The sequence below is a fragment of the Paraburkholderia xenovorans genome (assembly GCF_046030735.1).
Lineage (GTDB): Bacteria > Pseudomonadota > Gammaproteobacteria > Burkholderiales > Burkholderiaceae > Paraburkholderia > Paraburkholderia xenovorans_A.
Genome location: NZ_JAQQBV010000024.1, coordinates 57,672 through 115,342, shown reverse-complemented (window position 1 = coordinate 115,342; position 57,671 = coordinate 57,672). Strand labels below are relative to the sequence as shown.

The 57,671-nt window shown below is 63.7% G+C and carries 52 protein-coding genes (2 of these 52 cut by a window edge); 35 read left to right on the top strand and 17 right to left on the bottom strand.

Going from position 1 to position 57,671, the window contains the following annotated elements; genetic code table 11:
* Positions 1-103 carry the 5' portion of a septal ring lytic transglycosylase RlpA family protein gene (locus PQQ51_RS22970; protein ID WP_408499141.1) on the bottom strand. Its footprint begins 503 nt before the window's first position, so the window shows 103 of its 606 coding nt (coding positions 1-103); its start codon is at positions 101-103; its stop codon lies off the left edge, out of view.
* A gap of 638 nt (positions 104-741) precedes the next feature.
* Between PQQ51_RS22970 and PQQ51_RS22965 the strand changes: the two genes are divergently transcribed.
* From PQQ51_RS22965 to PQQ51_RS22955, 3 genes are all read left to right on the top strand, one after another.
* Positions 742-1,386 (top strand): MBL fold metallo-hydrolase, encoded by a 645-nt coding sequence (locus PQQ51_RS22965; protein ID WP_408499140.1) that lies wholly within the window; start codon positions 742-744, stop codon positions 1,384-1,386.
* Positions 1,383-2,012 (top strand): 3'-5' exonuclease family protein, encoded by a 630-nt coding sequence (locus tag PQQ51_RS22960; protein ID WP_408499139.1) that lies wholly within the window; start codon positions 1,383-1,385, stop codon positions 2,010-2,012. Before PQQ51_RS22965 ends, PQQ51_RS22960 begins: the two co-directional genes overlap by 4 nt.
* A gap of 90 nt (positions 2,013-2,102) precedes the next feature.
* Positions 2,103-2,561 carry an Lrp/AsnC family transcriptional regulator gene (locus PQQ51_RS22955; protein WP_012431468.1) on the top strand — a complete coding sequence of 153 codons (459 nt, stop codon included), beginning with the start codon at positions 2,103-2,105 and terminating at the stop codon, positions 2,559-2,561.
* 36 nt (positions 2,562-2,597) lie between these two features.
* On the opposite strand, the gene PQQ51_RS22950 is transcribed toward PQQ51_RS22955, so the two are convergent.
* The 3 genes from PQQ51_RS22950 to PQQ51_RS22940 form a co-directional block, all read right to left on the bottom strand.
* Positions 2,598-3,839 (bottom strand): cation diffusion facilitator family transporter, encoded by a 1,242-nt coding sequence (locus PQQ51_RS22950; RefSeq protein ID WP_408499137.1) that lies wholly within the window; start codon positions 3,837-3,839, stop codon positions 2,598-2,600.
* A gap of 253 nt (positions 3,840-4,092) precedes the next feature.
* Complete coding sequence (locus PQQ51_RS22945) at positions 4,093-4,398, bottom strand: H-NS histone family protein (RefSeq protein ID WP_408499136.1); 306 nt, start codon at positions 4,396-4,398, stop codon at positions 4,093-4,095.
* A gap of 391 nt (positions 4,399-4,789) precedes the next feature.
* Complete coding sequence (locus PQQ51_RS22940; RefSeq protein ID WP_408499135.1) at positions 4,790-5,458, bottom strand: HugZ family pyridoxamine 5'-phosphate oxidase; 669 nt, start codon at positions 5,456-5,458, stop codon at positions 4,790-4,792.
* A gap of 167 nt (positions 5,459-5,625) precedes the next feature.
* Between PQQ51_RS22940 and PQQ51_RS22935 the strand changes: the two genes are divergently transcribed.
* Together PQQ51_RS22935 and PQQ51_RS22930 are read left to right on the top strand one after the other, a co-directional pair.
* Positions 5,626-6,837, top strand: a complete 1,212-nt coding sequence (locus tag PQQ51_RS22935) for an MFS transporter (protein WP_408499134.1) — start codon at positions 5,626-5,628, stop codon at positions 6,835-6,837.
* Between the two features lie 260 nt (positions 6,838-7,097).
* A complete protein-coding gene (locus PQQ51_RS22930; RefSeq protein WP_408499133.1) occupies positions 7,098-8,552 on the top strand; it encodes a collagen-like triple helix repeat-containing protein in 1,455 nt (484 codons plus the stop codon).
* Positions 8,553-8,664: 112 nt separating this feature from the next.
* Here the strand turns inward: PQQ51_RS22930 and PQQ51_RS22925 are convergent, their stop codons facing one another.
* The 3 genes from PQQ51_RS22925 to PQQ51_RS22915 form a co-directional block, all read right to left on the bottom strand.
* Positions 8,665-9,681, bottom strand: a complete 1,017-nt coding sequence (locus PQQ51_RS22925) for a cupin-like domain-containing protein (protein ID WP_408499132.1) — start codon at positions 9,679-9,681, stop codon at positions 8,665-8,667.
* Positions 9,682-9,822: 141 nt separating this feature from the next.
* The gene (locus PQQ51_RS22920; RefSeq protein ID WP_408499131.1) at positions 9,823-10,968 is read right to left on the bottom strand and encodes a branched-chain amino acid ABC transporter substrate-binding protein; all 1,146 of its coding nucleotides are present in this window, start codon (positions 10,966-10,968) and stop codon (positions 9,823-9,825) included.
* Between the two features lie 432 nt (positions 10,969-11,400).
* Positions 11,401-12,504, bottom strand: coding sequence for an NAD(P)H-dependent flavin oxidoreductase (locus tag PQQ51_RS22915; RefSeq protein WP_408499130.1), 1,104 nt, complete (start codon positions 12,502-12,504; stop codon positions 11,401-11,403).
* 296 nt (positions 12,505-12,800) lie between these two features.
* On the opposite strand from PQQ51_RS22915, the gene PQQ51_RS22910 reads away from it, so the two are divergent.
* Together PQQ51_RS22910 and PQQ51_RS22905 are read left to right on the top strand one after the other, a co-directional pair.
* Positions 12,801-13,499, top strand: a complete 699-nt coding sequence (locus PQQ51_RS22910) for a dienelactone hydrolase family protein (protein WP_408499129.1) — start codon at positions 12,801-12,803, stop codon at positions 13,497-13,499.
* 124 nt (positions 13,500-13,623) lie between these two features.
* Positions 13,624-15,135, top strand: coding sequence for an amidase (locus tag PQQ51_RS22905; protein WP_408499128.1), 1,512 nt, complete (start codon positions 13,624-13,626; stop codon positions 15,133-15,135).
* A 102-nt stretch (positions 15,136-15,237) separates the two neighbouring features.
* Here the strand turns inward: PQQ51_RS22905 and PQQ51_RS22900 are convergent, their stop codons facing one another.
* From PQQ51_RS22900 to PQQ51_RS22890, 3 genes are all read right to left on the bottom strand, one after another.
* Positions 15,238-15,549, bottom strand: a complete 312-nt coding sequence (locus tag PQQ51_RS22900) for a high-potential iron-sulfur protein (RefSeq protein ID WP_408499127.1) — start codon at positions 15,547-15,549, stop codon at positions 15,238-15,240.
* 170 nt (positions 15,550-15,719) lie between these two features.
* Positions 15,720-16,826 (bottom strand): NAD(P)/FAD-dependent oxidoreductase, encoded by a 1,107-nt coding sequence (locus PQQ51_RS22895; protein ID WP_408499126.1) that lies wholly within the window; start codon positions 16,824-16,826, stop codon positions 15,720-15,722.
* A 460-nt stretch (positions 16,827-17,286) separates the two neighbouring features.
* Complete coding sequence (locus PQQ51_RS22890; protein WP_408499124.1) at positions 17,287-18,264, bottom strand: AAA family ATPase; 978 nt, start codon at positions 18,262-18,264, stop codon at positions 17,287-17,289.
* Between the two features lie 271 nt (positions 18,265-18,535).
* Between PQQ51_RS22890 and PQQ51_RS22885 the strand changes: the two genes are divergently transcribed.
* Positions 18,536-19,033 carry a hypothetical protein gene (locus tag PQQ51_RS22885; protein WP_408499123.1) on the top strand — a complete coding sequence of 166 codons (498 nt, stop codon included), beginning with the start codon at positions 18,536-18,538 and terminating at the stop codon, positions 19,031-19,033.
* Between the two features lie 87 nt (positions 19,034-19,120).
* Positions 19,121-19,918, top strand: a complete 798-nt coding sequence (locus PQQ51_RS22880) for an endonuclease/exonuclease/phosphatase family protein (protein WP_408499121.1) — start codon at positions 19,121-19,123, stop codon at positions 19,916-19,918.
* A gap of 7 nt (positions 19,919-19,925) precedes the next feature.
* Here PQQ51_RS22880 and PQQ51_RS22875 read toward each other — a convergent pair whose 3' ends face one another.
* Positions 19,926-20,924, bottom strand: coding sequence for an aldose 1-epimerase (locus PQQ51_RS22875; RefSeq protein ID WP_408499119.1), 999 nt, complete (start codon positions 20,922-20,924; stop codon positions 19,926-19,928).
* Between the two features lie 339 nt (positions 20,925-21,263).
* On the opposite strand from PQQ51_RS22875, the gene PQQ51_RS22870 reads away from it, so the two are divergent.
* The 17 genes from PQQ51_RS22870 to PQQ51_RS22790 all read left to right on the top strand — a co-directional run bounded on the left by PQQ51_RS22870 (position 21,264) and on the right by PQQ51_RS22790 (position 40,182).
* Positions 21,264-22,316, top strand: coding sequence for a LacI family DNA-binding transcriptional regulator (locus tag PQQ51_RS22870; protein ID WP_408499117.1), 1,053 nt, complete (start codon positions 21,264-21,266; stop codon positions 22,314-22,316).
* Between the two features lie 111 nt (positions 22,317-22,427).
* Complete coding sequence (locus PQQ51_RS22865; protein WP_408499116.1) at positions 22,428-23,447, top strand: ABC transporter substrate-binding protein; 1,020 nt, start codon at positions 22,428-22,430, stop codon at positions 23,445-23,447.
* A 401-nt stretch (positions 23,448-23,848) separates the two neighbouring features.
* Entirely contained in the window at positions 23,849-25,423 is a 1,575-nt protein-coding gene (locus PQQ51_RS22860; protein ID WP_408499152.1) for a sugar ABC transporter ATP-binding protein, read from the top strand.
* The gene (locus PQQ51_RS22855) at positions 25,413-26,423 is read left to right on the top strand and encodes an ABC transporter permease (protein ID WP_408499114.1); all 1,011 of its coding nucleotides are present in this window, start codon (positions 25,413-25,415) and stop codon (positions 26,421-26,423) included. Before PQQ51_RS22860 ends, PQQ51_RS22855 begins: the two co-directional genes overlap by 11 nt.
* Positions 26,424-26,451: 28 nt before the next feature.
* A complete protein-coding gene (locus tag PQQ51_RS22850; RefSeq protein ID WP_408499112.1) occupies positions 26,452-27,411 on the top strand; it encodes an ABC transporter permease in 960 nt (319 codons plus the stop codon).
* Positions 27,412-27,484: 73 nt separating this feature from the next.
* Positions 27,485-27,832 (top strand): hypothetical protein, encoded by a 348-nt coding sequence (locus PQQ51_RS22845; protein ID WP_408499110.1) that lies wholly within the window; start codon positions 27,485-27,487, stop codon positions 27,830-27,832.
* Between the two features lie 167 nt (positions 27,833-27,999).
* On the top strand, positions 28,000-28,770 hold the full coding sequence (locus PQQ51_RS22840; RefSeq protein ID WP_408499108.1) for a ferredoxin--NADP reductase: 771 nt from the start codon (positions 28,000-28,002) through the stop codon (positions 28,768-28,770).
* 485 nt (positions 28,771-29,255) lie between these two features.
* Positions 29,256-30,053, top strand: coding sequence for a sensor histidine kinase (locus tag PQQ51_RS22835; protein ID WP_408499107.1), 798 nt, complete (start codon positions 29,256-29,258; stop codon positions 30,051-30,053).
* 10 nt (positions 30,054-30,063) lie between these two features.
* Complete coding sequence (gene rqpR, locus PQQ51_RS22830; protein WP_408499105.1) at positions 30,064-30,720, top strand: response regulator transcription factor RqpR; 657 nt, start codon at positions 30,064-30,066, stop codon at positions 30,718-30,720.
* 192 nt (positions 30,721-30,912) lie between these two features.
* Complete coding sequence (bcaP, locus tag PQQ51_RS22825) at positions 30,913-32,310, top strand: branched-chain amino acid transporter BcaP (RefSeq protein WP_408499103.1); 1,398 nt, start codon at positions 30,913-30,915, stop codon at positions 32,308-32,310.
* 330 nt (positions 32,311-32,640) lie between these two features.
* On the top strand, positions 32,641-33,180 hold the full coding sequence (locus tag PQQ51_RS22820; protein ID WP_408499101.1) for a (2Fe-2S)-binding protein: 540 nt from the start codon (positions 32,641-32,643) through the stop codon (positions 33,178-33,180).
* Between the two features lie 10 nt (positions 33,181-33,190).
* Positions 33,191-35,572 (top strand): xanthine dehydrogenase family protein molybdopterin-binding subunit, encoded by a 2,382-nt coding sequence (locus tag PQQ51_RS22815; RefSeq protein ID WP_408499099.1) that lies wholly within the window; start codon positions 33,191-33,193, stop codon positions 35,570-35,572.
* Positions 35,573-35,594: 22 nt separating this feature from the next.
* Positions 35,595-36,392 (top strand): FAD binding domain-containing protein, encoded by a 798-nt coding sequence (locus tag PQQ51_RS22810; RefSeq protein ID WP_408499097.1) that lies wholly within the window; start codon positions 35,595-35,597, stop codon positions 36,390-36,392.
* 1 nt (position 36,393) lies between these two features.
* A complete protein-coding gene (locus tag PQQ51_RS22805; protein WP_408499095.1) occupies positions 36,394-37,305 on the top strand; it encodes an AAA family ATPase in 912 nt (303 codons plus the stop codon).
* Positions 37,306-37,310: 5 nt separating this feature from the next.
* A complete protein-coding gene (locus PQQ51_RS22800) occupies positions 37,311-38,582 on the top strand; it encodes a vWA domain-containing protein (RefSeq protein ID WP_408499094.1) in 1,272 nt (423 codons plus the stop codon).
* On the top strand, positions 38,573-39,187 hold the full coding sequence (locus tag PQQ51_RS22795) for an SRPBCC family protein (protein ID WP_408499092.1): 615 nt from the start codon (positions 38,573-38,575) through the stop codon (positions 39,185-39,187). The genes PQQ51_RS22800 and PQQ51_RS22795 overlap by 10 nt, the downstream gene beginning before the upstream one ends.
* A complete protein-coding gene (locus PQQ51_RS22790) occupies positions 39,160-40,182 on the top strand; it encodes an XdhC family protein (protein WP_408499090.1) in 1,023 nt (340 codons plus the stop codon). The genes PQQ51_RS22795 and PQQ51_RS22790 overlap by 28 nt, the downstream gene beginning before the upstream one ends.
* Positions 40,183-40,198: 16 nt before the next feature.
* Here the strand turns inward: PQQ51_RS22790 and PQQ51_RS22785 are convergent, their stop codons facing one another.
* Positions 40,199-40,939: a PepSY-associated TM helix domain-containing protein gene (locus PQQ51_RS22785; protein WP_408499089.1), complete on the bottom strand. Its 741-nt coding sequence runs from the start codon at positions 40,937-40,939 to the stop codon at positions 40,199-40,201.
* 328 nt (positions 40,940-41,267) lie between these two features.
* Here PQQ51_RS22785 and PQQ51_RS22780 point away from each other — a divergent pair, with 328 nt between their 5' ends.
* Positions 41,268-43,172: a DUF3857 domain-containing transglutaminase family protein gene (locus tag PQQ51_RS22780; protein ID WP_408499087.1), complete on the top strand. Its 1,905-nt coding sequence runs from the start codon at positions 41,268-41,270 to the stop codon at positions 43,170-43,172.
* Between the two features lie 59 nt (positions 43,173-43,231).
* Here the strand turns inward: PQQ51_RS22780 and PQQ51_RS22775 are convergent, their stop codons facing one another.
* Together PQQ51_RS22775 and PQQ51_RS22770 are read right to left on the bottom strand one after the other, a co-directional pair.
* On the bottom strand, positions 43,232-44,260 hold the full coding sequence (locus PQQ51_RS22775) for a serine/threonine protein kinase (protein WP_408499085.1): 1,029 nt from the start codon (positions 44,258-44,260) through the stop codon (positions 43,232-43,234).
* A gap of 113 nt (positions 44,261-44,373) precedes the next feature.
* A complete protein-coding gene (locus tag PQQ51_RS22770) occupies positions 44,374-44,586 on the bottom strand; it encodes a hypothetical protein (protein WP_408499083.1) in 213 nt (70 codons plus the stop codon).
* 317 nt (positions 44,587-44,903) lie between these two features.
* On the opposite strand from PQQ51_RS22770, the gene PQQ51_RS22765 reads away from it, so the two are divergent.
* The 5 genes from PQQ51_RS22765 (at position 44,904) to PQQ51_RS22745 (ending at position 52,696) form a co-directional block, all read left to right on the top strand.
* Positions 44,904-48,086 (top strand): efflux RND transporter permease subunit, encoded by a 3,183-nt coding sequence (locus tag PQQ51_RS22765; RefSeq protein WP_408499081.1) that lies wholly within the window; start codon positions 44,904-44,906, stop codon positions 48,084-48,086.
* Positions 48,087-48,103: 17 nt separating this feature from the next.
* Complete coding sequence (locus PQQ51_RS22760) at positions 48,104-49,300, top strand: efflux RND transporter periplasmic adaptor subunit (RefSeq protein ID WP_408499079.1); 1,197 nt, start codon at positions 48,104-48,106, stop codon at positions 49,298-49,300.
* 83 nt (positions 49,301-49,383) lie between these two features.
* Complete coding sequence (locus PQQ51_RS22755) at positions 49,384-50,802, top strand: efflux transporter outer membrane subunit (RefSeq protein WP_408499151.1); 1,419 nt, start codon at positions 49,384-49,386, stop codon at positions 50,800-50,802.
* 120 nt (positions 50,803-50,922) lie between these two features.
* Entirely contained in the window at positions 50,923-52,215 is a 1,293-nt protein-coding gene (locus tag PQQ51_RS22750) for an MFS transporter (protein WP_408499077.1), read from the top strand.
* 295 nt (positions 52,216-52,510) lie between these two features.
* On the top strand, positions 52,511-52,696 hold the full coding sequence (locus tag PQQ51_RS22745; RefSeq protein ID WP_120297341.1) for a hypothetical protein: 186 nt from the start codon (positions 52,511-52,513) through the stop codon (positions 52,694-52,696).
* 96 nt (positions 52,697-52,792) lie between these two features.
* On the opposite strand, the gene mgrA is transcribed toward PQQ51_RS22745, so the two are convergent.
* Positions 52,793-53,836 carry an L-glyceraldehyde 3-phosphate reductase gene (gene mgrA / locus PQQ51_RS22740; protein ID WP_408499075.1) on the bottom strand — a complete coding sequence of 348 codons (1,044 nt, stop codon included), beginning with the start codon at positions 53,834-53,836 and terminating at the stop codon, positions 52,793-52,795.
* Positions 53,837-54,054: 218 nt separating this feature from the next.
* Between mgrA and PQQ51_RS22735 the strand changes: the two genes are divergently transcribed.
* Positions 54,055-54,261 (top strand): DUF3185 family protein, encoded by a 207-nt coding sequence (locus tag PQQ51_RS22735; RefSeq protein ID WP_408499074.1) that lies wholly within the window; start codon positions 54,055-54,057, stop codon positions 54,259-54,261.
* Between the two features lie 82 nt (positions 54,262-54,343).
* Here the strand turns inward: PQQ51_RS22735 and PQQ51_RS22730 are convergent, their stop codons facing one another.
* Complete coding sequence (locus tag PQQ51_RS22730) at positions 54,344-55,105, bottom strand: phytanoyl-CoA dioxygenase family protein (RefSeq protein WP_408499072.1); 762 nt, start codon at positions 55,103-55,105, stop codon at positions 54,344-54,346.
* A gap of 471 nt (positions 55,106-55,576) precedes the next feature.
* On the opposite strand from PQQ51_RS22730, the gene PQQ51_RS22725 reads away from it, so the two are divergent.
* On the top strand, positions 55,577-55,945 hold the full coding sequence (locus tag PQQ51_RS22725) for a hypothetical protein (RefSeq protein WP_408499071.1): 369 nt from the start codon (positions 55,577-55,579) through the stop codon (positions 55,943-55,945).
* Between the two features lie 104 nt (positions 55,946-56,049).
* Here PQQ51_RS22725 and metK read toward each other — a convergent pair whose 3' ends face one another.
* Positions 56,050-57,240 (bottom strand): methionine adenosyltransferase, encoded by a 1,191-nt coding sequence (metK, locus tag PQQ51_RS22720; RefSeq protein ID WP_408499070.1) that lies wholly within the window; start codon positions 57,238-57,240, stop codon positions 56,050-56,052.
* 289 nt (positions 57,241-57,529) lie between these two features.
* Here metK and PQQ51_RS22715 point away from each other — a divergent pair, with 289 nt between their 5' ends.
* Positions 57,530-57,671, top strand: the 5' portion of a protein-coding gene (locus tag PQQ51_RS22715; protein WP_408499069.1) for a lipid A biosynthesis lauroyl acyltransferase. It continues 743 nt past the right edge of the window; the window shows 142 of its 885 coding nt (coding positions 1-142); the start codon lies at positions 57,530-57,532; the stop codon falls past the right edge of the window.

Sequence of the window (57,671 nt, the reverse complement as noted above, 5' to 3'; positions counted from 1 at the left end):
CACCGCTGTCGGACGTGCTGCTTGCGCCCGGAGGCGTGGCGCAGCCGGCCAGCACAAAAAAGGCAAAAAGAGTCCCCAGACCACGGAATAACCGAGTTTTCATAAGACGTGCAATCACATTGTCGAGCCGCATCACGCGAAAGTTGAGCGTGTTGCCTGCGACTCCGGCGGTAAGGGACGACAACGCGCCGCGCAGGTCAGCGCAGAACGTAGAAGCCCGGACGCGGCTCATTCAGCCGCTACCGCACGGTTAATTTTCACGTCTGGCGCAACCTGTCCCCGGCAGCCTGACCAGACCCCACATGCCGCCATCGAACGTGGCAAACACGTTCTTGCGCGCGCAACTCAGCGCACAGGAACGGCGGCGTAGGCCCCACCCAGCGTCACGGCAGTTAAGTCCGTTGCAGGCGCGCGGCGCCTGGCTGGGTAAGACGTGTGCATCGAACGTAATCGATACTTGATGGCTGCCGACAACCGCAGCAGCCCTTACTTGAGTGGCGATCCGCGCTCCCATTTGTGATGGGGACGCATCGCCTTGTGGCAACACAGTGACCTGTGTATGAGCGGCATTATACCCAAAACAAATTTTTGGGATGGCAAGCGACTGAAAACCTTGATGAATTTTCACAAGTGCTGCAAGAATAGGCAGGCGACAGCCCCTCGCAGCGGGCTTCCGGCGGCCTCGACGGGCGTCGGCGAGACGCCGGTACAATCAACGTTTTTCCAGCGGCGCCCTCCTCCATGAAAGTCACCCTGATCCCCGTCACGCCGTTTCAGCAGAACAGCTCGCTGCTCGTTTGCGAGGCGACCGGACGCGCGGCGGTCGTCGATCCCGGCGGCGACCTCGACGTCATTCAGGGCGAAGTCGCGCGCCAGAACGTGACGGTCGAAAAAGTTTTTCTGACGCACGGCCACATCGACCACTGCGCCGGCGCAAGGACGCTCGCCACGCATTACGGCGTGCCGATCGAAGGTCCGCATGCGGACGAACGCTTCTGGCTCGACAAGCTGCCGGATCAAAGCACCCGTTTCGGTTTCCCCGCGGCCGAAGCGTTCGAGCCGGACCGCTGGCTCGACACCGGCGACACCGTGCAATTCGGCGACGAAACCCTCGAGGTTTATCACTGCCCCGGGCACACGCCGGGGCACGTGGTGTTCTTCAGCCGTGCACACCGGCTCGCGCTGGTGGGCGACGTGCTGTTCGCCGGCTCGATCGGCCGCACCGATTTTCCGCGCGGCAATCACGCCGACCTGGTGCGCTCGATCCGCGAAAAACTCTGGCCGCTCGGCGACGACGTCACCTTCGTTCCGGGCCACGGTCCTACGTCGACGTTCGGCGCCGAGCGCCGTTCGAATCCGTACGTTGCCGACGGAGTCGCAGCATGAGCAGCGAAATCTACGTGAGCACGGATGTCGAAGCGGACGGCCCGATTCCCGGCCCGCATTCGATGCTCAGTTTCGCCTCCGCCGCCTATACGGAAGACAAACAGTTGATCGCCACTTTCTCGGCGAACCTCGAGCTGCTCGACGGCGCCACCGCGCACCCGGTGCAGGAGGCATGGTGGAAAACGCAGCCCGAAGCCTGGGAAGCGTGTCGCAAGGATCTGCAGCAGCCGCTGGCCGCGTTGACGGCCTACGTCGACTGGGTCGAGGCGCTGCCCGGCAAACCCGTGTTCGTCGCGATGCCGGCCGGCTTCGATTTCACTTACATGTTCTGGTACATGATGCGCTTCGTCGGCCGCTGTCCGTTTTCATGGTCGGCGCTCGACATCAAGACGCTCGCGTTCGCGATGACCGGCCTGCCGTACCGCAAGAACATCAAGCCGCGCTTCCCGAAACATTGGTTCGACGAGCATCCGCACACACACGTCGCGCTCGACGACGCGATCGAACAGGGCGCGCTCTTCTGCAACATGCTCAAAGACCTGCGCGCGGCTCAGGCCATCACGTTGGCCGCCGGTAAAGATGGGGACGGCTCAGGACAAAACGCCGCTGAGGAACCGGCAAATTAGGTAATCTCCCTCGACTAAGCCGTTATACATTGCGTTTCGTTTTCGCGCCCTCTACCATGCGTTGATACGGCGACGCCAACGGAGGCGCAGTTGACACTCGATACCTTCTCTCAAAAAATCCTGCGCCTACTGCAGCTCGACGCACGCCGCTCCGTGCAAGAAATCTCCGACCAGGTCGGGCTGTCGAGCACGCCATGCTGGCGGCGCATCAAGGACATGGAGCAGTCGGGGGTGATCCAGCGCTACACGGCGTTGCTCGACCGGGAAAAACTCGGGCTGCATGTCTGCGCGCTCGCCCATATCCATCTGACCCGCCACACCGAAGGCGGCGTCGAACAGTTCGAGCGCGAAATCGCCACGTGTCCGGAGGTCACCGAGTGCTACAGCACGACCGGCGAATCCGACTACATCCTCAAGATCGTCGCGCCGGACATCAAGGCGTACGACAGCTTTCTGCACGAACGCATCTTCAAGATCCCGGCTGTCGCGCAAGTGCGCACGAGTGTCGTGCTGCGCGAAATCAAATTCGATACGCAATTGCCGCTGTGATTCCACGCGCTGCGCGTGAGCGCGGGGTTCGTGAAATCAGTTGCTGTTGTATCGCGGTGCCGGGTCGACATGCGTGTTGTCGGCGTCCGTCTGCGACGCGCCGCCGGCCTCGCCCGGGCGTGCCTCCAACGCACGCAGCACCTCGAGTTTGCGGGCGCCGAGGCGGCGCCGCAGCGCATCCAGATCGACTCGCTCGAGCCTGCGCGCATCGGTTTCACGAATCGGCGCATCCGCAGTTGCCGGCAGGATCACCTCGACATCGAGTCCCGTGCTCAGGTAATGGATATTTACCGACGCGATCTTCATTCCGCCCGAACCAAACGCGGCTTTCACTTCCGCCAGCACGCGTTTGCGCGTCGGCAGGTTGACGAGCGGCCGGGCGAGCGCGTCGCTTTCCGGGTCGACATGGATCAGCGCGTCGAGCACCCGGTTGTCGGTGAGCGCGCGCATCCGTGCGGACTCGGCAATGTAGTGCCCTTCCGATACCGAGATCAGCGGGTCGACCAGAATGTGCGCGTCCACCAGCGCAAAATCGCCCATCTTGCGAGTGCGCAGTTGGTGCACTTCGCGCACGCCGGGGGTCGACAGCAGCAGCGCGCGCACGTCGGCGGCGGCGGTTTCGTCGAGTGCCCGGTCCGACAGGTCTTGAAGCGCGTCCCAGCCGAACATCCAGCCCATGCGCGCGACCATGAAGCCGACGATCGCCGCGGCAATCGGGTCGAGCAGACGCACGCCGGCAAGACTGCCGACGATGCCGATCGCCACCACCAGCGACGACGCCGCGTCCGAGCGCGCATGCCACGCATTGGCGATCAACATCGCCGAACGCACGCGCTGTGCTTCGCGCAGCATGTAGCGAAACAGGCTCTCCTTCGACACCAGCACCAGCGCGGCGACGGCCAGCGCGCTCATATGCACGGCGGGGATATCTTGCAGATCGGCGAGACGCGTGCCCGCGCGCCACAGCATTCCGATGCCGACGACGATCAGCAGCGCGCCAAGAAATAACGAAGCGACGTTTTCGTAACGGCTATGGCCGTAGTTGTGATCCGCATCGGGTTCGGCGCCGCTATGTCGATTGGCGATCAACACGACAAAATCGGAAATCAGGTCGGCCAGCGAATGGACGCCGTCCGCGACCAGTGCCTGAGAATGCGCAAACACGCCGATGACGATTTGCAGCGTCATCAACACCGTATTGAGCGCGATACTGACAAAGGTACTATTGCGCGCAACGCGGTGTTTCTCGGTTGACTGAAGGGCGGCGGCGGAGGGCATCGCAGAGACAGGATAAAAAGTTCAATGTGCGCATTCTACCCGGCGCAACTCGAAAAGCGCTGAGCGCCCTTTAAAATTTTCCTTTCAAATCAGTCGCTTATACAAACGAAAAGCATTCGCGTTCCACTCAGCCGGACCGCCAGCGACAAAATACCCTATAAATTTGTCAGGACAATAAAAAACCGCGCCCTTTGCGGTGCGCGGTTTTTTTCGTCAACAGCGGCGCCCCGATTAGGGCAGCCGATGCCGGGTATTACTTCTCGATCAGAAACTTTTCGCGATCCAGACCGGCGATCCAGCGCGGCGGCTTGCCACGACCGGACCACGTGCTACCGCTATCCGGGTCGCGATATTTCGGTGCGACACCCGCGCGCGGACGGCCAGCGGCCTTAGCGCCTTTTGCCGCACGGCCACCGCCGAGTTCGCTCAGCGTAATGCCGTAGTCGGCCATTTTCTGCTTGATCTCATTCAGGACTTCAGCGTATTCGCGCGACTTTGCTTCTTCGATCTGCTTTTCAAGCTTCTCGCGCTGGGCGAGTAGTTCCTTGTAGGAAGACATAGGTTCCCTTGGTGGTTTGGATAAATGACTGCCAGTCTTAAGCCAGCTTGCCCTTTGAAGGTGTTCATGCCTCGGAATTTGATGGCGAGATTAACACAGAATAGAAAGACTACAAAAGCGCATTCGCAAATTTAATTGCGATACGTTTCAAAAAATTTCACGCGAGACACTGAGTTATGCCCATCCTTTCAACTAGCTTATTTCGCATTTCGCTGAAAAACAGAGTTGTTCGAATCGAACATTTTGATATTGTCTGGCGAAAAATGATATTTACACTCAGTATTTCCCCCAATCATTTCACGGCATGAGAGCTTTGTTATGAAACATCAGAGCATATTGCCGATACGGCGTCATGCTGTTAATGAGATAAAGGGTTTGCCCGAACGGCAAATCAAACCCGATTTGCATGCGCCGTGATGCAATCTTCTAGCGCTGCATGCAAGGTTTCAGTATTGAGTTTGGCGCTGTCGAAGTGAAACCGGCTACGCGCGCCGTCGATTTTCAGATCGACGCCATATCGATCGACGCCCAGGAACTGGAGTTTGTCGCCAACGCCCGGCTGCTTTTCGAGCATGGCGATCAATTCATTTTCTTCATCAAAGCCGAGCGGCGGCAGCGGATCGAGTTCTGCGCCGTCGAGCCAGCCCATTGCGCCAAAGCCGCCGATATAACGCAGCCGCTCGAGTGTCATCGTCCAGAACGTGAAATCGCCGAGCACCAGATAACGCTCTGCATCCGGGTGATAGCGCAGATAGCGATGTACAACCTCGGGCGAGGAGTCGACCGGCTCGAAGCGGCCGAGCAACGTGACGCGCTGGCCGCTCAACACGTCGTCGTCTGGCGTGTCGACGGCGAGAAAACCCGCGCGGGGATCGGCATGCAGGTTGTGCGTGTGTTCGGCAAGGCGGCTGATCAGAATGGTCGGGCGATGCCGCGCGTCCGGCGCGAACGGCAGCATCGACGGATACGGGAAACCTTCCGGCTGGCGCGCGTGCGTAGCCAGCGTGCCGGTTGCGGTCATATGCAGCAGATGCAGCGGAGCGTGAGCGGGAATCTTCACGGGCGCGTTCCTCGATAGAGCGGATGGCTGGCGGCCGGAGCGCCGCGCGGCCGGACAATCGTAAGCGCTGCACGGGCGCGCGCCAAGCACGAGGCAGCACGCCTGGTTAGAATCGGCCATTCGCTTTCAACACGCTTTCTTCTGCGTACGCCCCTCTCGAGATTTCCGTGTCCGACCGCCCCTCCGAATTCGATCTGCTCCCCGCCGCTCACCGCGATCTCTCCGACACCGCGCGGCAACGCGCCCGCTTTGCCACGATGGCGGTGTTTTTCATCGCCGGCATGATGTACGCGTCGTGGGGGGTGCATGTGCCGACCGTGCGCGACCGCTTCCATCTGAACGCCGCGATGTTGTCGTTCGCGCTCTTCGCGGTGGCCGTCGGGTCGATCGGCGCAATGGCGGCGAATGCGTCGTGGATCGCTCGAGTCGGCACACGCCGCGCGTGTCTAACGGGCGGTCTCGTGATGTCTGTGTGCGCGGCGCTGATTCTGGTCGTGCCGGATTACTGGATGTTGCTGGTCGTGCTGGCCGCTTTCGGCGCGGGCATGGCCACGCTCGATGTCGCGATGAACGCGGAGGCCAACGCGATCGAAAAGGCGCTCGACAAGCCGATCATGTCGTCGCTGCATGGAATGTTCAGCGTCGGCGGGATGACCGGAGCGGCGGTCGGCGGCGCGCTGCTGTCGCGCGGTATGGCGCCGGCCGTGCATCTGACGCTGGCGGCCGTGCTCAGCGCGCTGGTGCTGGTCGCCGCCTGTCCGTCCGTGCTGCCGCACGTGCCGCACGCCGAGCATCCGGATGCCGCCACGCCGCGCGCCAATCGCTGGCGTTCGCCGGCCTTGTGGGCGCTCGGCGCAGTGGCGCTTGTCGCGCTGATTGCGGAAGGCGCGATGTACGACTGGGCCACCGTCTATATGCGCGACGTGGTGCTCGCGACGCCCGCTCTCGCGAGCGCGGCCTACGCGGCCTTTTCGGCTGGCATGGCCGCGGCGCGCTTTGCCGGCGATGCCGTGCGCGCCCGCTTCGGCGCGCCGCAACTGGTGATGGCCAGTGCGTCGCTCGCGTGTGCGGGGATGGTCGGCGCGCTATTGCTGCCGAACGCGGTCGCCGCGTTGATCGGCTTCGCGCTGATGGGCCTCGGACTCGCGAACATGATGCCGGTGCTGTTCGCGGCGGCGGAGAACGTCAAAGGAATCCATGCGGCCGAAGGGCTCGCGCATGTCGCCGGGCTCGCGTACTTCGGGTTGCTGCTCGGGCCGGTGATCATCGGCGTGGTCGCTCAGATGACCAGCTTGCCGATCGGTTTGTCCGTGGTGGCCGTGTGTTCGGCGTTGATCGCGCTCGCCGGCCCGAAGGTGCTGCGGCGTTTGAACATCTGACGGCGGAGCGCGCCGACGCTGCGTCGGCGTATGTCGCGCAATACGAAAACCCGCGAGCTTACGTTACGTTACGCACGCGCGGCACACTCGACGTGTTCCGCGCCACATTCCTCCAGGCGGTTCCTTCGCTGGTTGCCTTCTCTTATCGTAACCAATTGATTTCGTTAGACTTATCCATCCAGCACTGAGTGCCCACAAAAATGGCATAGGCCTTGCAGTTAGTCCCCCAGCAATTTCCAAAACTACGGGGGAGCAAGACCATGAACCGCAATTTCAAACTCTCGGCGAGCGCCATGTGCGTCGCCTCGATGATCGCACTGACAGGATGCGGCAGCACGTTGACCGTACCAAGTAAAGGCCTTGGCAGCGGCTCGGGCGCCGGCACACCGACACCCACGCCGACTCCGACGCCGACACCCACTCCGACGCCGACCCCAACGCCCACGCCCACGCCGACCCCGACGCCCACCCCGACGCCCACCAGCGCCAATCCGATCGGCGTCGTCGCGCAAAACGCCGGCAATGTCGTCACCGCGACCGGCAAGACCGTCTCGGCGATCGGCAACCAGATCGCGCTCACGCCGATCCCCGGCGCCAACGCGGCGACCACCACCGCGCTCGGCGGCGTCGTGTCGAATCTCGGCAGTGGCGTAACCGCGCTCGGCACCGGTGTCGCGAACGGCCTCGGCCAGCTCGGCAATTCCACCGATCCACTCGGCACGACGCTCGCGAGCAGCGGCAACCTGGTCTATAGCGCGGGGCAAGCCGTCAATAGCGCGGGCCAGCTCGTGACGAGCCTCGGCAGCGGCCCGACCGCGCCGCTCAGCCCGTTGACCACACCGCTCGGCAGCACCGTGTCGACGCTCGGCAATGCGGTCAGCGGCCTCGGCACGCAACTCGGCTCGACATTGACGAACGGCCCGATCCAGCAGGTTACGCAAACGGTCAGCACCGCGATCACGCCGATCACGACCACCCTCGCGCAGACGACCCAAACCGTCGGCGACACGACCGGCCTCGGCGCGCCGCTAAACGGCCTGCTTTCGACCATCGGCCACGGGCTCGGCACCGCGGGCAGCCAGGTGGGCAGCGCCACCGGCAATCCGATCGGCCAGGGCCTCGGCAACGTCGTCACGAAGCTCGGCGACACCGTCACCTCGGCCGGCGGGCTATTGACCGCAGGCGGGTCGGGTAGCGGCAATCCGCTGGGCGGCCTGACCGGCATCCTCAATCCGGGCGGCAGCGGCGGTACGTCGGGCAACCCGCTCGCCCCGCTGACGAACATTCTCACCGCGCTGCCCGGCACGCTGAGCGGCGGTCTGACGGGCGGCAGCGGCTCCGGCCCGCTGGCGCCGTTGACCAACGTCATCAGCACGCTGACGGGCACGCTCGGCGGCGCGGCCGGCGGCTCGGGCAACCCGCTCGCGCCGTTGACCGGCGTGGTGGGTACGGTCACCGGCGCGCTGAGCGGTGCGGCCGGCGGCGGCAGCAGTCCGCTGGCACCGGTAACGTCCGTCGTGTCGACGCTGACGGGCGCACTCGGCTCAGCCGCCGGTTCGGGTTCGGGAAGCAGCGGGACCGGCAATCCGCTCTCGCCGATCACCGGCCTGTTGAATACGGTGACCGGCACGTTGACGGGCGCGGCCGGCTCTGCCGGCGGTTCGACCGGCGGCGGCCTGCTCGGCGGCCTCGGCGCACTGACGACCAGGAAGTAACGAACACGAATAACGACAGCAAATAACGGCGCAATAAAAAAACGCGCTGAAAGGGGGGCGGCGAGCCGGGTCAACCGGCTCGCCGTTTTTTTATAGCCTCATCCGTTTCGCGTCACAACTCGTGATACGTGTCGTAATGGGAGGAGAAATCGTTACGCTGCAGAAAGTTGGTGAAGGTCATCGTCACTGAAGCATCGAGTCCTTCGACGTAATGCCACCAGCCGATCGGCAAAAACAGCAATTCACCAGGCGCGAGCGTGCATTCGATCAACTGCGCGTCGCGCATCGACGGGAAACGTTCGTAATCGATCGCGCTGCCGTCCACCTGCGAATAACAATGCAGATCGTTGGCCATATAACGCGTGTCCGACATCGGGACCAGTTTGATCCGTTTGCGGCCGATAACCTGTGCCATGAAGTTATTGGTCAGATCGTGGTGAAACGGCGTTTTCGTTCCGGCCGGTCCCATCCAGAAAAACCCGGTATCGGGCGAAGCGGCATCGAGATATTCGCCGATAGCCGGCACATCGTTCCATAACGCCGCGAGCGCCGCGCGATTGTGCGACGTGTTATTCGCCGTCATGTAGAAATCATTGGTCGGCCCGCTGCGTTCGACCAGATCGACATAATCGGCAAAGCGCATCGTTCGTTTGAGCTTCGGCTGGTTGATTTCATAGTTCGCGTCGGAGTCGCGGCCGAATTGCACTTCTACTTCGCGATCGCCGCAGCGCTCGCGCAAATAATCGAAGTTCCACTGTTCGCGCGCCGGCCAGAAATCGAACGCGCCGGTGACGATCACCGGCCGGTTCTGAAAGTAGTACTGCTCAAAGAACTCGTCGCGCAATAAACGTTCACGCCTTTCGATCAGACCGCTGCCGACGCGCAAGCGGTTCAGCGCGCCATACACCGACAGGATCCAGTCGCGCTTACGCAAACGATTGCGGATACGCGCAGCACCTTGCAGATAAGGACTCGCGAGCGCGGTATCGATTTCACGCGCGGCCTCGGCGGCGTCGAAACCATGTCCGACGAGTGCGCCGTGCAACGCGGGCGGCGGCGCATCGAGCAGCAGGTTTTCGGCGATCCAGCGGCGCCAGCCGTCATCGAACGAACGGATCTCAGCGGTCACGGCATTCTCCAGAACAGTCGGCGCTCATCCGCGAGCGCTCAGGTGCAGACGTCCAAAAGAAAAGGCACGCGAGCCTTGCAGCGCGCGTGCCTTTTTACGACTGGACCGAAGACAAGCCAGGCTGCCTTCGATCGAGCGGATTTACATCTTCACTACGTCGAGCAGCGTCTTCTTGCCGGCCTTGTAGTTGTACAGCGAGATCACGCCGTGTTGAAGGTCGCCCTTCGAGTCGAACGTGGTTTCGCCGATCACACCCTTGTAGTCGGTCGCCGGCATTGCTGCCAGGATCTTCGCCGGATCGGTGGAGTTAGCACGCTTCATCGCGTCGACGATGATGTACACAGCGTCATACGTGAACGGTGCGTAAATCTGGATCGGCTGACCGAAACGCTTCTGGTACTTCGCGAGGAACGCCGAACCGCCAGCCATCTTCTCGAGCGCCATACCGGCTTCCGAGCAGACGATGTTGTCGGTTGCGTCGCCAGCCAGATCCGACAGCTTGTCGGTACACACGCCGTCGCCTGCCAGAACCTTCGCGCGCAGGCCGAGCTGCTTGGCTTGCTTCGCGAACGGGCCGCCGGTTGCATCCATACCGCCGTACATGATCGCGTCCGGGTTTTCGCCCTTGATCTTCGTCAGAATCGCGCGGAAGTCGACAGCCTTGTCGTTCGTCGCGTCATGCGACATCACGTTCAGGCCCAGCGACTTGGCGGTCTTTTCGAATTCGTTGGCGAGACCCTGGCCGTAAGCGGTCGAGTCGTCGACGATCGCGACGCTCTTCACTTTCAGGCCCTTGGCTGCATAGTTAGCCAGTGCCGGACCTTGTTGCGCATCGGTCGCAACGACGCGGTACGTCGTCTTGAAACCTTGTTGCGTGTAGGCCGGGTTGGTTGCCGACGGCGAGATCTGCACGATGCCGGCATCGCTGTAGATCTTCGAAGCCGGGATCGACGTGCCCGAGTTCAAGTGGCCGACCACTGCAACGACCTTATCGTCGACCAGCTTCTGCGCGACTTGCGTTGCAGTACGCGGGTCGGCCGCGTCGTCTTGCGGATCCAGTTGCAGCGTGATCTTCTGGCCGCCGATCGTCAGGCCCTTGGCGTTGATTTCTTCAACTGCCAGGCGCGCGCCGTTTTCGTTGTCTTTACCCAGGTGAGCGATACCGCCAGTGAGCGGTGCAACGTGACCGATCTTGACGACCGTGTCGGCTGCAGCCGTTGTTGCCAACGTCGCGAACAGCATCGCCGCAGCGCTGATCGGCAACAGCTTTTGAATCTTGATGTTCATGTAAGTCTCCAGTTTCGGTCCCAAAAACAACGTAATCGCCCTGTGCCCCCGCTTCCCCAACACGTGTCGCTCAGTCCCGTGGACGACCACGCCGGTTGCATCGTTCATGCACTTGGCCAGTACGTCTGCTCGTCTGTTTGTGGCAGGCGGCAACCCGTACTTGCGCGCAAGTGTAGGTCATCAAATTAAATTGTGGGACTTTTTTGAGGAAGTGGGATGAACACTAATAGCGTTTATCCAACAAGCGTCGGTTCCGACTGGATCGACTCGCTGGAAAACCCCAGCCCATGCGGGTTTTCGCTACGTGAGGGTTTCGCCTGACGGCACGGTCTAAAGGTTTTAGCGCGATAAACCGATAATGATTCGAATAAGCTTTTTGCTTGAATCAGGCGCGCCGCGCTTATTCGCGCGGCGCGTCCGGCGGCGGCCGAATCAGCGTTGAAGCGCCGCTATCCGCGAGGCCGCGGCGCGCCATTCGGCGTCGAGCCGCGCGACCAGTTCGGCCGCACCCAGACCTTCCGCACGCTGACGCCCCAACGCTGCGCCTTGCCCCGACCATAAAGACAGATAGTCGCCATTGCCCGCTCGGCCCGCGGTTTGTCGCAGTTCCTGAGTCAATGCGTTTTGCACCGGATACGGCGCGACGTGATCCAACGTTTCGGTCAGACGCAGCATCAACGGATTGCGTATGCCGCGCGCATGACGGCCGGTGATCGCGCGCGTTACCGAAGTCGACGTATCGGACGACGCGCGCACGCGGCTTTTATATATCTGCGGGATGCCGCTCTCGTGACAGGTGAGGAACGCGGTGCCCAACGCGGCGGCTTGCGCACCGAGCGCGAGCGCGGCGGCGATACCGCGTCCGTCCATGATGCCGCCGGCGGCGAGCACCGGCAGACCGGTTGCGTCGACGAGTTGCGGCACCAGTGTCATCGTGCCGACCAGTGCGTCTTCGAATGCACCGATGAACGTGCCGCGATGGCCGCCCGCTTCCGCGCCCTGCGCGACGATCGCATCCGCACCGGCATCGCGCCAGGCTACGCCTTCGGCGACATGCGTCGCGGTGCCTATTACATAGATGCCGTTTGCGTGCAGACGCGCGACATCGTGTGCGGCAAGCAGACCGAACGTGAAGCTCGCCACCGGCACGCGCAACTCGATCAGCGTGTCCAGTTGCACGCGGAAGTCCGGTGCGTAGCGTTCGAGCGGCTGGCCCGGCGGCAAATCGAACTCCGCGCGTAGCGGTTCGATGGCAGCCAGCGCACGGCGCACAGTGGTGTTGTCCGGCGCGGCGGCTTCGAGCACGAACAGATTGACGCCGAACGGACGATCCGTCAGCGCGCGAATCGCCGCAACGTCGCTCGCGATCTTCTCCGGCGACAACGCCGCGGCCGCCAGAAAGCCGAAGCCGCCCGCATTCGACACCGCCGCGACCATCGCAGGCGACGTCGCGCCGCCGACCATCGGCGCCTGCACGACCGGCACGCGCAATTCGAAACGTGCCGCGAACGGCGTCGCAAAACCGGTTTCACTCATGATGGATTCCTTTACCGACAATGCACGCGTAGGCCGCGCGCCAATTCATTGACCCGACTGACCCGACTCATAGACTCTACCCAGCCGCACACTCGCAGTGAAATGAATTATCGAGAACGTTTCAATCATCTTACGAGATCGTGAATGCGCTCAATGCCATTGCGCGACGACCGGAGAGCCTGCGCTGCAAGCCGCTTCCATTGATGGCAAACTGACCGGCCGCCTGACTCTTCAAGACCTCTGGCAAGCATTCGGATTACATTCGCGCATCACCACACAGCTACATGGAGAGCTACATGAGCACGACTTCCCGCTGGATCGACATTCCCTCCGGCAACGACAGTTTCGGCGGCTATCTGGCGCTGCCCAAAGGCGGCAAAGGTCCGGCCGTCATCATCATTCAGGAAATCTTCGGCGTGAACAGCCACATCCGTTCGGTCGCGGATCAGTACGCGCAAGACGGCTACGTCGCGCTCGCACCGGACGTGTTCTGGCGCGTGCAACCGCGCGTCGAATTGACGTACGACGGCGCCGATCGCGACAAGGGCATCGAACTGATGCAGAAAGTGAAGGTCGACGAAGCGGTGGCCGACATCGGCGCCGCAGCAGCAGCGCTGCGCGCGTTGCCCGAAGTGACCGGCAAGGTGGCGGCGATCGGTTTCTGCTTCGGCGGCCGTCTCGCGTATCTGGCAGCGGCGCAAGGCTCGCTCGACGGCGCGGTTGCCTATTACGGCGGCGGCATCCAGAACCAGCTCGACGAAGCAGCGAAGATCAAGGTGCCGGTGCAGTTCCACTACGGCGAACTCGACGCGCATATTCCGCTGTCGGCGGTCGGCCAGATTCAGGAGCGCTTCGCGGGCCGCACAGATGCGGAGTTCCATATCTACGCGAATGCCGATCACGGTTTCAACTGCTCGGACCGCGCATCGTATAACCAGCATGCAGCCGCGTTGGCACACGGCCGCACGCTGACGTTCCTCGGCGAACGCCTGTAAGTCTCACCGGTCTCACCCATGGTTCAGGCGGCCCGATCCGGATCGCCTGAACCGGCAGCTCTCGCCAGAAGCACACGATGCACCCCAGCAGTTTCCATCATCGAAACACGAGGGCTCCCCCATCGTGCAATCAGACTATCTCGCCCATGACGCCATCGGCCTCGCCGAACTGGTTCGAACCCGGCAAGCGAGCGCGCGCGAGTTGCTGGATATCGCCATTGCCCGCACGGAGGCGGTCAATCCGGCGATCAATGCGATCGTCCTGAAGGACTACGACGCAGCCCGTCAACGCGCGTCGCAAAGCGATTCAAACCGTCCCAACGATACGACCGACACGAGCGCGCAAGACGCGCTCAACGGCGTGCCGTTTCTGATCAAGGATCTGGGCGCGCCGGTTGCGGGATTGCGCATGGCGATGGGCAGCCGGCACTACCGCCATTTCGTTCCCGAGGTGGACGCGCCCGTTGTCACGCTCGCGAAAGCGGCCGGCCTCAACATCTTCGCGAAGACCAGCACGTCCGAACTCGGGCAGATGCCTTATACGGAGCCCGAACTATTCGGCCCGTGCCGCAATCCGTGGAATCTCGACCACACGCCGGGCGGCTCGAGCGGCGGCGCGGCCGCGGCGGTCGCCGCGGGCATCGTGCCGCTCGCGCATGCGTCCGACGGCGGCGGCTCGATCCGCATCCCCGCTTCGTGCTGCGGACTGTTCGGCCTGAAGCCTTCGCGCGGACGCGTGCCGCGCGCGACACCCACGCCATCCGCGGGTGAGCTCGGCATCGATCACGCCATATCGCGCAGCGTGCGCGACAGCGCGTTGCTACTCGATCTGCTCGCCGGCAATGCCGGGCGCCCGCCCGGCGCGCCGGGCACTTTTCTCGGCGCGAGCCGCGAGCGTTGCAAGCCGTTGAACATCGCGTACGTGACCGAGGCGATGCTGGCGCCGTCGCTATCCGCCGACGCGCGTGCCGCGCTCGACGACGCGGCGCAACTCGCGAGTTCGCTCGGCCACAACATCGAGCCGATTTCGCTCGGCATCGATTTCGCGGCTGTGCGGCACGCGTTTCTGTCGCTGTGGTCGGTGACCGCCGAAGAGCTCGTGCTGAACGCGGAGCGAATTAGCGGCCGCAAACCGCTGCGTGGTGAATTCGAAATTTCGACATGGGCGATGGCGCACGTCGGTCGCAAACTCGGCGAGCGTGGCCTGCCTGCCGCGCTCGAAGAACAACGCCGCATCACCGCGCGGCTCACCGATCTGCTGAACCGCTTCGACGTGGTTCTGTGCGCGACGCTGGCCGGCGCGCCGATCAAGATCGGCGAGATGCAACCCACGTCGGCGGAGCGCATGCAAATGCGCGCCGTCACCGCGATGCCGCTCGAACCGCTGATCAAAAAGCTGCTGAACGAAGCGTCGAACAAGGCGTTTGCATGGGCGGGCTGCACGGAGCTGTTCAATCTGAGCGGGCAGCCGGCGATGTCGGTGCCGCTCTACTGGAACGCGCGCGGCTTGCCGATCGGCGTGCAGTTCGCCGCGCGCGACGGCGGCGAAGCGACGCTGTTGCGCCTCGCCGCGCAACTCGAAGCAGCGCGGCCGTGGTTCGACAGAAGACCGCCGTTGATGCAGGCGCGCAGCTAGGCCGAACGGCATTCGCGCGACGTTAGGAATCGACCGGAAACCGGCGCGGCATGTTGCTGCGCATTGGCAGCAACATGCGGGTCGCGCGCGGCTGAAAACCGCTCAGGCCTTCTTGTTATAGGCGCTGCACCAACCCTTGCTGGCGACCTGCTTGCCCGCGAACATCGGGCAACCGCCGTAGGCGTCGGTGGGTTTGGCTTGATAGAAGCTGCAGTTGCCGCAGTCCTGGTCTGCTGCGTACTTCGCGAACTTGGCTTTGTCGACTTTGCTTGCGTCGGCCTTGTAGCCGAGCGCTTGCGCGGTCGGATCGGTTTCGGCCACTTTCGGTGCGTCGGCGAATGCCTGGCGCGACAGTGCAAGCGAAGAAGCGACACCCAGGCTGGTGATTAAAAACGTACGACGGGAAGATTTCATGGGGACTCCATTTATATGAACTGATCGCCGTTCTGATGACAGCGGTCCCCAAGGATAGCAATGAAGCCGTCGTGCGTGACAGCCCAAATGATAGAGATAACCGAATCTGTACGACTCGCGCGGCGTTCGTCGCGACGGTGAACTTAAGGCGCGCGCAAAGCCGAAGATGACTACGCGCGCCCGCTCAGTTCGCACACTCGCGCGGCGATCGCGAGCGACGCCGTCAATCCCGGCGATTCGATCCCGAACAGATTCACGAGTCCACGCACACCATGCGCGGCCGGACCTTGAATCACGAAGTCCGCGGCGGGTTCGCCAGGACCGGAGAGCTTCGGACGAATGCCCGCATACGCAGGTTGCAGCGCATGGTCGGGCAACGCCGGCCAATACGCGCGAATGGCTGCGTAAAACGATTCCGCGCGCTGCGGGTCGACGTCGTAGTTGATTGCATCGACCCATTCGACGTCCGGGCCGAAACGCGCCTGACCACCAAGGTCGATCGTCAGATGCACGCCGAGGCCGGCTTCATTCGGCATCGGATAAATCAGACGGCTGAACGGCGCACGCCCCGAAATACTGAAGTAATTGCCGCGCGCGAGATAAAGCGGCGGCACGTGGCGCGCATCGAGTCCGCGAATCTTGCGGGCCAGCGCGTTCGCTTGCAGCCCGGCGCTGTTGATCACGCACGCGGCGCTGATCGTGGTCGGCGCGCTGCCGCCCACCTTGACGATAAAGCGCCCGTTGCTCGCCTCGACGGCTTCGACCGGCGCATGAAACGCACACACCGCGCCATCGCGCTCGGCATCGCCTTGAATCGCAAGCATCAACTGATGACTATCGACAATGCCGGTCTGCGGTGAAAACACCGCCTCCACGCATTGAAGCGCAGGTTCGAGTTCCTGCGCCTGCTCGCCGGTGATTCGCATCAGGTCGAGCACACCGTTGTCGCGGCCCTTCGCCATGATGCTTTCGAGTTGGGGAATCTGATTGCGCGACGTCGCGACGAGCAATTTGCCGCAGCGCGAATGCGGGACGTTGTGCTCGACGCAGTAGTCGTAGAGCATTTCGCGGCCTCGCACGCACAGCGCCGCCTTGGCCGACCCGCGTGGGTAGTAGATGCCCGCGTGAATCACTTCGCTGTTACGCGAGCTGGTGCCCACGCCGATCGCCTCGGCCGCCTCCAGCACGATCACTTCACGTCCGCGCGCCGCCAGCGCACGCGCCACTGCCAGACCGACCACACCCGCGCCGATCACTACACATTCGATTTGATCCATGTCTGTTGACGCGGCTGACTTCGCCGCGCGCTACCTCGTTCACCCGATAAAGATGAAGACAGGATGCGGCTATCGAGTGCTGCACACCGCTCGCTGTCGAACGCATCTGTTCATACGCAACCCATGCGTGACACTGTCGGACGCCGCACAGACACAAATGCCCGCAGGGGATGACTGCGGGCATTCGGTCACGAGCAACGCTTCTACGTATGGGCCGGACCGATTCAGTGTACGCCGTCGGAGGTCATTGCGCTCTATCGTTCGACCCTGCGGCGAGGTCGCCGATCGGCCCGTGGCACGTGCCGGCTATCGGTAAGCCAGACCGATTGGATAATTTCTTATCTCGAAAACAGAAACAATTGCCGTGACATTCATAGTGTCTACTGCGTGGAATCGCCTTTTTCAGCTTGAAAAAAAGCCGCCAGAAGGCGACTTTTTGCCAAAAACGGGCTGAAAAGGCTCAAAAACCAATCGGTTTTCGACGATTTCCGTAATCCAGCCGAATATCGCCGGCTTCAACCCGATCGCGCCCGTCGATCCGTGCCGAACCGAAGCCGTTCAGGATCGCGCGCCGCATTTCACGCGGCGAAGCGGCCTTCAACGCGTCGAGCGTCGCGTCGCCGAGCGTTTCGGGAAAACGCAGACCCCAGTTATGCGCCGAGCGGATTTCGTCGTAGATCGCCTGCGCGATACGGCGCGCGCCGTCCCGATCCGGCGGCGGAATTTCGTACACGTTCATCCGGTTCAGGATCGGCTCGGGAATCGAGCGCTCGTCGTTCGCCGTCGCGATCCAGATCACGTGTCCAGCGTTGATCGGAATCTCGGCGAACTCGTCGATGAAAGTCCCGGCCGTATCGTGTTCGAGCAGCGCATACAGCGCACCGAGCGGATCGTATTGCGAATCGCCGGTCGCCTTGTCGATTTCGTCGACGGCAATCACCGGGTTCGCATAGCTGCCGTTCACGAGCGCATCGAACACCTTGCCGGGCTTCGCGTTCTTCCATTGCGACGACGCGCCCGACAGAATCCAGCCCGCCGTCAGCGAACTCATCGCGACATATTGATAGGCGGTGCCGAGCAGGCGCGCCAACTGCTTCGCAAAGTGAGTCTTGCCGATACCGGGGTCGCCGAGCAGCAGGATCGGCATCAGTTCGAGCCGGTCTTCCGTCTCGAGGCACAGCGCGACCTGCTTGCGGATGTCGTCGAGCGGTTCGGAGAAATTCGGCAGCGCGTCGATCAGATCGTCGATCGACGGCATCCGGTTCGGTTTGACACAGAAGCGCAAATTGCCGTTCTTCAGCATCTTCTCGTAGGTGGCGCGCAGTGCGTCGTTCGCGCCGTCACCGAGATCGTTCAGCGCGGTCTCGACCTGATCGAGGTCGTACACCTGACTGAAAGAAGCTACGGCGATTTCCTGTCTGACCATCGCTGTTGTCATTGCTCACCCCGTCTAGCTGGCCTGGCTAATACGGCATCCTGTCGGGCGCCGTTTCAAGTCCAGTGTAACGACGACATATTCGTGTGCAAGCCAGCAGTCGTGCGGCATTGCTGCTAACAACGGGTTGCTTTCGACGCCTGACGGCCGCATCTGAAATGCATTGTTGCTGAACCCGGCCCGCCTGGGCCTGTCAGAACGGCGTTGTATCCATCAGGCGTAAGATGGCCTTTCTGATTGGCAGGGTGGGCCCGTCGGCCCGGAGAATCGTTCTATGTGGAAAACCAGTATCGTCGCCGTGCTGCTCGGCACTTCGTTGCTTGCCAACGCACAACAACGGCCGGCTCAACAAGTCGTGCAATGGCAGTTGCAGGTATTGCGCGACGGCCAGCAGATCGACGCCTTCGACGGCACCACCACGGTGGGCCAGGCGCGCACGGATACGCATCACAAGATGGTGCAGCATAACGTCGGCTGCAAGGACCAACCCGGCGGCAGCATCGATCTCGCGCGCACGCTGACGGTGTCGCCGCTGCAAGCCGACACGAACGCGGTCACACTGTCGATCGACGCGCAGGAAACCTTCGAGGAAGACAACGCCCGGCAAACCGACACCGGTTGCAAGCTGCCGCCGCAACCGCGTCAGGTGAGCGCGAGCCATCCGGGTCTGACGGTGCCGGTCGGGCAATGGACCACGTGGACGATCGTCGACAAGAATCCGAATCTGGTCTATCGCGTGCGAGCGGGGCTTTCGGACAGCCCGGCGAACTGAGAACGAAGCGAAGAGAAACGAAGCGAAGTCGGTGGATCACCCAACGAACTACTGAACCCCAAAACAGAACACGTGGACACACGCGGCATGCGAAACCCCGAAGAATTGATCCGCGAAAGTGCAGCGCCAAAGGATTTCATTGCGGTGAGCTGGAACCTGCATAAAGGCCGCACACCACTCGGCTTTCAGGCCTGGCAGGCCATGCAGCGCTGGGTGCAATCCACTCACGCGGACGCGTATTTTTTGCAGGAAGCGATGGCGCGGCGCATGCCGTCGCCGGTGCTGGCGAGCAGTTTCGGCGAACCGCTCGCCGATCCGTTGAGCGACGTCTGGCATTGCCAGGCGACCGAAATCGCGCGCGCGCTGGAACTGGAAATCGCGCTTGGGCCGAACGTGTTCAAGCCGTCGTGGCGGCACGGCAACGCGATTCTGTCGCCGCATCCGCTCGACCTCGGCGGTCGCTGGGACATCTCTGCGCATCGCTTCGAAAAGCGTGGTCTGCTGGTTGCGCGAGCCACGTTCGGCGGTCATTCGGTCACGCTGCTGTGTGCGCATCTCGCGCTCACGCGCTCGGCGCGTTTGCGGCAAATGACCTGGATCGCGCACTGGATCGAGAAGGAAGCGCCCGAAGGTCCGCTGGTTCTGGCCGGCGATTTCAACGACTGGCGTAACGATTCCGTGCCGCTGTTCGGCGAACATGGTCTGCACGAAGTGGCCACGCTGCTCGGCGAATCGGGCCGCACGTTCCCGGCGTTCTCGCCGGCGCTCGCGCTCGACAAGATGTTCGTGCGCGGCATGACGCCGATCGAATGGATCCAGCCGACGCAGGAAACCGCGTGGCTGTCGGATCATCTGCCTTATATGGCGCGCCTGCGGGTGGGGTAAGCGTGCGTCAGATCAGGTCGGTCCGGCGCGGCGTCCACGTCAGCGCCGCGACCATCCCTTCGCCTGGCTGCAACACGCAGCCGCCCACGTGTTCCCGCATGCCGACTGCGTTGAAGCAATCGGTGGTGTTGGTCACCGGTTCTACGCATAGCTGCGCATCGTCGGCGGGCGCGAATATCACCATGTGGTCGAACGGGGCGTCGGCGGTCATCGTCAGTTGACGGTGTTCGTCGGGCCACGCAATCGTCGCCTCGCGCGACCAGTTCGCGAAGTTGTTGTCGAGTTCGAACGCATCGGGTGACATGCCTTCACTTGCACGCAACGCGTCCACCGCGGGATGCGGACCGAGGTGGGTCGGCAGCACATCGGCGTCGGCGTGCCACATCGCCTGCACTTTCGCATGGACGCGTGTGCCCGCGGTGCGCGGATAGTACGGGTGATGTCCCATGCCGAACGGCATCGGACGATCCGCAAGATTGCGTGCCGACATCGTGATCCGCAGCGCGTCGCCGACCAGTTCGATACGCTGCGTCGCGCGATAGCGGTAAGGCCAGCCGCCGGGAATCCGCGCGTCCGGCTCATGCTCGAAATGCAATTCCACCGAACTCGCCGTGCGCTCGCCCACTTGCCACGGATGCCGCCATGCATTGCCATGCAGAGCATGCGCGAAGCGGGGATCGTTGCCGCCCAGATCGATCGTGCCGCCGCCGAATTCGAAGCGCGCGTCGCGAATCCGGTTGCAGTACGGAAATAGCGGAAAGCTCGCCATGAGCAGCGGGTCGCGTTGCTCGAAAGCCGCGTGTGTCGACGGCCGCAACCAGTGCACAGGACCTTCGGGCGTCGTCTCGTAGTACGCGGCGAGCGCGCCGCCGATCTCGGGTGCCAGCACGACGCGCATCGCGCCGGATCTTAGCGTGACGAGCGTCGGCGCAATCGCGGGAGCGTCGAGCCATGCGAGTTCGCCGACGGGCGGCCGCAGCGGATTCAAGGAAACGTCGTCGCGCATGGTCAGAAAAAGCAGGGCCTCAGGCGGATCGCGGAAGGAACGCGCATCGGTGTCTCCTATAACGTGCCGCGCACAACGCGCGACCGGCGGACCAGCGGGGTCCGCGCGACCGAGAATCGCACGCCGAAGCGCATCGGTCAATATTATTAGTAATAAATTTGCGCGAGATATCGGCTAAAGCACGTCATGAAAATCTCCCAGATGGCGGGTTAGCGCGCGTTGCCGCACGCATATTATTAGTGGTACCGTCGGAGCCACGATGCCACCGGCATGCCCCTGCTTTAGCGCCGCTGCGATGCGGCCCGCACAATGAAAAAATCGACTCAACGCCGCCCCACCATGACCGACATCGCCAAGCAGACTGGCGTGTCGCAATCGACTGTCTCACTGGTGCTCAACAACGCCACCGGCGCGAAGTTCTCCGAGGCGACCCGCAACAAGGTGTTGAAGGCCGCCCACGATCTCGGCTATCGCCTCTCGCTGCGCGAACCGCTGCCTGCGTCGACCGACGAACGCAATCTGATCGTCTATCTCGCCGACGAAATCTCGACCAGCCCGCATCCGGTGGTGAATATCGACGGCGCGCGCGACGCCGCCTATGCGAGCGGCAAGATGCTCGCGGTCTATTCGACGCACGGCAATGCCGACATCGAAAAGCAGGTGCTCGACACGACGCTGTCGAACCCGCACGTGTTCGGCGTGATCTACGCGACCGTCTACACGCGCAAGGTGACGCTGCCGGCCGCGTTGTCGAAGGTGCCGACCGTGCTGCTCAACTGCTACACGAGCGAAGGCGGGCTCTCCTCCGTGGTGCCGGCCGAGGTCGCGGGCGGCCATCTGGCGACCGACTACCTGCTGCAGGCGGGGCACCGGCGGATCGGCTATATCAACGGCGAACCGTGGCAGGACGCGTCGAAAGATCGCCTCAAGGGTTATCGCACCGCGCTCGCCACCGCCGACCTGCCGTACGCGCCGGAACTGGTGCGCGACGGCGACTGGAGCTCGGGTCTCGGCTTCGAACTCACGCTTTCGCTGATGCGCGAGCCGAACCCGCCGACCGCGATTTTCTGCGCGAACGACCTGACCGCGATCGGCGCGATCGAGGCGCTGAAACAGCTCGGCCACCGCGTCCCGGAAGACGTCTCGGTGCTCGGCTACGACGACCAGGAAATCGCCCGTCACACGCATCCGCCGCTCTCGACCGTGGTGCTGCCGAACTACGAACTGGGGCGCTGGGCCGTCGAAACGCTTTTGCAGGAGGAACACAACCGCGCGGCCGGCGCGCCGGTTCGGCACCGGCTGGTCAAACTCGACGGACCGCTTGTCGAACGCGCTTCGGTCAGGGTAATTACCGAGGCAAAAAAGCCAATAATTAATATTATTAGTGATTGACCGATAATAATTCTGGATGGAATAATCGGCACGACCGGTTACGTTGAAGCGCATCGGCCGGCAACAGAAACACAAAAAGCAAATACACCTCACCAGGTACTGGAGGAAGACATGGCGTCGTTCAACACGCAGTCGCGCAAACTCGCGCGCAAGCAGCAGATTCGTCCGCTGGCCGGTTCGCTGCTGGCTCTGGCCATCGGTTTCGGCGTCGCAACGGCCCACGCCGACGACGCGTTGCCGAAGCTGCCCACCAAGACCCCGCTGAAGGTCGGCTTCGCGCAGACCGAAAGCAACAATCCGTGGCGTCTCGCGGAAACCAAGAGCTTCAAGGACATCGCGGCGAAGTGCGGCTGGCAACTGGTCATGACCGACGCCAACAGCTCGAACTCGAAACAGGTGTCGGACATCCAGAGCATGATCGCGCAACACGTCGATCTGCTGGTGTTCCCGCCGCGTGAAGAAAAGCCGCTTGCGCCGATCGTGCTGCAGGCGAAGAAGGCCGGCATTCCGGTGATCCTCGTCGACCGCGACGTCGATCAGTCGGTCGCGAAGGCGGGCCGCGACTACATCACGTTCATCGGCTCGGACTTCATCGATCAAGGGCATCGCGCGGCCGACTGGCTCGTCAAGGCGACCGGCGGCAAGGCGAGGATCATCGAACTCGAAGGCACCACCGGCGCATCCGCCGCGAACGACCGCAAGAAGGGCTTCGACGAAGTGATCGCGAAGAACCCGGGCATGTCGATCATCGCGTCGCAAAGCGGCGACTTCGCACGCGACAAGGGTCGTCAGGTGATGGAAACGCTGTTGCAGGCGCATCCGGACGTGACCGCCGTCTACGCGCACAACGACGAAATGGCGCTCGGCGCGATCGCCGCGATCAAGGCCGCCGGCAAGCAGCCGGGCAAAGACATCCAGATCGTCACGATCGACGGCACCAAGGGCGGCATGGACGCGATCGCGGCCGGCGAACTCGGTGCGAGCGTGCAGTCGAGCCCGTTCTTCGGCCCGCTCGCGTGCGACGTCGCGCAGCGTTATGCGAAGGGCGAGAAGATCCCAACGTGGGTCAAGGTGTCCGACCGTTTCTACGACAAGAGCAACGTGCAACAGAGCATGCAGTACGGCTACTGAGCGGCTACTGAGCGGCTACTGAGCGGCGATTGAGCAGCTATTGAGCAGCTAAGGATCGACGGCCGCCGTCGTACGCGCAGTTTGGAGCTTGAGGGCAGTGCTTTAACGGAGCGTGCGCTCCGTGCCCGCAGGACGCCCCCGCCCCGAATCAGTCTCCTCGGGGGGCGGGCGGCGGGAAGGGTTCGGAGCGACGCGTTCGTGGCAGCACGGACCGTCGCTTCGCTTTTATGCGGCGTAAGATGGTTCGACGAGACCGCCGCCATAGAACGAAAACGAACGGCCAGCACGTGGAGCCGCATCCAGGCAGCTCCGCAGGCAGCACACGCATCAGGAGAACACCCGTGACGGAACCCGGCACAGAGACGCCGCACTCTCCCCTTACCCGTTCGCCGCTGCTCGAGATGCAGGACATCGGCATCAGCTTCGGCGGCGTCGCCGCGTTGCGCAGCGCCAATCTGAGCGTAGCGGCGGGTGAAGTACACGCGCTGATCGGCCAGAACGGCGCGGGCAAATCGACGATGATCAAGATCCTGACCGGCGCGTATCGGCGCGGTTCAGGCAGCGTGCGCTTCGAAGGACGCGAAGTCGATTTCCGCACGCCGAAGCAGGCGCGCGAAGCCGGCATCAGCACGATCTATCAGGAGATCAACCTGGTGCCGTTCCGCTCGGTCGCGGAAAACATTTTTCTCGGCCGCGAGCCGCGCCGTTTCGGACTGATCGACTGGCGCGCGGTGCAAACACGCGCCGCCGCGCTGCTCGAATCGTTCGGTTTGCAGATCGACGTGAAGAAACCCGTCGGCCGCTATTCGACCGCGATCCAGCAGATGGTGGCGCTGGCGCGCGCGGTGTCGTCGGACGCGAAGATGGTGATCATGGACGAGTCCACGTCGTCGCTCGACGAGCGCGAAGTGGAACTGCTGTTCAACGTCGTGCGCAAGCTGCGTGACGACGGCCGCGCGGTGATCTTCGTGTCGCACCGGCTCGACGAACTGTATGCGCTGTGCGATCGCGTCACCGTGATGCGCGACGGCCAGACGGTCGCGCAAAGCACGATGGCGGAGATGGACAAACTGCAACTCGTCACGACGATGCTCGGCCGCACGCTCGCCGCCGTCGTGCAGGAAGACGCCGCCGCGCGCGAAGCCAATCTGGCGCGGCGCGGCAAGGAAGCGATCGCCGCGACGCAACTCAGCGCCCATCCGAAAGTGAGCGACGTGTCGCTGCAAGTGCATGCGGGCGAAGCAGTCGGCCTCGCCGGCCTCCTCGGTTCGGGCCGCACTGAAACCATGCGGCTGATGTTCGGCGCGGATGCGCTCGAGCACGGTTCTGTCGCGATCGGCGGAGAGAAGGTCGCGCTGAAATCGCCGCAAGACGCGATCGCACGCGGCCTTGCGTATCTCACCGAAGACCGCAAGGCCGAAGGCATCGTCCCCGAACTCTCGGTACGCGACAACCTCACGCTGGTGTGCCTGCGCACGCTGACAAAAAACGGCGTCGTCGACGTGAAGAAACAGCGGGCGATCGTCGAGCGCTTTATCGCGTCGCTCGGCATCAAGCTGCGGTCAGCCGACCAGCCGATCCGCGAACTGTCCGGCGGCAATCAGCAGAAGGTTCTGCTCGCGCGCTGGCTGGCGGCCGAGCCGTCGTTGCTGTTGCTCGACGAACCGACGCGGGGGATCGACGTCGGCGCTAAAGCGGACGTCGCGAAGATCGTGCGCGAACTGCGCGACGCCGGCATGGCCGTGCTGCTGTCCGCATCGGAACTCGAGGAACTGACTGCGGTGGCCGACCGCGCGGTGGTGATCCGCGACGGCCGCACCGTCGCCGAACTGAACGGCGCGGACATGAGCGAGACCGCGATCATGGACGCCATCGCGTACGGCAGCGAAGGTCCGTCGCAACTGGCCGAAGCCGCGCAAACGGCCCACGCCGCACACATCGAAGACGCGTTGGAGGGCGACCGTCATGGCGCTTAAGTTGCACACCGAAACCGCCGCGCCGCTGCCCGCCGGCGCACCGCGCACGAAACCGTCCACCACGGTGAAGAAATGGCGCCACCTGGCGATGCAGCGTGAAGTGATCGTGCTGCTGGCGATGGTGCTCTTCAACCTGATCTTCACACCGCATTTCTGGTCGCTGCAAACCTTCAACGTCAACATGACGCAGGTGGTGACGATCGTGATCGTCGGCATCGGGATGACGCTGGTGGTCGCGACGGGCGGCATCGATCTGTCGGTGGGCGCGTCGATGGCGATCTCCGGCGCGCTCGCGCCGATGCTGTTCATGAACATCGCGGGACCCGGCGGGATCGCGCTCGCGTTCGTGCTGCCGGTGCTGGCCGCCGCGCTGTGCGGCGTGTTCAACGGCTTGCTGGTGACGAGGCTCTCCGTGCAGCCGATTGTCGCGACGCTGGTGCTGTTCATCGCCGGACGCGGGATCGCGCAAGTCGTCACCGACGGCAGCCTGCAGGCGTTCAACGATCCCGCGTTCCAGTGGATCGCGCTCGGCAAGGTGGCCGGCGTGCCGTTCCAGGTGTTGCTGATGCTCGCGCTGGTGCTGCTGTTCGCGTGGGTCGTGCGCAAAACGCTGTTCGGCCAGTATCTGCTGATCACCGGCGGCAACGAAAAGGCCGCCTACCTGTGCGGCGTGCCGACGGCCACCGTCAAGCTGATCGCGTACACGCTGTGCGCGGCGCTCGCCGGTCTCGCGGGACTGATTTCGATCTCGGTGAATTCGTCGTCGGATGCCAATGTGGTCGGGCTCGGCGTCGAGCTCGATGCGATCGCCGCGGTGGCGGTCGGCGGCACGGCGCTGACAGGCGGCAAAGCGTATATCGGCGGCACGCTGATCGGCGCGCTGATCATCCAGTTGCTGCGCTATACGCTGCTCGCGCACGGTATTCCGGACGCGGCGGCGCTGGTGGTCAAGGCCGGCATCATCGTCGCGGCCGTCTACGTGCAACGGCGCTCGCGCTGATGTTTGAACCACTCCTGGATTCGTCGCGATGAAAAAGAATCTCCCTATCCTGCTCGCGCTCGCTGCGCTCGTCGTGCTCGGCCTCGTGCGCTATGAGCATTTCGGCTCGGCGTACAACATCACGTCGTTCTGGCGCTACAACTCGATGTTCGCGCTGATCTCGATCGGCATGGCTTTCGTGATCATCACGGGCGGCATCGACCTGTCGGTCGGCACGGTGGCCGCGCTGGCCAGCGTCGTCGCCGCGCTCACCAGCGTGCACGGCGGCTGGGTCGCGGTGCTGGCGGGCTGCGGCGCGGGCCTCGCGGTCGGCGTGCTGAACGGCCTGATCATCACGCGGCTGAAGATCCTGCCCTTCATCGTGACGCTCGCGACCAGCCTCGGCGCGCACGGCATCGCGCTGCTGCTGGGCAAGAACGACGCGGTATCGATCGACTCCGCGTCGAACTTCGGCAACTTCGGCCAGGGCGATCTGTTCGGACTGCCGATTCCGGGCATCGTCGCCGTGGTGGCGGCCGTAGCCGGCTGGCTCGCGCTGCGCAGCACGCGCTTCGGCCGGCATTCGCTCGCGATCGGCGGCAGCGAGGAAGCGGCGCGGCTGATGGGACTCAACGTCGACCGGACGCTGGTGATGGCTTATGCGGTCAGCGGCCTGCTGGCCGGCATGGCGGGCGTGATCCTCGCCGCGCAATTCGGCGCGGGTCAGCCGAACGAAGGCGTGGGCTGGGAGCTGTTCGCGATCTCGGCGGTGGTGCTCGGCGGCACGTTGCTGACCGGCGGCGAAGGCTCGATTGCGATGACGATCGCCGGCGTGCTGTTGCTCGGGCTCGTGTTCAATCTGTTGAACTTCGAAAACGGGCTCGGCTTCATCAGTCTGTCGGCGTACTGGCAATCGGTGATTCGCGGGGTGTTCCTGCTGCTGGTGATCGTGCTGCAAGCGCGTGTGTTGAAGCAGCGCGGCAGAAGGCGCGTTGCCGCTCCGGCGTGACCGGAACGCGTAACTCTGGAATCTTTGTTCTGCCTGACTCTCCAGCGATAGATCGAATCGTAGACTCACCTTTGTGTACCAAAACGGCACGGCACACCTGCGCAATGCGAAGCTCGCCGTGCTACGCCGCCGCGCCGCGTGCAATTCAGCCTTAAAGACCCGATCCGCTCGCCTTTCCCGCCGTTTTGCCAGTTTTGTCATGAGGGTCAATGCTGCAGCGCACGGCGGGTTTCGGTATCATCCTGAAAATGTTGCCCGCGCGGCGCGCCTATCCGGCGCATGCCGGACATCCGATGGCAGCCGCCCTGCGCGGCTTTCGCCCATCGCCGAACTCTTGCTGAAGCGCGGCTGCAATCACGCCGACGTTCTTTCCGGCGCCGGTCGTATCGACCAGCGGCGCCAACGCTTCCAGGTCCGGTAACCCGCATCACCACGCTCAACCGCCACGCCGCCGCCCTCGGGCAGCGAGCGCGGTAAAATAGCGGATTGCGCGCGATTCCCGATTAACGGATCAGCGCAGCATCGCCCTTGCCGTGCCGGCCGGCTAGAACGACTGGCCGCCTTTGTTTTCGCACTATTCAAGAAGCCATGAGCAACCTGAACTCACAAACCGTCCTGAGCGTCCATCACTGGACCGATACGCTTTTCAGCTTCACCTGCACGCGCGATCCGTCGTTCCGTTTCGAAAACGGCCAGTTCACGATGGTGGGCCTCGAAGTCGACGGCAAGCCGCTGATCCGCGCATACAGTCTCGCGAGCGCGAATTACGAAGAGCACCTCGAATTCCTGAGCATCAAGGTGCAAGACGGCCCGCTCACGTCGCGCCTGCAGCATCTGAAGGTCGGCGACGAAGTCCTGATCGGCAAGAAGCCGGTCGGCACGCTGATGGCCGACAACCTGCTGCCGGGCAAGACGCTGTGGCTGCTGTCCACCGGCACGGGCCTCGCGCCGTTCATGTCGATCATCAAGGACCCGGACATTTACGACCGCTACGAGCGCGTGGTGCTCACGCACACCTGCCGTTTCGTCGACGAACTGGCGTACAAGGAATACATCACGGATCATTTGCCGGCACACGAGCATCTGGGCGAGTTGGTGCAGGAAAAGCTGCTGTACTACCCGACGGTCACGCGTGAAGCGTTCCAGAACCGCGGCCGCATCACCGAGCTGATCGAAACCGAAAAGCTGTTCGCCGACCTCGGCGTGCCGGGCTTCTCGCTCGAAAACGACCGCGTGATGCTGTGCGGCAGCCCGCACATGCTGCGCGACACCCGCAAGCTGCTCGACGACCTCGGTTTCGAGGAAGGCAGCAACAATGCGCCGGGTCACTACGTGGTCGAAAAGGCGTTCGTCGGCTAAGCGAACAACGTCGAGCGGCAACGATCGGCGGCAAGCACCCGATTTTCGCGGCGAGTGTCGCGTTCCAGCAAAAAGGAGCCTCCGGGCTCCTTTTTTGTTGTCGCAAGAATTTTTCGCAGTTACTTTCACAGTTACAAATGGACGACAGATTTAACCTTCGCCGTAGGCATTCTTCCTACAAAAGTGTTGTCACAGATCATCAACCATTGCATCAAATGTAGGCGCTAACCCTTGGTACACCTGCATTTTTTCTTTTTTTGCGATATGATCGCGGCGCATCGGCCAATTGTCTAACTACGTGCCGTTTGTTACTGAATGTAAATTTCGTTACGCCACGCCGTAGCGATAACTGTAGGATTTGTCCGTCGCGTATTTTTCCCGCGGCGATGCACCTGGAGGCAAGAGATTCGCATGCGTTCTTTCGTCTTCGCGCAGCCGATGCGCAGCCGCTCTGCTGTCCACAGCGCTTCCTGAGAAGGCAAGTCATGGATACGTCGACTGTCGTCCCGTTCAACCGCCGCCCCACTCCCTCTTCCGATACTGAGCGCGAACTCGCCAGGCTGCGGGCACGCGTGCGCGAACTGTCGGCTGAACTGGTGCAGGCGCAGGAAGCCGCCTGCAGGCACGTCGCCCGCGAACTGCATGACGGCGTAGGCGCGGAGCTGACCGCGACGCGCTTCGCGCTCGCCGGCGTCGAAACCTGGCTGCCGGCCGACGCGCCGCCGCAATGCGCGGCCGCGCTTGCGGTTGCGAACCGCTCGCTCGACGCGGTGTGCGACGCGAGCCGCCAGGTCGTTGCGGAACTGCACGCGCCTTCGCTGGAAGCGGGGATCGTCAGCACGCTCGCGCAATGGACCGGCGATTTCGCCGCGCGTACGCATCTGCGCACCAGCTTTGTCTGCGCCGCCGACGTGCGGCTCACCCGCCTGCCGGCCGACGCGGTGCTGGCCGTATTCCGCGTCGCCCAGGAAGCGCTGAACAACATCGCCAAGCACGCGCGCGCCGAAGCGGCGGACGTGCGCATCGAAGCCGGCCGCCGTCATCTGAAGCTTTTCATCAGCGACGACGGCATCGGCCTGACGCGCAACGCCCGCGTGCGCCGCGGCCATTTCGGCCTCGCCGGCATGCGGGCGCGCTGCGCTGCATTCGACGGCACGCTGCGCGTCGGTTCACGCCGCGGCCACGGCAAGGAGCCGCGCGGCACCGTCGTGTCTGCGCGTTTCGCATGGGACGCGATGCTGGACGTCGCGCCCGCCCCCGAGCGCCGCGCGCTGCAATCGTGAACGCCTTGTCATGAGCCTGCGCATCCTGCTCGTCGACGACCACGTGGTGGTCCGCCAGGGCGTCCGCCAGTTGCTGCTCGACCGCGGCGTGGCGCGCGAAGTCATCGAAGCGGAAACCGGCGCCGAAGCGCTCGACGAAGTCGCCAACCGCGGCTACGACGTCGTGCTGCTCGACATCTCACTGCCCGACATGAACGGCGTGGAAGTGCTCAAACGCCTGAAACGCAAAGCACCGCGCGTGGCCGTGCTGATGTTTTCGATGTACCGCGAAGACCAGTACGCGGTGCGCGCGCTGAAAGCGGGCGCGGCCGGCTATCTGTCGAAAACCGTCGACGCCAAGCAGATGATCGGCGCGATCCAGCAGGTCGCGGCGGGCCGCAAATACGTGAGCCCGGAGATGGCCGAGGCGCTCGCCGACTACATCTCGTTCGACGGCGAGCAGTTGCCGCACGAAAAGCTCTCCGACCGCGAATATCAAACCCTCTGCATGCTGGCTTCGGGCAAACGCCTGACCGACATCGCGAACACGTTGTCGCTGTCGGTGAAGACGGTCAGCGTGTATCGCACCCGTCTGCTCGAGAAGATGAAGTTGCGCAACAACGCCGAACTCACCTTCTACGTGATGAGCAATCGCCTCGTCGATCTGAATCCGGCGATGGCGGGCTGAGCGGCGCGCGCCCGCGTTGCCGCTTTTCCTCGAGCCGTTCGCAACACCCTCCTCAAATCGCGCACCGCATGGTGCAACCCGCGGCGCAACCCACAGCGCATAAGCCCGGTGTCGGGACGCGCATCCGTTAAAATCCAGGGTTTCCCGACATTCGGCGCGCAAGATGCGTGCACTACTGGAGACCCACCGCCAATGTCCCTGTTCCGCAAGAAGAACGTCGAGCAGATGATCGCCGCGAGCGCTCAAACCGCCGGCCTGAAGAAAGCGCTCGGCGCGCTCGATCTGACTTTCCTCGGCGTCGGCGCCATCATCGGCACCGGCATTTTCGTGCTGACCGGCACCGGTGCGGTTCAGGCCGGCCCGGCGTTGATGATCTCGTTTCTGATCGCGGCCGTGGCGTGCGGGTTCGCCGCGCTCGCCTACGCCGAGTTCGCGTCGACGATTCCGGTCGCGGGTTCGATCTACACGTATTCGTACGCAACGCTCGGCGAACTGGCCGCGTGGATCATCGGCTGGGACTTGATGCTCGAATACGGGCTCGCCACCTCGGCGGTCTCGGTGGGCTGGTCGGGCTATCTGCAATCGCTGCTGTCCGGCTTCGGCATCTCGCTGCCGGTCGCGTTGACGGCCGCGCCCGGCGCATTGCCCGGCCACGACACGCTGTTCAACCTGCCGGCGTTCCTCGTGATGATGGCGATCACCGCGTTGTTGTCGGTGGGCATCCGCGAATCGGCGCGGATCAACAACGTGATGGTCGCGATCAAGGTGACCGTGGTGCTACTGGTGATCGGCGTGGGCGTATTCCACGTGACGCCCGCGAACTGGCATCCGTTCATGCCGAACGGCTGGAACGGCGTGTTCGGCGCAGCGGCGGTGATGTTCTTCGCGTTCATCGGCTTCGATGCGGTGTCGTCCGCGTCGGAAGAGGTGAAGAACCCGAAGCGCGATCTGCCGATCGGCATCATTGCGTCGCTCGGCGTATGCGCGGTGCTGTATGTGGCGGTGGCGGCCGTCGTGACGGGGATCGTGCCGTCCGCGCAGTTTGCGAACATTTCGCACCCGGTCTCGTACGCATTGCAAGTGGCGGGGCAAAAGTGGGTCGCCGGTTTCATCGACCTCGGCGCGGTGCTCGGCATGCTGACCGTGATTCTGGTGATGGCCTATGGTCAAACGCGCGTGGTGTTCGCGATGTCGCGCGACGGACTGTTGCCCGCGAAGCTCTCCAAGGTGCATCCGAAATTCGCCACGCCGTTCTTCACGACCTGGCTGGTGGGGATTTTCTTCGGCCTGATCGGCGCGCTGGTGCCGCTGAACGTGCTCGCCGAATTGATCAACATCGGCACGCTGGCCGCGTTTTCGATGGTGTCGATCGCGGTGCTCGTATTGCGTCGAACCCACCCCGAACTGCCGCGCGCGTTTCGCTGCCCGGGCGTGCCGGTCGTGCCGGTTCTCGCGGTGGCGTCCTGCCTGTTCCTGATGATCAATCTGCAGGCGGTGACCTGGCTCGCGTTCGTGGTCTGGCTGGTGATCGGCATGGCCATTTACTTCGGCTATTCGCGCCGTCATTCGAAGCTGGCGCATAAGGGCTAAGGTTTTTCGCGTTCTCGTTTACTCGTTCTACCCTCCGCGGCGCTGTCCGGCTCGATGCCGACAGCGCCGCTGCTTTTCCCGCCCCGTCAAATCACCCGCCTCGCGCTGGTAATCCAGCACACTTCCCCTCATAGCGCGACCGCCCGATTTGTGCTTTACTTTTCGGCACACTCATAAAAAAACCGCAGTCCCGCATCGGACCCCACGAAGCAGGCAGCTGAAGGCAACGCAACACAGAGCAAAGGTCCGGTCTCATCCCACAGCATGGGACCCGAGTCACGCGCGATCGAACCAGGGTCAGCGCGAACTCGGGTCGACAGGAGACAGTTCATGGCGATCAGCATCAGTCTGACGGTGAACGGCGCGACCATCAGCGCCTCAATCGACCCCACCACCCTGCTTGTCCAGTTCCTGCGCGATCAGCTTCGGCTGACCGGCACGCACGTCGGCTGCGATACCGCGCAATGCGGCGCGTGCACCGTGCATCTGAACGGACGCGCGATCAAGTCCTGCAACATGCTCGCGGTGCAGGCCGAAGGGGCGACGATCACCACCATCGAAGGCCTCGCCACCCACGGCGTGCTGCATCCGATGCAAGCGGCCTTCAAACACTGCCACGGGCTGCAATGCGGTTTCTGTACGCCGGGCATGGTGATGAGCGCGGTGTCGCTGGTTCAGCGTCAACCCGATCTCACCGGTGACGACGTCCGCGCGCAGCTCGACGGCAATCTGTGCCGCTGTACGGGCTATCACAACATCGTCAAGGCCGTGCTCGAAGGCGCCGCAGGAATGAAGTCCGCCGGCTCGGCCAGCGCCGCCGCCGGTGCGGGCACGCAGGACCAGCCGGCCGCCGCGCCGGTCGCCGCCTGAGGAGCCGACGATGAACGCACCCGACACCCATCTGATCGGCGCTTCCGTCGAACGTAAGGAAGACTATCGATTCCTGACCGGCAACGGCCAGTACACCGACGACATCGTCCTGCCCCAGCAAACCTACGCGGTATTCCTGCGCTCGCCGCACGCGCACGCGAGGATCAACAGCATCGACACGGCCGCGGCGAAGCAGTCGCCCGGTGTGGTCGCGATCTTCACCGGCGCGGACATGGCGGCGGAAAATGTCGGCGGGCTGCCGTGCGGCTGGCTGATCCACAGCACCGACGGCAAACCGATGAACGAGCCGCCACATCCGATCATCGCGCACACGAAGGTGCGGCACGTCGGCGACCAGGTCGCGCTGGTGATCGCCGATTCGATCAAGGCCGCGAAAGACGCAGCGGAATTGATCGACGTGGATTACGACGTGCTGCCCGCCGTGGTCGACACCGCACATGCGGCCGATCCAGGCCAGGCCGCGGTGCACGACGAAGTACCTGACAACGTCTGCTACAACTGGGGCCACGGCGACAAGGCCGCGACCGACGCCGCGTTCGCGAAAGCCGCACACGTCACCACGCTCGACATCGTCAACAACCGGCTGATCCCGAACGCGATCGAACCGCGCGCGGTCAACGCGAGCTACTCGGTGCAGGACGACAGCTACACGCTGTATGTCGCGAACCAGAACCCGCATGTGGAGCGGCTGCTCATGGCCGCGTTCGTGCTGTCGCTGCCGGAGTCGAAACTGCGCGTGATCGCGCCGGACGTCGGCGGCGGTTTCGGCTCGAAGATTTTCCTGTACGCCGAAGACGTCGCGCTGACGTGGGCGTCGAAGAAAATCCGGCGACCGGTCAAATGGACCGCCGAGCGTTCGGAGGCTTTCGTGTCGGATGCGCATGGCCGCGACCACGTGACCCACGCCGAACTCGCCATGGACGCCGACGGCAAGTTCCTCGCGATGCGCATCCATACGATCGCCAACATGGGTGCGTATCTGTCGACGTTCGCGTCGAGCGTGCCGACCATCCTCTACGCGACGCTGCTCGCGGGACAGTACGCGACGCCCGCGATCTATGCCGAAGTGAAGGCGGTCTTCACCAACACGGTTCCGGTCGACGCGTATCGCGGCGCGGGCCGGCCTGAAGCGACTTACGTAGTGGAACGCCTCGTCGAAACCGCCGCGCGCGACATGAAGCTCGATCCGGCGGAAATCCGCCGCCGCAACTTCATCCGCGAGTTTCCGTACGCGACACCGGTAGGCCTCACATACGACACCGGCGATTACGAAACCATCCTCGCGCGCTCGCTGGAACTTGCCGACGTCAAAGGCTTCCCCGCGCGTAAGCAGGAATCCGAACGGAACGGCAAGCTACGCGGTCTTGGCTACTCGTGCTACATCGAAGCCTGCGGTCTCGCGCCGTCGAATATCGCGGGTGCGCTCGGTGCACGCGCAGGGCTCTTCGAAGTCGGTCAGATTCGCGTGCATCCGACCGGTTCGGTCACCGTGTTCACCGGCTCGCACAGTCACGGCCAGGGGCACGAGACCACGTTCGCGCAGGTGGTGGCCGACCGGCTCGGCATTGCACTGGAAAGCGTCGAGATCGTGCACGGCGACACCGGTCGCATTCCGTTCGGCATGGGCACGTACGGTTCGCGCTCGATCGCGGTGGGCGGCTCGGCGATCATGAAAGCGCTCGACAAGATCGAAGCGAAGGCGAAGAAGATCGCCGCGCATCTGCTCGAAGCGGCGGCCGAAGACATCGAGTTCAAGGACGGCGTATTCCGCGTCGCCGGCACGGACCGCACCAAGGCGTTCGCGGAAATCTCGCTCGCCGCGTACGTGCCGCACAACTATCCGCTCGACGTGCTCGAACCGGGCCTCGAAGAAAGCGCGTTCTACGACCCGACCAACTTCACCTATCCGTCCGGCGCGTACATCTGCGAGATCGAAGTCGATCCGGACACGGGCGTGTGCCGGATCCAGCAGTTCACCGCAGTGGACGACTTCGGCAACGTGATCAATCCGATGATCGTCGAGGGCCAGGTGCACGGCGGACTCGCGCAGGGGATCGGTCAGGCGATGCTGGAGCGCTGCGTGTACGACAACGACAGCGGCCAGTTGCTGTCCGGCTCGTATATGGACTACGCGATGCCGCATGCGTCCGATCTGCCGGACTTCACCGTCGAAACCGCGAAGGGCACGCCGTGCACGCACAATCCGCTCGGCGTGAAAGGCTGCGGCGAAGCGGGCGCGATCGGCTCGCCGCCCGCGGTGATCAACGCGATCCTCGATGCGCTCGCGCCGCTCGGCGTGACCGATCTGCAAATGCCGGCCACGCCGCATCGCGTGTGGTCCGCGATTCATGCAGCGAAGCCGTCCCACTGAGATCCTGAGCGGAGCATCCGACATGTATTCATTCGAGTATCAACGCGCGACGGATCCGCAAGCGGCCGCCGCAGCACTCGCCGCCGACAGCGACGCGAAGTTCGTCGCCGGCGGTCAAAGCCTGTTGCCGACCATGCGCCTGCGTCTCGCGCAGCCCTCGCAACTGATCGACGTCACGCGTATTCCCGCGCTCAGGACGATCGCGGTCGACGCGACCCACGTGACGATCGGCGCGGCCGTCTGTCACGCGGACGTAGCCGACCACGCGGAACTGCGGCGGATCGTGCCGGGCCTCGCCGACCTCGCCGCGCACATCGGCGATCGCCAGGTGCGCGCGCTCGGCACGATCGGCGGTTCGCTCGCCAATAACGACCCGGCTGCCTGCTATCCGGCCGCGGCGCTGGCGTTGGACGCGACGATCGTCACCGACCGGCGGCGCATCGCGTCCGCCGATTTCTTTGTCGGCATGTACGAGACCGCGCTGGCGCCGGACGAACTGATTGTCGCCGTCGAATTTCCGGTGCCGGAAAAAGCGGCCTACGAGAAATTCCGCAATCCGGCTTCGCACTTCGCGCTGGCCGGCGTGTTCGTCGCGAAGTTCGCGAGCGACGTGCGGGTGGCGGTGACGGGCGCGGCGGCGTCGGTGTTTCGCGTGCCGGAGCTGGAGCAGGCGCTGAGCGCGAATTTCACGCCCGACGCAGCGCGCGCGGTGACAATCTCCGACACCGATCTGAACACCGACATGCACGCGAGTGCCGCGTATCGCGCGCATCTGATTCCGGTGCTGGCAGCGCGGGCGGTGGCGAAGGCGAGCGGCTAGCATGCAGCCCGCTTCAAAGCTTCCTTCAAAGCCCGCCTCAATCGACGACACTCTCGCGCAGCTCGCCGTGCAGAATTACTTCGCCAGCCGCGAACTCGCGACGGCGCTGTATCTCGCGCTGCGCATGGAGCGGCCGTTGTTCGTCGAAGGCGAGCCGGGTGTCGGCAAGACCGAGCTCGCGAAAGCGGCGGCCGGCATGCTCGGCACGTCGATGTTGCGGCTGCAATGCTACGAAGGACTCGATACGGCCAGCGCGCTGTACGAGTGGGACTATCCGCGGCAGATCATGGCGCTGCGGCTCGCCGAAGCGGCCGGCGAGCGGCCCGGCAACGACACGCTGTATCGCAGCGAATTCCTGCTGAAGCGTCCGCTGCTGCAGGCGCTGATGCCCGACGAACATCATCCGGGCGCGCGGCGCGTGCTGCTGATCGACGAGATCGATCGTGCCGACGAGCCGTTCGAAGCGTTTCTGCTGGAACTGCTGTCGGACTTTCAGGTGTCGATTCCCGAATACGGCACGGTGCGCGCGGTGCAGCCGCCGCTCGTCGTGATGACGTCGAACCGCACGCGCGAAGTGCACGACGCGTTGAAGCGCCGCTGTCTGTATCAGTGGATCGGCTATCCCGAGCGCGATCGCGAACTGGCGATCGTCGCCGCGCGCGCGCCGGATACGTCGGCGGAATTGCAGCGGCGCGCGGTGGATTTCGTGCATCGGCTGCGCGGCATGGATCTGTTCAAGGCGCCCGGCATCGCCGAAACGATCGACTGGTGCCGCGCGCTCGACGCGTTGTCGGTGACGGAACTCGATCCGCAATCGGTGCAGAACACGCTCGGCGTGCTGCTGAAGTATCAGGACGATCTTGCGCGCGTCGACGCGGTGCAGATCGCACACTGTCTCGCCGTACCGGAGTAATGGCGATGACTCGCACGACGCAGACAACCGCCGCATCTTCCACTCCCCCCATTCTGGCCCGCAACGTCGTGCATTTCATCCGCGTGCTGCGCGCCGCCGGTCTGCCGATGTCGCCGGCGCAGGCCGTCGACGCGCTCGCCGCGTTGCACTGGATCGACCTCGGCCGGCGCGACGACGTGCGCGCCGCGCTCGCCGCGACGGTCGTCAGCGCGCCCGATCAACGCGACCTGTTCAACGCGGCCTTCGAACTGTTCTGGCGCGACCCCGATTGGGAAGGCAAGCTGCGCGCGCTGCTGCTGCCGAAAGTGCGCGACGGACTGCCGCCGCCCAAACGCAACAACCGTCTCGCGGACGCCCTCGCGGTGCGCGCGCCGCGCCCGGCGCACGGCAAACCGCCGCCGGAAACCGGCCAGCACGAACTGCGCGCACACCTGAGCTTCAGCGCGGAAGAGCGCTTGCGTCACCGCGATTTCGACACTCTTTCCGCCGACGAATGGCGCACGCTGCGTCATCTGATCCGTGGCCAGCGCGTGCCGCTCGCGACCGAGCCGACGCGCCGCCTGAAAGCCGCGTCGCACGGCACGCATGCGGACCTGCGCGCGAGTGCGCGGCATGCGGTGCGCGCGGGTGGCGACTGGACGGTGTGGAAGTATCGCGCGGTGGTCGAACGCAAACCGCCGCTGGTGCTGCTGCTCGATATCTCTGGTTCGATGAGCAACTATTCGCGCGCGGTGCTGTACTACTGCCACGCGTTGCTGCAATCGCGCGAACGCCTGCAGGTGTTCCTGTTCGGCACCCGTCTCACGAACGCGACGCGCGCGTTGCGCGAACGCGATCCCGATGTGGCGATCGCGGCGCTGACCGATCAGGTGGTCGACTGGTCGGGCGGCACGCGGATCGGCGCGGCGCTCGCCGAATTCAACCGGCGCTGGGCACGACGCGTGCTGACCGGTCGCGCGACCGTGCTGCTCGTCACCGACGGCCTCGACCACGAAGCGATCGACGTGCTCGACACCGAAATGGCCCGCTTGCGCCGCTTCGCGCACCGAATCGTGTGGCTCAATCCGCTGTTGCGTTTCAGCGGTTTTTCACCGAAGGCGCGCGGCGTGCAGGCGATCCTGCCGTATGTCGACGCGCATCGGCCGGTTCATAACCTGGACAGTCTGGCCGCATTCGGCCGCGACCTCGCGCATCTGACACAGCTCAAGCAGTTCACGCGCGCGCCGCGTCTCGCCGGATCCACCACGACAACCGCGGGAGCAATGCCATGGAATTGAGCGAAACTCATACGCTGCCGGTTTCGCAGCAACGCGCGTGGGATGCCTTGAACGACACGGAGATATTGCGCGCGTGCATCCCCGGTTGCGAGAGCATCGATCCGGACGGCGACAATGCGTATGCCGTGGTGATGAGTGCATCGGTAGGTCCGGTGAAGGCGCGCTTCAAAGGACGCATGCAGTTGACCGGGATCGACGCGCCCAATACCTACACCATCGTGTTCGAAGGTCAGGGCGGCGCTGCCGGCTTCGGCAAAGGCAATGCGCGCGTCACGCTCGAACCGGCAAGCGAGGCGGCGACGACACTCACTTACGTCGCGAGCGCCCAGGTCGGCGGCAAGCTTGCGCAGATCGGCTCGCGGCTCGTCGACGGCGCGGCGCGTAAAATCGCCGGCGAATTCTTCAAGCGCTTCGGCGCGCAGGTAGGCGGCGACGCCACGGCGCCGGATGACGGCCCGCCAGCAGCCGCCGCCACAGCAGCGCAGAATACGGAATCGACTCCGGCGCCGGCCCCCCAATCCGACGGCGAAGCAACCGAAGAACCGGAAGGAACAGCAGGAACCAAGAGGAAGAAATCATGGACAGCGTGGATCTCGAAGTCCTGAAGAGCAGCGCACGCTGGCTCGCGGAAGGACATCGCGCGCTACTGGTCACGGTGGTGAAGACGTGGGGCTCGTCGCCGCGTCCCGAAGGCGCGATGCTCGCCGTACGCGACGACGGTCTGGTGGTCGGCTCGGTATCGGGCGGTTGCATCGAAGACGATCTGATCGAGCGCGTCCGGCAACGCGGGATCGAGCAGACGCATCCGGAAGCGGTCAAGTACGGCATTTCGGCGGAGGAGGCGCATCGCTTCGGTTTGCCGTGCGGCGGCACGATCCAGTTGGTGCTCGAACCGCTGACGCCGCAAAGCGGCATCGCCGAGCTGTGCAACGCGGTGGAAGACGGCCGCCTCGTCGCGCGCGAAGTCGTTATGGCGACGGGCGCGGTGCGCCTCGACGCGGCGCTGGCCACCGACGGCGTGCATTTCGACGGCGAACGTCTGCTGACGATTCACGGCCCGCGTTACCGGATGCTGGTGATCGGCGCGGGGCAATTGTCGCGCTACCTGTGCAACATCGCGGTCGGCCTCGACTATCAGGTGACCGTGTGCGACCCGCGCGAGGAATACACGGAGGAATGGAACATCCCCGGCACGAAAATCGTCCGCACGATGCCGGACGATACCGTGACCGACATGAAACTCGACGAACGCTGCGCGGTGATCGCGTTGACACACGACCCGAAGCTCGACGATCTCGCGCTGATGGAAGCGTTGAAGACGCCGGCGTTTTATGTCGGCGCGTTGGGGTCGCGACGGAACAACCAGGCGCGCCGCGAACGTCTGAAGGAATTCGATCTGAACGACACCGAACTGGCCCGGTTGCATGGGCCGGTTGGGATTTACATCGGCAGCCGCACGCCGCCGGAGATAGCCGTGTCGATTCTCGCCGAGGTGACGGCGGCCAAGAACGGCGTGTCGTTGCCGACCTTGTTGCAGGTAGAAGGCGCAAAAGCCGCGCGGGAGATCGCGGCTTCCGGTGGCGCGGCGTGTAGCGTCTGAAGAAGCGCGACGCCCTTTATATCAACCCACACGCCACGGCGGCCGCGATCGAGCCGCCCACCAGCAGCACGCCGATCAAACGACGCTTGTTGAGTTCGGTCCACAGCAACACGCCGGTCAGCGACAGCAGAATCATCGACCCGGCGATCGTATCGATCAGCAGCACCCAGCCGAGGCTCATCCCCACGCCGCGGTGCAGATTGTTGAGCGTCGTCATGAACGAGTTGTGCGTGCGCTTCACGCTGACGAAGCCGTTGCCGACCCAGTACTCCGCCTGCACGTTCTGCGTCGGCGCAAAAATGCCCACCGTCCAAAGCTCCGGCTGAACCACGCTACGGTCGCCCCACGCGACCGCATGCGCCGGCTCGCGCTTCACCCTGCCCGGCTTGCCGTCGATCTTCAGTTCGCTCTTGAGCCACTTCGTCATTTCCATCGGCGAAGCCAGCTTCTTTTGCGGCACCCGAATCTGCAACTCTTCGACCTGCGGCTCGCCCGGCGAAATCTTCAACGGACCGGCCCGATGATTCAGCACGAAACCGGTCACGCCGAACATCAGGCCGAGCACCGCGCCCCACAGGCCGACCCAGCCATGCACCTTGCGCAGCCACTTGATGAAATTCGCGCGCCTCGAACGCTGACGCCGCGCGGCCTGCTCGGCATCGTCCATCAGATGATGACCGCGCGCCTGGCTATGAGCCTTGTATTGCGTGCCGCTGTCGGCAGCAGGCTTCATATCGATCGAGTCGGGCGCGTTCACATCGAGGCTCCAGGCGCTGCAAGTTAACACCGTCGCCGCCGCGCGACGAGGCGCACGATCAGCGGTCAGTGGAGATTCAAAAGGAAAGGCCAGACAACCCGGCTTGCGGTCCGGGCATCTGGCTGAAATGCTGGCTGGCAGCCACAGAGGAGGAGAAATGTGGCAGGAAGCTGGCGACGCCTTTCAAATGAGAATGGCTATCATTACATAGATAAGCCGTTTGCTCAATCACAACGCATCGTCTCCTCTTGACATCCGGCCGGCGCAAACCGACTCTAGGCGCGTTCTCATCTCTATTTTTTGCCGTCCGTCCGGATACCTGCCCGCCATGCGCCTTCTTCCGCTCGTTTGCGTTGCCACCGCCGGCTGGATCGCCGGCCTCTCCATCGCGAGTGCGAGCATTCCAGCAAAACTGGACGATCCGTATACGAACGAAGGCGAGACGCAAACCTTCACTATCAACGCGGACGGCTCGTTTACGAAACTCGATTCGATGACGCTGCTCGTGAATAACGAAGCCGGCGTCGCGCGGGTCGCGCAGCAATACGTGTGGTTCAACCGCAATATGGCCGACGTGCAGATCGTCGAGGCCTACACGACGAGCGCCGACGGCGTGCGCCACGACGTGCAGCCCGACCAGATCCGCGACGTGCAGGAAGCACGTTCGTTCGACGCGCCGATGTTCCAGGACATCCAGGAAAAGGTGATCGTGTTTCCCGCCGTCGAGCCGGGCGCGCGCGTGCATCTCACCTATCTGAAAACGCAGAAGCAGCCGATCGTGCCCGGAGAATTCAGCGACTTCACGCCGCCCGATCTCGCGCCCACTCACAACTTCCGGCTGATCTACGATCTGCCGGCCGACAAGCCGCTTTACGCGGACGCACGCGGCTTCACGGTCGTGCCGCCGATCACGCGCGACGGCCGCACACGCTACGAATATCGCTACGACAAGGCGCATTACAGCCGGCTGGAACGCGGCTCGGTGGCTTACGTTTCGTATGGCGACCGGCTGATGGTGTCGACGTTTCCCGATTACGCCGCGTTCGCCGCGACCTACAAAGCGTCGGCCGCCGATCCGAGCGCGCGCGACCCGGCTGTCGTGCGTCTCGCGCAAAACCTGACCGCGCACGATCGCACGCCGCGCGACAAAGCCAAAACGCTGTACGACTGGGTACGCCGCAATGTCCGTTACGTGGCGATCAACGTGGGGCGCGGCGCGGTCGTGCCGCACGGCGCGAGTGCGATCCTCGCGAACCGTTACGGCGACTGCAAAGACCACGTGGCGTTGTACGGCGCGCTGCTCGACGCAGTCGGCGTGCGCAACGAGCCGGCGCTGATCAGCAACGGCACGATCTACACGTTGCCGGACGTGCCGGGCTACGGCGTGATCAATCACATCATCACGTGGCTGCCCGATTTGCAGCAGTACGCGGATTCGACCGCGTCGAGCGTCGAGTTTGGTTATCTGCCGTCGTCCGATATGAACCGGCCGACCGTGCTCGTCGATCAGGGCGTGCTCGCGCACACGCCGGCCACCGCGCCGATGAACCGCAGCACCGATCTGTCGATCAAGGTCGAAGCGGACGGCTCGGCGAGCTTCACGTACCGGCTCGATGCGTCCGGCCCGACGGCCGAGCAGACTCGCGCGATGCTGCGCACGCAGACGCCCGCGCAGCGTGAAGAATCGATCCAGGCGGAATTGCGCAGCGTCAATCTGCGCGGCGCGGCCACGCTCACCACCAGCGATCTGAGCGCCGCCGACGGCCCGTTGACGATCACGATGAAAGGCACGCTCGAAAGCCTCGTGGTGCCCGGCGCCGCGGCATCGATTCCGGCGTTGACGAGTCTCGCCGGCGGCTTCGATTCGGACACCCGCTACTGGCTCGGCGAGCGCCGCCGCACGCAACCGTTCGTTTGCCACAACCTGGCGCTGCATGAACACGCGCGCATCGAATTGCCGGCTAATTTCCGCGTGCTCGACATGCCGGAAGCCAGGCGCACGCAAGACCGTTTCGTCGATTTCCAGTCGCAGTACACGTTCGATCCGCAGACGAACGTCGTCACGATGACGCGCGACGGCACCACCCATTTCGACAGCGAAGTCTGCACGCCCGACGACTTCGCGCAGATGCGCCCCGCGATCGAAGCGATCGGCCGGGACGTGCGCGCGGAAGTGATCGTGAAATCGACTTTGGTGGAGGAGCCGTCGAGCGTAGCGTCAGGGGCGCCTTGAGGCCGACGCGCACTGACACTGACATGCTTCGTGCTCGACATGGCAACCGCTCGCGCGATTCAAACCGGCCAGAGCGGCCCTTCCTGCATCGCACCGAGCTGCTCGCGCAATTCGAGGATGCGGTCTTCCCAATAACGCTGCGTGTTGAACCACGGAAACGCCGCGGGAAACGCCGGGTCGTCCCAGCGGCGCGCGAGCCACGCCTGATAGTGGATCAGGCGCAGCGTGCGCAACGCTTCGACCAGATACAGTTCGCGCGGCTCGAAATCGCAAAAGTCTTCGTAGCCGGCGAGCAAGTCCGCCAGCGCGCGCGACGCCTCGACGCGTTCGCCGGGCAGCAATAGCCACAAGTCCTGCACGGCCGGGCCCATGCGGCTGTCGTCGAAATCGACGAAATGCGGGCCCGCATCGGTCCACAGCACATTGCTCGGATGACAATCGCCGTGCATGCGCAACATGCGAATGTCGCCCGCGCGTTCGAACGCGCGCTCCACGCCTTCGAGTGCGAGGTTCACGACCGTTTCCCACGCGGTACGCACGTCGTCCGGCACGAAGCGCTGCGACAGCAGGAAGTCGCGCGGCTCATAGCCGAACGTGTGGATGTCGAGCGTGGGCCGCTCAGCGTAGTTCTGCGTCTGCCCGACCGCGTGAATGCGGCCGATGAAACGCCCCAGCCATTCGAGCGTGTCGCGCCGGTCGAGATCGGGCGCGCGGCCGCCGCGGCGTTCGAAGATCGAAAAGCGGAAGCCGTCGAACGTATGCAGCGAGCGGCCTTCGTACACGCGCGCCGGCACCACTGGAATCTCGCGCGCGGCGAGGTCCGCGACAAACGCGTGTTCTTCGAGGATCGCCGCATCGCTCCAGCGCTCGGGGCGATAGAACTTCGCGACCACCGGCGGGCCGTCTTCGACGCCTACCTGGTACACGCGGTTCTCGTAGCTGTTGAGCGGCAGCATGCGGCCGTCGGTGCGCACACCGACTGTCTCGAGCACGCTGTCGAGCGCGTCGAGCACGATTTCCGGCTTGAGCCGGGCGAAGGGAACGGCGCTGTCGGCGCCGTCCTGCAGATCGGGAGTGTCGTCGTTCATGCCCGCATTGTGCGCCGCGCCGCCGTCAAAGACGAGGGCAACGGCTCATGACATGCAGGTGACAGTCCAGGAATAGTTCAGACGCAGCCCTCAAGAATCCGGACCGCGCGCCGTCAATGCACCTGCGCGCTCGACGGACGCACCATCTCGCCGGTATCGATCAGATCTTCAAGGAAGAAGGGTTCAGTGTTCAGATGCTCCGACGTGCCGGGCTCGCCGGCATACCACGCGACCATGGCCATGTCGCCGAGAATCCGCATGACGATCCCGCGCGCGCCTTGTGGCACGGCGATATGCACCGATCGGACAATGGAACCGATTTGCATGATGTTTCCCCGTTTCTCCCATAGCCGGCTTTATGGGTTCCGTGCCGGTCAAGGTGATGATAAAAGCGCCGCTTCGCCGTGAACGTTGCGTACGCACCGATCTGCCGCGCGCACTCCGCGTGAGAGCTTCAAGTGATTGTTCCCGGTTTGCGGGGCCCTGGAAAGCGCGAACAAAAGGCACTTGACCCGTCGTTTCGCCCTATTCCCATTACGGCGCGCTAACCCGATCATCTCGGCTGTCGCGTCGCAACGAGACCATCATAAACCCAGCCGGGGAGATAGATCAAAATCATCCGGCATTACCGACCGCACCCGATATGTGGATCGTTCGCCTGGCGCTGCGGCGCCCCTACACCTTCGTCGTGCTGGCCCTGCTTCTGCTGATCGTCGGGCCATTGACGATCCTGCGCACGCCCACCGACATCTTCCCCAATATCGACATTCCGGTGCTGTCGGTGATCTGGTCGTATAACGGCCTGCCCGCGGACGAGATGGAAAAGCGTATCGTGCTCAACTACGAGCGCGGGCTGTCGACCGCGGTCAACGATATCGAACATACCGAGTCGACGTCGCTGAACGGGATCGCGGTGGTGAAGATCTTCTTCCAGCCGCACGCGAATATCGACGAAGCGCTCGCCGAAGTCACCGCGCTGTCGCAAACTCAATTGCGCTCGCTGCCGCCCGGTATCACGCCGCCGAATATCCTGCGCTACAACGCGTCGACGGTGCCGATTCTGCGGCTCGCGCTGTCGTCGGCTTCGCTGACCGAGCAGGAGCTGTTCGACTTCGGCAATAACTTTCTGAAGACGCAGCTCGCCACCGTGCCGGGCGCGTCGGCGCCGCTGCCGTATGGCGGCAAGCAGCGGCAGATCATGGTGGATATCGATTCGCGCAAGCTGCAGGAGCGCAATCTGTCGCCGATGGACGTGGTCAACGCGGTCACCGCACAGAACCTGATCCTGCCGTCGGGGACCGCGAAAATCGGCGCGACCGAGTATTCGGTGGAATTGAACGGCAGCCCGGACTCGCTCGCCGGTCTCAACACTATTCCGATCAAATCCACCGCCAACGGCACCGTTTATATCCGCGACGTCGCCCATGTGCGCGACGGTTTTCAGCCGCAGACCAACATCGTGCGCGTGAACGGCCAGCGCGCGGCGCTGCTCACAATCAATAAAAGCGGCAATACCTCGACGCTGGAAATTGTCGACCGCATCAAGACGATGATGCCGACGCTGCGCAATCTCGTACCCGCGTCGCTGAATATCGATCCGGTCGCGGATCAGTCGCTGTTCGTGCGCGCGTCGGTGCAAGGCGTGCTGCGCGAGGCGCTGATCGCCGCGTGCCTGACGGGTCTGATGATTCTGCTGTTCCTCGGCAACTGGCGCGCGACGTTGATCATCGCGGTATCGATTCCGCTGTCGATGATCACGTCGATCATCGCGCTGTCGATGCTCGGCGAAACCATCAACATCATGACGCTCGGCGGCCTGGCGCTCGCCGTCGGGATTCTGGTCGACGATGCGACCGTCGCGATCGAAAACATCAGTCATCAGCTCGAGCAGGGCAAGACGCTCGAACAGGCGATTCTCGACGGCGCGCACCAGATCGCGATTCCGACGCTGGTGTCGACGTTGTCCATCTGCATCGTGTTCGTGCCGATGTTTCTGCTGACCGGCGTCGCGCACTATCTGTTCATTCCGCTCGCCGAAGCAGTCGTGTTCGCGATGCTCGCGTCGTATTTCTTCTCGCGTACGCTCGTGCCGACGCTCGCGAAATACCTGCTGCGCAATCATCACAAACCGTCGGACCTGCATCCCGCGCCAGCACAAACGCGCAATCCGTTCATGCGCGTGCACTATGCGTTCGAGCGCGGCTTCGCGCGATTTCGCGACCGCTATCGCAGCTTTCTCGAAGCACGCGTCGCGCGGCCGGGTCTGTTCGTCACGCTGTTTCTGGTGTGCTGCGGCGCGTCGATGCTGCTGATGCCGTTTCTCGGCCGCGACTTCTTTCCGGCCGTGGACGCCGGCACGATTGCGCTGCATCTGCGCGCGAAAACCGGCATGCGGGTCGAGGAAACCGCGGTGATCACCGATCGCGTGGACACGCGGATTCGTCAGTTGATACCGCCGGGCGAACTGCATTCGATCATCGACAACATCGGCTTGCCCGTCTCCGGCATCAACCTGTCGTATAGCAACACCGGCACGATCGGCACGTCGGATGCGGACGTGCTGATCACGCTGAATCCCGATCATCGCCCGAGCGCCGACTACGTGCGCACGTTGCGCCGCACGCTTACCGACGAATTCCCCGGCGTGCAGTTCGCGTTCCTGCCCGCCGATATCGTCAGCCAGACACTCAACTTCGGGATGCCGTCGCCGATCGACATTCAGGTGGTCGGCCGCGACGTGGCCGGCAATCGCGTGTTCGCCGCGAACCTGCTGAACCGCTTGCGCAAAGTGCCGGGCCTCGCCGACGCGCGCATCCAGCAGCCGGCGGATTTGCCGCGTATTTTCATCGACGTCGATCGCACGCGTGCACAACAGGCGGGCTTCTCGCAACGCGACATTGCGAGCAATCTGCTGATCACGCTGTCGGGTAGCCAGCAAACCACGCCGACGTTCTGGCTCAATCCGCGCAATGGCGTCAGTTACAACGTGATCACGGAAGCGCCGCAATACACGATCGATTCGCTGCAATCGCTCGCGAACATTCCATTGACCGCGAACGGCCGCAGCAACATCCTCGGCTCGTTCGCGACGATGAAACGCGAAGCCGGCAACGCGGTGCTCACGCACTACAACGCGCAGACCACCATCGACATTTTCGGCACCGCCGACGGCCGCGATCTCGGCGGCGTGTCCGACGACATCCGCAAGATCGTCGACGAATCAAAAGCCGATCTGCCGAAAGGCTCGACCATCGAATTGCGCGGCCAGGTGCAGACGATGAACGATTCGTTCTCGGGCCTGTTCGCCGGTCTCGTGTTCGCAATCCTGCTGGTGTATCTGCTGATCGTGGTGAATTTCCAGTCGTGGCTCGATCCGTTCATCATCATCACCGCGCTGCCCGGCGCGCTCGCCGGCATCGTGTGGATGCTGTTCCTCACGCACACCACGTTGTCGATTCCGGCCCTCACCGGCGCGATCATGTGTATCGGCATTGCGACCGCGAACTCGATTCTGGTGATCAGCTTCGCGCGCGAACAGTTGCTCGAACACGGCGACGCGACGCGCGCGGCGATCGAAGCAGGCTTCACGCGTTTCCGTCCGGTGCTGATGACCGCGCTCGCGATGGTGATCGGCATGGTGCCGATGGCGATCGGCCTCGGCGAAGGCGGCGAGCAGAACGCGCCGCTCGGTCGCGCGGTGATCGGCGGCCTGACGGTCGGCACGCTGGCGACGCTGATCTTCGTGCCGGTGGTGTTTTCGATGATCTACCGGCGGCTTGCGGCGCGGCGGCAACGCGCGGCCGAACATGTGGTGCAGAAACCGTGACGACAGAGGAAAGGCAAATGGAAGGAAAACGTCCGGAAGACCGGTCCAACGCAGTGCCTCAGGCGAGCGCGCACAAGCGCTCGCGCTGGATCTTCGTCGCGATGAGCGTGGTGGTGATCGCGCTCGCCGCGCAAGGCATCTGGTCGCGTCACGACGCGCATGCCGCGCTCGAACGCGATGCCGAACATGTCAGCCAGACGAGCGTCGAAGTCGTGCATCCGCAGAAATCGACGGCCGGTCTCGATCTGGTTTTGCCCGGCAACGTGCAGGCTTTTCTCGATACGCCGATCTACGCGCGCACCAACGGCTACCTGAAGAAGTGGTACGCGGACATCGGCGCGAAGGTGAAGAACGGCCAGTTGCTCGCGGAGATCGACACGCCCGAAGTGGACGATCAACTGCGCGCCGCGCGTGCCGACCTCGCGAACGCCAACGCGAATTACGCGCTCGCGAAAAGCACCGCCGACCGCTGGAGCGAGATGCTGAAAAGCAAATCGGTCTCGAAGCAGGAGACCGATGAAAAAGTCGGCGACATGCTCGCGAAGAAAGCGACGCTCGACGCGGCGCGCTTCAATGTCGCGCGACTCGAAAAAACCCAGTCGTTCCAGAAGGTCTATGCGCCGTTCGACGGCACGGTGACCGCGCGCAATGTCGATGTCGGCGCGCTGATCGACGCGGGCAGCTCGGGCGGCCCGGCGAAAGAGCTGTTCCACGTCGCGCAGGCCGACCGTCTGCGCGTGTATGTGAACGTGCCGCAAGCGTACGCACAACAGGTGCGCGCGCAGCAGAGCGCATTTCTGACGCTGACCGAAACGCCGTCGAAACGTTATCCGGGCACGGTGGCGCGAACGGCGGGCGCCGTCGACGCGCAACAGCGCACGATGCTCGTCGAAGTCGACGTCGACAATCGCAACGGCGATCTGCTGCCGGGTGCGTATGCGCAGGTGCATTTCGCGCTCGGCACGGGCGCGGCGCCGTTCACGCTGCCCGGCAACGCGTTGCTGTTCCGGCCGGACGGCGTGAAAGTCGCGACCGTCGATGCGCAGCACAACGTGAAGCTGCGGCCGATCACGCTGGGCACGGACTTCGGCACGCGCGTCGCGATCGCTTCGGGCCTGCAAGGCGACGAACAGGTGATCCTGAATCCGCAGGATTCGATCGTCGACGGCGCGCCGGTGCGGGTCGTGGCGCGCAAAACGGCGGAGGCGAAGTGAGCGCGCCTGCATTGCATCGGCCTCGCGCGCCAGGAGCGTCGGCCATCGCGTTGGCGCTTGCCTGCTCGCTCACGGCCTGCACGATGGGGCCCGACTACGTGAAGCCGGCCACCACCAGCGCCGCGACCTACAAGGAACTCGAAGGCAGCGGCTGGAAGCCCGCGCAACCCGCCGACACGATCGCACGCGGCGCGTGGTGGAGCGTGTACGCGGACCCATCGCTCGACGCGCTCGAACAACAGGTGGCGAGCGCGAACCAGAACGTGCAGGCCGCCGAAGCGCGCTTTCGCGCCGCCCGCGCAACGGTCGCACAGTACCGTTCGAACTTCTTCCCGCTCGTCACCGCGAACGGTGACTATTCGCGCGCGCGCTCGTCGGCGAATGTGCTGCACAAGTCGACTGCGGGTCTCACGTTGAACGACTATGCCGTGCAAGCGGACGCGTCGTGGGAACCCGACTTGTGGGGACGCGTGTCGCGCAGCGTCGAAGGCGCGAAAGCCGAAGCGCAGGCGAGCGCCGCGGATGCGCAGGCCGCGTTGCTGTCGATGCAGGCCGAACTCGCGACCGATTACTTCGAGTTGCGCGGTCTGGATCAGGAGCGCCAACTGCTCGACGACACGATCCGGGCCTACAAGGAAGCGCTCGATCTGACCCAGCACCGCTACGCCGGCGGCATCGCGACGGACGCCGATGTCGCGCAGGCGCAAACGCAGTTGCAGACCACCCAGGCGCAGGCACTCGACCTCGGCGTGCAGCGCGCGCAACTCGAACATGCGATCGCGATTCTGATCGGCCAGCCGCCTTCCACGTTCTCGCTGCCGGTCGCGCCGCTCACCGCGGTGCCGGTGGTGGCGGCGACCGGCGTGCCGTCCGCGTTGCTCGAACGACGGCCGGACATCGCCGCGGCCGAGCGGCACGTCGCCGATATGAACGCGCAGATCGGCGTCGCGACGGCGGCGTTTTTCCCGAATCTGATTCTGTCGGTCACGGGCGGACTGGAAGCGACCAACTACAGTCAATGGTTGCTGGCGCCGAGCCGTCTATGGTCGCTCGGGCCGACACTCGCGGGAACGCTGCTCGACTTCGGCGGGCGCGCATCGGTGAAGGAACAGGCGCGCGCGCATTACGACGAAAGCGTCGCGCAATACCGGCAAACGGTGCTCAGCGCATTCGGTCAGGTGGAGGACAACCTCGCCGCGTTGCGCGTGCTCGAACAGGAAGCCGCCGCGCAGAACGACGCGGTGGCCGCCGCACAGCGTTCGCTCGCGGTCGTGTTGGACCGCTATAAAAATGGCGCGATCACGTATCTCGACGTCGTGGTCGCGCAGACCACCGCGCTCGCCAATGAGCGCACTGCGGTATCGATCGCGCGCCGCCGCATGGCCGCGAGCGTCGCGTTGATCAAGGCGCTGGGCGGCGGCTGGGACACCTCCGCGCTGCCGACGGACGAGCAGATCGTGCACCCCGGCGCGGCTGCCAGCGATACAGCCGCTCGCGGTTGACCGAGCGCTTCTGCCGGCCCACGCGGCGTGGCTCCATGCGTGTCACGCCGACCTCCGCACGGTTTTCAGCGTATCCTTAACTGTTTTGAATTCGCTGCATTTCCCAACGGAGAGTTTTTCGTGACCGCATCGCCGGAATCGCACCGGACTGCTGCTTCGGCTGTTCCTTCTGCATCGCAAGCTGCCGGATCTTCCACCGCCTCCTCCGCTTCAGCCGGCATTCCCTATCTCGAGCGCGGTACGCGCGCTTACTGGCGCGCCAGCGTCGCGCTGCTGTTCGCCGGCTACGCGACCTTCTCGCTGCTCTATTGCGTACAGCCGTTGTTGCCCGCGTTTTCGTCGGCATTCAACGTGACGCCCGCCCAAAGCAGCTTGTCGCTGTCGTTCACCACCGCCGCGCTCGCGCTCGCGATCTTCGTCGCCGGCTTCGTGTCGGAAGGCTGGAGCCGTCACAGGCTGATGACCGCATCGCTCACGTTGTCCGCGCTGTTGACGATCGGCGTGGCGTTCGCGCCGCACTGGCATCAACTGCTCGTGTTGCGCATGCTCGAAGGATTGGCGCTCGGCGGCGTGCCTGCGGTCGCGATGGCCTATCTCGCGGAAGAAGTGCATCCGGACGGCCTCGGCCTCGCGATGGGCCTGTATGTCGGCGGCACTGCGATCGGCGGGATGGCGGGACGCGTGATTACCGGCGTCGTCGCGGATCTGTTCTCGTGGCGTGTGGCGATCGGCACGATCGGCGTGCTCGGCATTCTGTCGATGCTCGCGTTTCGCGCGCTGCTGCCGCCGTCGCGTCATTTCGTGCCGCGTCGCGGGCTTGGTTTTACGCATCACCGCAGCGCGTTACTGAAGCAATTCACCCGGCCCGGTTTGCCCTGGCTGTTTCTGCTCGGCTTCGTGCTGATGGGCAGTTTCGTCACGCTGTATAACTACATCGGTTACCGCCTGCTCGCGCCGCCTTATGGGCTGAGTCAGACCGAGATCGGCGCGATCTTCGTCGTGTATCTGACAGGCGTGGTCGCGTCGCCGTGGTCCGGGCGCATGGCCGACACGTTCGGCCGCGCGCGCGTGCTCATTGCCAGTCTGCTGCTGATGCTTGCCGGGCTCGGACTCACGATGCTGCATCCGTTGACGGCCATCGCGGCCGGCATCGCATGCGTGACGTTCGGCTTTTTCGCCGGGCATTCGGTCGCGAGCGGCTGGGTCGGTCGACTCGCGAAGGAAGCAAAGGGCCAGGCCGCCGCGCTGTATCTGCTCGCGTATTACATCGGCTCGAGTGTGGTCGGGTCGTATGGCGGCCATGTATGGGCCGGCTTCGGCTGGAACGGGGTCGCGGGGCTGGTGGGTGCGCTGCTCGTGATCGGTCTCGTCGCGGCTTCGCGATTGCGTGAGCGCGAGCGCGTTATCGCGTGACGACGCCTGAAATGTCACGACAGCATGTCGCCTCACCCATCCGTTGCGCATGATCCTGCTCGAATACGAAAGGCCGACGTAAGCAAACGCTTCAGTGTTTTGTGTCGGTTTGCTGCGGCGCGTCAACGCGCGCAGCCTTGTCCCTCCGTGTTCAACGCCTTGCGAATACGCGCTGCAACGCCGCAAGCGTTGTTACGTTGATCTAAGCGTCGCCTATACTCGAATCGAGCTTCGGCAGTGCATGACTCCAGAAATAGAGCCGCTGCCGTCGCAGGGAACACATAAGGAGACGAGCATGACGACCTACTTCACGATTGGCGATTTCATCCTGGTCATTCCGATGGCGCTGGCCGGCGCGTTATTCGTCGGCGCGCTCCCTTGCAAGACGGAACTACGGCACAACGCGTTGCGCGTGCTCGGCGCGCTGATCGGCGTGGTGTTCGCGGTCGTGCTGGTCGAAGGATTGCCGGCGCTGGTGTAGCAGTAGCGCGTAAAAAAGCCGCCTCGTGGGCGGCTTTTCCGTTACTGCGGCGATTGCGACGACCGCAACTTCGAACGCACGAGAATGCGTTCGAAATCAGATCGCCTGATCCGTCGACGGCTTCTCCCACAGGTTGATGCCGCCTTCGGTCGCATAGCGGTCGATCTCCGCGAGCTCTTCTTTCGAGAACGCGAGGTTCTTCAACGCCCCCACATTTTCGCGCACCTGCTCCGCGCGACTCGCGCCGATCAGCACCGACGTCACGCGCGGATCGCGCAGCGCCCACGCAAGCGCCATTTGCGCAAGGCTTTGTCCGCGACGCTGCGCGATGTCGTTGAGCTTGCGCACGTGTTCGATGTTTTGCCCGCTCAGATGCTCCTGCTTCAACGAACCGCCGCCCGGCTTGTTGACGCGTGCGTCGTCCGGCACGCCGTTCAGGTATTTGCCTGTCAGCAGACCTTGCGCGAGCGGCGTGAACGCGATGGTGCCCGCGCCGACCTTTTCGAGCGTATCCAGCAGTTCGTGTTCGATCCAGCGGTTGAGCATGTTGTACGCCGGCTGGTGAATCAGCAGCGGCACCTTGTACTCGGCGAGCAGCTTCGCCATTTCCGCGGTCTTCGTGGCCGAGTACGACGAGATCCCGATGTACAGCGCCTTGCCCTGTTGCACGGCGCTCGCCAGCGCGCCGGCGGTTTCTTCGAGCGGCGTGTCGGCATCGAAACGATGCGAATAGAAGATGTCGACGTAATCGAGGCCCATGCGCTGCAGGCTTTGATCGAGACTCGCGAGCACGTACTTGCGCGAGCCGCCGCCCTGGCCGTACGGACCGGGCCACATATCCCAACCGGCCTTCGACGAGATCAGCAGTTCGTCGCGATACGGCTTGAAGTCATCCTTGAAGAGACGGCCGAAGTTGGTTTCCGCGCTGCCGTACGGCGGGCCGTAGTTGTTCGCGAGGTCGAAGTGCGTGATGCCCAGGTCGAAGGCCGTGCGCAGGATGTCGCGCTGCGTGGAGATCGGCGTGGTGTCGCCGAAGTTGTGCCACAAGCCGAGAGACAGCGCCGGCAGTTTGAGACCCGACTTGCCGCTGACGCGGTACTGCATGTCCGAATAGCGTTCTGAAGCTGCTTCGTAAGCCATTGCTAGAGTCCTTGTTGGTGAAATCGCCCGACACGAGCGCGGGACGCGAGGAGATCACATGCTGCGGGAGGCTTGCTGGATTATTTTTATGAAGGTGAAGCGAGACCGCTATGTTAGCCAATCGACGCAATACGTGCAGACGTTCGGCAAGCACGATGGACGATCGCTTGCAGCTCCCCTACACTTTGGCCGACTAAAGCGTATCGGAGGAGTGGTTCATGACGAAAGCGATTTCCATCGCGTTGATTGTCGGCGGTATCGTGCTGCTGTATTTCGGCGGCCAGGCGTTCAATTCCGTGAGCAGCGAGGTGTCGCGTGTGTTCACCGGTTCGCCGACCAACAAGGCGATCATGCTGATCGTCGGCGGTGTGATCGCGACGATTGCGGGTTTGACGGGGATGGCGCTGTCGGGAAGGAAGCGTTGAGCGTGTTTCGTACAAGCGGCGTTTCCGAAGGTCTGCTGCCGTTCGTGCAGATCTACCCGAAGCACCGCTCGCGAGGCGCCAACTAGAACGCCACCTCCGGCTTCGCCGCCGACCTCGTCCCCGGCAACGGCACATTGCTCGCGCCGTGGTACGTGTACACCAGCGAAAACTTCACCTGATCGCTGAGATTCTTGCCCGCCGAATGCAGTGTGTTGCAGTGGAAAAACACCACATCGCCGGGCTGAAGCTCGGGCGAGACAGCGGTGCGAATCAGCGCCTGATTCTCTTCCAGATCCGATCGGAAAAACTTGGCTTCGTCGAAGCGATCCGACGTAAATGCCGCGCTATGCGATCCCGGCACCAGCCACAGCGCACCGTTATCGACTCTCTCCGCCCCCACGGCCAGCCACACCGACACCAGATCGTCCCGCTCGAACGACCAGTACCGCACGTCGCGATGCCAACCGGTCAAACTGCCGTAGGCCGGGTGCTTGGTCATCATGCAGTTATGGTGCGCGCGCGACAGGCGCGGCTCTTCACCGAAATACAGCTCCATCCAGCCGCGAATCTCCGGCGCGGTCGCCCACTGCGCGAAGGCCGGATGACGCCCATACGCGTCCAGCAGCCGACGAACCGTATGACCGCCCGGTGCATACTTCGACTCCGGCGCGCCGGGATAACGCAGATCCGCTTCGAACTCGATCGGCTGCGCCGCTTCGTGCAACTGCCGCTCCGCTATCTGCTTCAACTCGCTGCAACGCGCGGGCGACATCAATCCGGGCACAACGACAAAACCTTGCTCCCGCAACGTTTGAATCTGCTCTTTTTTCGAGTGAAGTGACATGGTGTTCCGTTACTTTCGACTGGCTGATGTTCGATTGTAAAACGGGCGCGATCGGGCTGCGCACTGTTTCACCTTCGGGTTCACCTTTGTCGAGCCCCATGCTCAAGTACCGCTTTATGCGCGATGACGGACGACGCAGCACGCCGAGCGGGAAAACGTGCACGAAAATCGTTCGCAAAGGGCACGATCTGACAGACCGCGATGTCAAATCCCCCCGTAAATACCCGTATTCGCAGGGTAAAAACGGACTTTCTGACGTCATGAATCACGTGTAGCCTGCACCTATGTTGATCGCCATTTCCGCGCTTACGCGGCACGCGCAGGCCTCTGCTGGCCGCCACCCCGCCGTTTGCGCCACTTTCCGTCGAATTCCAGGCTGTCGCGCCGTCCGTTCCGATCCTGCTATTGGCACATTTGCTGCTCTTTACGGCGGACATTCCGTCGCGCGACACATTGCCTACCTGTGAAGCCATGCATACTCTTCTGACCACCCGTCTTACCCGCGCAGCGCTGAAGGCCGCGCGTCCCGCGCGCCGCCACGTGGTGCGCGCGCTGCGTCACCATGCCACCCGCACTCGCGCGCTCGGCGCGCATTGGCGCGATGCCAAAGCAGTCGACGGCATCCGCACGTGGTTCCACACCTTCTTCTCCGGGCTGCGTCTGCAAGGCAGTTCGCGTCGTTTTTCGCTGCGCACGCTGTTGCGCAAACCGACGCCGCTGCGCCTCGCCGCCCCGCGCCGTGAACCGGTAGCCGCGCCGCGCAGCTCGACGCGCCGGCCGCGCCGTCTGTCGACGAACGGCAGCACCGGCTGGTTCGCGTTCGCCTTTGCGAGCCGCTGAGCGCGGCGTCGCGGGAAAGGCAGTGACAGGCGGCAAGTAGCAAAAAACCCCGCACGGCTCGCACCGGCGGGGTTTTTTGTTTGAAGCGAACGTGTTGTGCGCGCTTATTCCGCGAGCGCGGCGACCGGTTCCGTGCCGGCGGCTTCGGCGAGCGCCAGCGCCTTATCGGTCGCTTCCCACGTGAATTCCGGCTCTTCGCGGCCAAAGTGGCCGTAGGCCGCGCTCTTTTCATAGATCGGGCGCAGCAGGTCGAGCATCTGGATGATGCCCTTCGGACGCAGGTCGAAATGCTCCTGCACCAGACGCGTGATGGTGGCATCCGACACGCGGCCCGTGCCGAACGTGTTGACCATCACCGAAGTCGGCTGCGCGACGCCGATCGCGTACGACACCTGAATCAGGCAGCGCGAAGCCAGACCGGCGGCCACGATATTCTTCGCGACATAACGGCCGGCATAAGCCGCCGAACGGTCGACCTTCGACGGATCCTTGCCCGAGAACGCGCCACCGCCGTGCGGTGCGGCACCGCCGTACGTATCGACGATGATCTTGCGGCCCGTCAGCCCGCAATCGCCTTGCGGACCGCCGATCACGAACCGGCCGGTCGGGTTCACGAGGAACTTGATGTCACCCTTGATCAGCTCGGCGGGCAGCGTCGGCTTGATCACTTCTTCGATCACGGCTTCACGCAGCGTGCCCAGATCGATGTCCGGCGAATGCTGGGTGGACAGCACGACGGTGTCGATTGCATGCGGCTTGCCGTCGACGTAACGCACGGTGACCTGCGATTTCGCGTCCGGACGCAGCCAGGGCAGACGGCCGTCGCGGCGCAGATTGGCCTGACGCTCGACCAGACGGTGCGACAAGTGGATCGGCAACGGCATCAGTTCCGGCGTTTCTTCGCACGCGTAACCGAACATCAGGCCCTGGTCGCCGGCGCCCTGATCGAGGTTGTTGTCGTGCGCGCGGTCCACGCCTTGCGCGATGTCCGGCGATTGCTTGTCGTACGCGACGAGCACCGCGCAGCCGCGGTAGTCGATGCCGTAATCGGTGTTGTCGTAGCCGATGCGCTTGATCGTGTTGCGCGCAACCTGGATGTAATCGACGTTCGCGGTGGTGGTGATTTCACCGGCCAGCACGACCAGACCCGTGTTGCAAAGCGTTTCTGCAGCGACGCGCGAGTACTTGTCTTGCGCCAGGATGGCGTCGAGGATGGCGTCCGAAATCTGGTCCGCGACTTTGTCGGGATGGCCTTCGGAGACGGATTCGGAAGTGAAGAGATAGTCGTTTGCCACGTTTCAGACTCCTGTTGTGTGGTTACGGTTGAGTTTCACGTAGCCAGCTTCGGGAGCCTTGAAGCGGCGACGCTTTAGCGGATTACCTTACCGTGACGCGCGTGGCCCCAAAGGACCCGCACTGCCCGGCTTCGCCCCGCAAGTTGTCTATTAACTCGGCGAAGCCATTATTATAGCGACTTCCTTTGTTTGTCACAGAGTGTCCACGAGTGCGGTATTACGTCAACTTGTCCGCTTTCCTGAATCCCGCTGCGCGCAACATCTCCGGCGTCCCGTCGACGGAGGCCACATGCTGAGCCGCTACGGCGCGAAACTCGCGATCGGCCTGCTGAAACTGTTTGCGCTGTTGCCCTATGGTCTGATCGCCCGGATGGGCGACGGGCTCGGCTGGTTGCTTTACCAGGTTCCGAGCCGCCGCAAGCGCATCGTCC

Excerpts from the sequence above, each read along its gene's own strand:
- PQQ51_RS22735 (WP_408499074.1), top strand. The coding sequence starts at position 54,055 with ATGACGAAAGCGATTTCCATCGCGTTGATTGTCGGCGGTATCGTGCTG.
- PQQ51_RS22930 (WP_408499133.1), top strand. The coding sequence starts at position 7,098 with ATGAACCGCAATTTCAAACTCTCGGCGAGCGCCATGTGCGTCGCCTCG.
- PQQ51_RS22875 (WP_408499119.1), bottom strand. The coding sequence starts at position 20,924 with ATGCGCGACGACGTTTCCTTGAATCCGCTGCGGCCGCCCGTCGGCGAA.
- PQQ51_RS22745 (WP_120297341.1), top strand. The coding sequence starts at position 52,511 with ATGACGACCTACTTCACGATTGGCGATTTCATCCTGGTCATTCCGATG.
- PQQ51_RS22840 (WP_408499108.1), top strand. The coding sequence starts at position 28,000 with ATGAGCAACCTGAACTCACAAACCGTCCTGAGCGTCCATCACTGGACC.
- rqpR (WP_408499105.1), top strand. The coding sequence starts at position 30,064 with ATGAGCCTGCGCATCCTGCTCGTCGACGACCACGTGGTGGTCCGCCAG.
- PQQ51_RS22730 (WP_408499072.1), bottom strand. The coding sequence starts at position 55,105 with ATGTCACTTCACTCGAAAAAAGAGCAGATTCAAACGTTGCGGGAGCAA.
- PQQ51_RS22765 (WP_408499081.1), top strand. The coding sequence starts at position 44,904 with ATGTGGATCGTTCGCCTGGCGCTGCGGCGCCCCTACACCTTCGTCGTG.
- PQQ51_RS22755 (WP_408499151.1), top strand. The coding sequence starts at position 49,384 with ATGGGGCCCGACTACGTGAAGCCGGCCACCACCAGCGCCGCGACCTAC.
- PQQ51_RS22895 (WP_408499126.1), bottom strand. The coding sequence starts at position 16,826 with ATGGATCAAATCGAATGTGTAGTGATCGGCGCGGGTGTGGTCGGTCTG.
- PQQ51_RS22965 (WP_408499140.1), top strand. The coding sequence starts at position 742 with ATGAAAGTCACCCTGATCCCCGTCACGCCGTTTCAGCAGAACAGCTCG.
- PQQ51_RS22870 (WP_408499117.1), top strand. The coding sequence starts at position 21,264 with ATGACCGACATCGCCAAGCAGACTGGCGTGTCGCAATCGACTGTCTCA.
- PQQ51_RS22885 (WP_408499123.1), top strand. The coding sequence starts at position 18,536 with ATGTGGAAAACCAGTATCGTCGCCGTGCTGCTCGGCACTTCGTTGCTT.
- PQQ51_RS22855 (WP_408499114.1), top strand. The coding sequence starts at position 25,413 with ATGGCGCTTAAGTTGCACACCGAAACCGCCGCGCCGCTGCCCGCCGGC.
- PQQ51_RS22760 (WP_408499079.1), top strand. The coding sequence starts at position 48,104 with ATGGAAGGAAAACGTCCGGAAGACCGGTCCAACGCAGTGCCTCAGGCG.
- PQQ51_RS22950 (WP_408499137.1), bottom strand. The coding sequence starts at position 3,839 with ATGCCCTCCGCCGCCGCCCTTCAGTCAACCGAGAAACACCGCGTTGCG.
- PQQ51_RS22795 (WP_408499092.1), top strand. The coding sequence starts at position 38,573 with ATGGAATTGAGCGAAACTCATACGCTGCCGGTTTCGCAGCAACGCGCG.
- PQQ51_RS22960 (WP_408499139.1), top strand. The coding sequence starts at position 1,383 with ATGAGCAGCGAAATCTACGTGAGCACGGATGTCGAAGCGGACGGCCCG.
- PQQ51_RS22770 (WP_408499083.1), bottom strand. The coding sequence starts at position 44,586 with ATGCAAATCGGTTCCATTGTCCGATCGGTGCATATCGCCGTGCCACAA.
- PQQ51_RS22810 (WP_408499097.1), top strand. The coding sequence starts at position 35,595 with ATGTATTCATTCGAGTATCAACGCGCGACGGATCCGCAAGCGGCCGCC.
- PQQ51_RS22725 (WP_408499071.1), top strand. The coding sequence starts at position 55,577 with ATGCATACTCTTCTGACCACCCGTCTTACCCGCGCAGCGCTGAAGGCC.
- PQQ51_RS22900 (WP_408499127.1), bottom strand. The coding sequence starts at position 15,549 with ATGAAATCTTCCCGTCGTACGTTTTTAATCACCAGCCTGGGTGTCGCT.
- PQQ51_RS22815 (WP_408499099.1), top strand. The coding sequence starts at position 33,191 with ATGAACGCACCCGACACCCATCTGATCGGCGCTTCCGTCGAACGTAAG.
- PQQ51_RS22865 (WP_408499116.1), top strand. The coding sequence starts at position 22,428 with ATGGCGTCGTTCAACACGCAGTCGCGCAAACTCGCGCGCAAGCAGCAG.
- PQQ51_RS22775 (WP_408499085.1), bottom strand. The coding sequence starts at position 44,260 with ATGAACGACGACACTCCCGATCTGCAGGACGGCGCCGACAGCGCCGTT.
- PQQ51_RS22890 (WP_408499124.1), bottom strand. The coding sequence starts at position 18,264 with ATGACAACAGCGATGGTCAGACAGGAAATCGCCGTAGCTTCTTTCAGT.
- PQQ51_RS22790 (WP_408499090.1), top strand. The coding sequence starts at position 39,160 with ATGGACAGCGTGGATCTCGAAGTCCTGAAGAGCAGCGCACGCTGGCTC.
- PQQ51_RS22805 (WP_408499095.1), top strand. The coding sequence starts at position 36,394 with ATGCAGCCCGCTTCAAAGCTTCCTTCAAAGCCCGCCTCAATCGACGAC.
- PQQ51_RS22850 (WP_408499112.1), top strand. The coding sequence starts at position 26,452 with ATGAAAAAGAATCTCCCTATCCTGCTCGCGCTCGCTGCGCTCGTCGTG.
- bcaP (WP_408499103.1), top strand. The coding sequence starts at position 30,913 with ATGTCCCTGTTCCGCAAGAAGAACGTCGAGCAGATGATCGCCGCGAGC.
- PQQ51_RS22945 (WP_408499136.1), bottom strand. The coding sequence starts at position 4,398 with ATGTCTTCCTACAAGGAACTACTCGCCCAGCGCGAGAAGCTTGAAAAG.
- PQQ51_RS22835 (WP_408499107.1), top strand. The coding sequence starts at position 29,256 with ATGGATACGTCGACTGTCGTCCCGTTCAACCGCCGCCCCACTCCCTCT.
- PQQ51_RS22915 (WP_408499130.1), bottom strand. The coding sequence starts at position 12,504 with ATGAGTGAAACCGGTTTTGCGACGCCGTTCGCGGCACGTTTCGAATTG.
- PQQ51_RS22880 (WP_408499121.1), top strand. The coding sequence starts at position 19,121 with ATGCGAAACCCCGAAGAATTGATCCGCGAAAGTGCAGCGCCAAAGGAT.
- PQQ51_RS22910 (WP_408499129.1), top strand. The coding sequence starts at position 12,801 with ATGAGCACGACTTCCCGCTGGATCGACATTCCCTCCGGCAACGACAGT.
- PQQ51_RS22800 (WP_408499094.1), top strand. The coding sequence starts at position 37,311 with ATGACTCGCACGACGCAGACAACCGCCGCATCTTCCACTCCCCCCATT.
- PQQ51_RS22820 (WP_408499101.1), top strand. The coding sequence starts at position 32,641 with ATGGCGATCAGCATCAGTCTGACGGTGAACGGCGCGACCATCAGCGCC.
- PQQ51_RS22860 (WP_408499152.1), top strand. The coding sequence starts at position 23,849 with ATGCAGGACATCGGCATCAGCTTCGGCGGCGTCGCCGCGTTGCGCAGC.
- PQQ51_RS22920 (WP_408499131.1), bottom strand. The coding sequence starts at position 10,968 with ATGAACATCAAGATTCAAAAGCTGTTGCCGATCAGCGCTGCGGCGATG.
- PQQ51_RS22780 (WP_408499087.1), top strand. The coding sequence starts at position 41,268 with ATGCGCCTTCTTCCGCTCGTTTGCGTTGCCACCGCCGGCTGGATCGCC.
- mgrA (WP_408499075.1), bottom strand. The coding sequence starts at position 53,836 with ATGGCTTACGAAGCAGCTTCAGAACGCTATTCGGACATGCAGTACCGC.